The sequence below is a fragment of the Geodermatophilus amargosae genome (assembly GCF_041028265.1).
GTDB classification, from domain to species: domain Bacteria; phylum Actinomycetota; class Actinomycetes; order Mycobacteriales; family Geodermatophilaceae; genus Geodermatophilus; species Geodermatophilus amargosae_A.
The window spans coordinates 57,672-113,604 of record NZ_JABGCW010000009.1; the positions used below are offsets into that span (position 1 = coordinate 57,672).

The following is a 55,933-nucleotide window of genomic DNA, read 5'->3' on the forward strand; positions in this document are numbered from 1 at the left end:
TACCGGCAGGCCGGCCTCCTGGTAGGCCTGGACGACGCCGAGGTCGCCGTAGCCGGAGTCCGACCAGATGCCGTCCAGGTCGGGGTACTGGGTGACCAGGTTGGCCGCCACCTGCTTGGCCACGGTCGGCGACCACTCCGTGTACTGCTCGGTCACCACCTCGATGCCCGGGTAGCGGGCGAAGACCTCGAGCGCGGCCGCCTTCTGGAACTCGGCGGTCGGGACGCCGGCCAGGCCGCTGAGGACCGCGACCTGCCCCTCGCCGCCGAGCTCCTGCACCAGCCACTCGGCGTAGGCCGTCCCCAGGAGCTCGTACTGGCGGGTCACGGTGGAGACCGCGCCGCTGTCCCCGCCGAGCCGGCCGGCGCACAGCACCACCGGGATGCCCGCCGCCGCGGCGGCCTGGACCTGCCCGGTGATGCCGTCACCCATCGGGACGACGACCATCGCGTCGGGGTCCTGGGAGGTCAGCTGCTGGATGTTGTCCACCTGGGCGGTGGCGTCGCCGTTGGCCGAGGCGTACAGCACCTCCACGCCGAGCTCGTCGGCGTGGCTGCGGAACGCCTCCTCGTTGGTGAGGCCCCAGGAGTTCGTCGGCCCCTGGGCGGCGAAGGCGATGCGGTAGGTGTCGCCGCTCTTCGGCTCGGCGGCCCACTCGGAGGTGTCGACCTCGCAGACCTCCTCCTCGGTGGGCTCGAGCTCCTCCAGGCCCAGCTGCTCGGCGGTCTCGGTCCACGCCTGCTGGTAGGCGGCCTGCGCCTCCTCCGCGTTGGCGCAGTCCTCTCCGCCGCCGCCACCACCGGCGGCGGCGCCGCCCTCCTGCTCGGTCCCGCACGCCGCGAGGAGAGCAGCCGTGACACCGATCGCCAGCGGCAGGTGCAGACGCCGGGGCGAGGTGCGGAAGTGGGTCCTCATCGCACACCATCTCTCTGCTTGATCCGACGAGGGGACCGGACGGTCCACCCGCTGCTCTGGAGCCAGACGGCCAGCAGGATCACTGCGCCGCTCACCGCCAGCTGCGCGCCCGGGCCGGCACCGAGCTGGCGGAGCCAGGTCAGCAGCACGGCGAGCAGCGCGACGCCCGCGACGGTCTGGCCGATCCGGCCACGCCCGCCGGTCAGGGCGATGCCACCGATGACCGCGGCGGCGACGGAGTCGAGGTCGAGGCTGCGGGACAGCTGGGCGTCCACGTAGCCGATGTAGCCGGCGTTGATCAGGCCGGCGAGGACGGCGAGCAGGGCGGAGACGACGTAGCACCCGGCGACGACCCGGCCGGTGCGCACCCCCGACAGCGCCGTGGCGCGGGGGTTGGCCCCGGTCGCGTAGACGCGCCGGCCGAGTCCGGTCCCCCCGAGCACCACCGCGGCGACGAGCGCCACGGCGAGGAACACCCAGGTCGGCAGCGGGACGCCGAGGAACCGGCCGGTCCCCAGCGGCGACAGCGCGGCCGGGATGTTGCCCGAGGGCGCCCCGCGCGTCCACGCCGTGATGACGCCCTGGACCAGCACGAACGTGGCGAAGGTGGCGACGAACGGCGGCACCTGGCGGAGGACGACGAGCAGGGCGTTGAGCAGGCCCACCCCCGCGCCGGCCGCGAGCGCCAGCAGGACGGCCACGCCGAGGTCCTCGTCCGCGCCGAGCGTCCAGGACGCGACGATGACCGTGGTGAGGCCGACGACCGCACCGATCGAGAGGTCGATGCCGCCGACCAGGAGGACCAGCGTCTGCCCGACGGCCGTGACCCCGATGAGGCCGGCCTGGAACAGGACGAGCTGCAGGACGCCACCGCTGTAGAAGCCCGGCGTGGTGACCGCGGCGAGCAGCAGGACGAGGGCCAGGCCCCCGAGCGGCGCCACCAGGGTCAGCGCGCGCCGGAGCCCGCCCTGCCCCGGCGACGGGTCCGCCGCCGGCGCGGTCTGCGTCGTGGTCGCCGGCACGCCCCCGGTGCTCATGCCCGGCCGCCCTCGGCCGCGACGGCGTCCTCGGCCGCGCAGAAGACGCGGGCCAGCTCGGTGTACAGGTCCACCGCGCGCCGCACCGCGGGGATCGAGACCCACTCGTCCGCGCCGTGCGCCCGGCGCAGGAGGCCCGGGCCCAGCGCGGGGAGCGTCGGGAGCCCCTGGCCGGCGTCGAACCAGGTCGCGTCCGTGGTCCCGGGGAACACCGACAGCGGCGGGTCCTCGCCGAGGACCCGGCGGCAGGCCTCCTGCGCGGCGCGGGCCACCGGGTGGCCCGCCGGCACGGCGGCCGGGGGCAGCCAGTCGTTGGGGGCGGTGTCGTACTCGACGGCCAGCCGGGCACCGGTGTCGGCGGCGACCCGGCCGGCCAGGTCCTCGAACGCCGCGGTCACCGCCGCGCGCTGCATCCCCGGCAGCAGCCGCACCTCGGTGTCGACCGCCATGCGGCCGGGCAGGACGCCGTACCCCACCCCGCCGGAGAAGCGCATCCCGGTGTTCACCGTGGCCGCCCAGCCCTCCAGGCCGTCGTCGTTGGCGGGGACGGCCAGGACCAGGTCGTCGGCGACCGCCGTGACGGCGCGGGCGGCGTCCACCCCCGCGTTCCTCGTGCCGGGGGTGCCCGAGAGGCTGGAGTGGCCCTGCCTGCCCCGGGCCACCAGCCGCAGCCGGGCGATCCCCCGGCTCACCAGGTGCAGCCGGTCGAAGTCCGACTCGATGCCGCCGGGCTCGCCGATGACGACCGCGTCGGCGTCGAGATGCCGCGACGCGGCCACGTGGTGCGCGCCGAAGCGCGCGCCGTCCTCCTCGTCGGCGGTGAGGAGCAGGCTCAGGCGACCGCGGGGCAGCGGGTCCCTGGCCAGCCGCGCGGCGGCCACCAGCATGGCGGCCACGGCGCCCTTCATGTCCGCCGAGCCGAGGCCCAGGAGCCGGTCGCCGTCGACGTCGGCGGCCAGGGGGTCCCAGGTCCACTCCGCGTCGCCGACGGGCTTGGTGTCCAGGTGACCGGAGAGCACCAGGTGCCGGCCGCCGGGACCGAGGTCGACGGTGACCAGCAGGTTGGGCCGCGCCCCGTCGAGGGCGAGCACCTCGGGCCGGGGCAGCCCGAGGGTCGCCAGGGCCTCGGTGACGACGCCGGCGACCGCGCGCTCGTCCCCCGGCGGGTTGGGGCTCGGCGTCCGGACGAGGGTGCGCGCGAGCTCCACGACGTCCAGGACATCGTCGCCCGACCCCGTGGACGCGCCGGTCACTTGTACCGCCCGGCCCAGTCCTGCCCCTGCCACGTCTGCATCGAGACGGGGACGAGGCGGTAGAGCCAGCGCGGCTTGTCCAGCGTCGGCTCCAGGTACTTGGGCCCGTTCTCGCCGAGGTACCGGGTCGACATCCGCTCGGCGACCGGGACCCACCGCCCGCCCACGTTGGGGCGCTCGACCAGCTCGGCCCGGCACTGGGCCACGACCTTGCGCTGCGCACCCTCCTCGTCGACGGTGATGGCGCAGCGGGGGTCGGCCTCGAGGTAGCGGCCCCAGGCCGCCTTCTCGCGGGGCACGACCCAGAACGCCTCGCCGTCCCACTCCTGCCAGCACGGGACCACGTACGGCCAGCCCTGGTCGTCCAGGCAGGCCAGCCGCGCGATCCGCGGCTCGGCGAGGAAGGCGCCGACGGCGTCCTCGTCCAGCCGGCCGACCTTGCCGCGCCAGCTCTCGTCCTCGCTCATCGACTGCTCCTCTCGGTGGCGGTGGTGGGTTCCCCGGTCAGGGCCGGGGCGCCGAGCCGGCGGGACAGCTCGGTCGTCACGCGGACGACGTCCGGCGCGAGCCGGTGCACGTCCTCGGTGGAGAAGCGGTAGGCCGGCGCGGAGACCGACAGGCCGGCGACGACGACGCCGGTGTGGTCCCGGACCGGAGCGGCGACGCAGCGCACGCCCTCCTCGTTCTCGACCTCGTCGACGGCGTAGCCGCGACGGCGCACGAGCGCGACGTGGTCGACGAGGGTGCCCGGGTCGGTGAGGGTGTTCTCCGTGCGCCGCTCCAGCGGCCCGTCGAGGAGCCCGCGGACCTCCTCGTCGTCCAGCCCGGAGAGCAGCACCTTGCCGATGCCGGTGCAGTGCAGCGGGTTGCGGTAGCCGGGGCGCGCGGCGGGCCGGACCGGCTTGGGGCTGTTGACCGCGGCCACGTAGAGCACCTGCCGGCCGTCGAGGACCCCGAGGAAGCAGGTCTCCCCGCTGATCTCGACCAGTTCCTCCATGAGGTCGGCGGCCTGGGAACGGAGGTCGAGGCGGTCGAGGAAGGACTGCCCCCACGCCGCCACCCGGGGACCGAGCCCGTAGGCGCCACCGGCGTCGGTGCGGAGGACCTCGGCGCGGCAGAGGACGTCCAGCAGGCGCAGGACGGTGGGCCTGGGCAGCCCGCTGGCCTCGACGAGGTCCACGAGCCGCAGCGGCCGGTCGCTGTCGGCGACGTGCTCGACGAGTGCCAACCCCTTCACCAGGGCCTTGGCCGAGCCGGCGACAGAAGTGGACTCCGTGTCCAGATCTGGTTTGGACATGCCGTCCATCTTGGCGGTGCAGCAGGTACGCACAAGACCGGTGCTGTTGCTCTCCTGTCACGCACAGCGAGGACCGGCCGCCTCGGCGGCTGCGGTCCTCGCGGGGAGCCCGATCGCCCGGCGCGACACGGCGCGTCCGGGACGGGGAAGAAGGGGACCCCCCGCGCACCCGCCAGAGCCCGCTTATCCTTGCTGCCTTCCGGCCCTGGGGAGGTTCACGGGGTGACGCCACACGAGGGGTCTGCCCCCACTGTAGAGGACGCCGACCACTAGCCTCGACGCCCGTGACCTCCCGGCGCGCCCTGACGCTCCCCCCGCCCCGCTCCTGACCCGGAGCACCGCGGGCCGATCCCGCGGCCGGCACGCCGCCGGCCGCCGTTGCGCCGTGCTCCGGACTCCGTTCCCCGTCCGGAACCAGCGCCCAGGAGCGTCGTGTCCACCCCCTCCTCCCCCGCGTCGAGTCGCGGGTTCCTCGTCGTCGTCCTCGCCTCGCTGTGCTGGGGCACCGCCGGCCTGTCCGGCCGTGTCATCACCGACCGCAGCGACCTGTCCTCCCTCGACGTCGCCTGGTACCGCCTCGCCATCGGCGCGGCGGCCCTCGCGGTCGCCTGGGGGGTGACGGCCCGGAGGCGCGGCCCGGCGGTCCGCGTGACCCGCCCGGTCGCCGCGCGGCTCGCCCTCGTCGGGGCGGGACTGGCCGCCTACCAGCTCGCCTACTTCAGCGCCGTCGAGCGGGCGGGCGTCAGCATCGCCACGCTGGTCGCCCTCGGCCTGGCGCCGCTGCTCATCGCCGTCGGCGGCACCCTGCTCGGCCACGGCCGGCCGGACGGGGCGACCCTCGTCGCCCTCACCGTCGCGCTGGTGGGGCTCACCCTGCTCGTCGGCGTCTCCGCGGGCACCGGCACGGGCACGGCGGTGCTGCTCGGCGCGCTCGTCGCCAGCGGCTCGGCGCTGGGCTACGCCGTCGTCACCCTCGCCGGCGGGGGCGTGCCGGCGGGCGTCCCCGTCACCCTCGCCGGGTTCGCCGGCGGCGCCCTGCTGCTCACCCCCGCGGTCCTGGCCGGGGGACTCGCGTTCCCCGAGGACGGCGGCACGCTCGCCGTGCTGCTCTACCTGGGACTGGTGCCGAGCGCGCTGGCCTACGGCCTGTTCTTCACCGGCGTGCGGGTGCTGCCGGGGGCGGTCGCCTCGATCGTCACGCTGCTCGAGCCGCTCACCGCGACCGCGCTGGCCACCGTGTTCCTCGGCGAGCGGCTGGCACCGGCGGCCGTGGCCGGCGGCCTGCTGCTGCTCGCGGCCGTGGCCGGGCTGTACCTCCACCGGCTGCGGCGGTCCCCGGAGCCGGTGACCGGGGCCTGAACGGACGACGGGCTCCCGGCCGTCGGCCGGGAGCCCGTCGCGTTCCTGCGGAGGATGGGAGATTCGAACTCCCGAGGGGTTGCCCCCAACCCGCTTTCCAAGCGAGCGCCATAGGCCACTAGGCGAATCCTCCCGTGCCGACGATCCTACCGGGCACGGGGGCGCGGGTCAGCCGACGCCCCGGACGGGCCTGCCGCCCCGGGTGGTCGGCACGGCCGGTACGGGGCAGGCTGGGCCGGTGGGACACCGCACGGGGGCACTGCGCGGGGCCACTGAGGAGGTAGGCGGATGAGCGAACCGGGACAGGTCCGACCGGAGGTCGTGGACGCCATCGCGGCCGTCCTGCGCGGAGCCGACCCCGCGGGGCTGCCGCCGTCGGCGACGGCGGAGGAGAAGGCGGCGGCCAAGGACCGCTACCTGTCGGAGTTCGCCGCCGAGCGCGGCAAGCGCGACCGCCAGACGCGGGCCTGGGAGCTGCTGCTGACCCGCAGCTACGACGAGCCGCCGACCTGGTCCCGGTTGTTCGACGACCTCGAGCCCGACGCGGTCGAGCAGCTCGGCGAGCTCTACGACGTCCTGCCCGAGGGCGCGCAGGAGGAGTACGCGCGCCGCTACGGCGTCCCCAGCGCGGTCTGACCCTCCCCGTGCCGGGACGTCCCCGGTGGGGTAGGACACGCCGGTGACCTCGACCGTCCCGGGCCGCCTGGTGGCCGGCCGCTACCGCCTGCTCGAACGCATCGGCGGCGGCGGCATGGGCGCGGTGTGGCTCGGGCGCGACGAGCTCCTCGACCGGCGGGTGGCCGTCAAGCAGGTCCTCCTGGCCGCCGGCGCCGACCCGGAGGCGACCGACCAGCAACGCCTGCGGGCCCTCCGCGAGGGCCGGATCGCCGCGCGGCTGAGCCATCCGCACGCCATCTCGGTCTACGACGTCGCCCTCGAGCAGGGCGTGCCGTGGCTGGTGATGGAGCACCTGCCCTCCCGCAGCCTGGCCGCGGTGCTGGCCGAGGACGGGCCGCTGCGCACCGACCAGGCGGCACAGGTCGGCGCCCAGCTCGCCGACGCGCTGGCGGCGGTGCACGCGGCCGGCATCGTGCACCGGGACGTCAAGCCCGCCAACGTGCTCATCGGCCGCGGCGACCGCGTGGACGGCCTGGTCAAGATCACCGACTTCGGCATCTCGCACGCGAGCGGCGACGTCACGCTCACCCAGACCGGCCAGATCACCGGGACGCCGGCCTTCCTCGCCCCCGAGGTCGCGCAGGGCAGCGAGATGACCCCCGCCAGCGACGTCTTCTCCCTCGGCGCCACGCTCTACACCTGTGTGGAGGGCCAGCCCCCGTTCGGCCTGGACGACAACGCGCTGCGCCTGCTGCACCGGGTGGCCGGCGGGGAGATCCGGCCGCCCCGGCACGCGGGCTCGCTCGAGCGCCCGGTGCTGCGGATGCTGGCCCGCGACCCCGCCGACCGGCCGGGGATGCCCGAGGTCCGCGACGTCCTGGTCAAGCTCGCCGCCGGCCGCGACGGCGACCCGACGACGGTGCTCCTCGCCCGCACCGACCTGCAGACCCCGCGAGGCCGGGACCGGACCACCCGGTTCACCGCCGAGCCGGGCCGCACCGGGCCGCCGACCGCCGTCTCGCCGGTGGTCGCCCCGGCGGACGCTCCCCCGGACCCGCCGGCCCACCAGGACCCGCCGGCCCACCAGGACCCGCCGACCCTCTCGGGACCCCTCGCGCCCGCGCCGGGACCCGAGTCCGACGCCGCGCCCGGTGCCGGCCCGTCCTCCGGCCCCCCGTCCGTCCCGGGGACCGGGCGGCCCGGGCCGCTGGTCGGTCCCCGTGCTCGGCGCCGTGGTCCGCTGCTGGTGGCCGCCCTGGTGCTGCTCGTCACGCTGGCCGCGGTCGGCACCTGGCTGGCCCTGCGCGGCGGGGACGGCGGCAGTCCGTCGGCCGACCCGACGTCGCCGGGGTCGTCCGGCGCGACCACGGCGGAGGGCACGGCGGAGGGCACGGCGGAGAGCGCGGACCCTCCGACCGAGCCGGCCCCGGCGCCGGAGGACCCCGGCGGGGAGACGGCGGAGGAGCCCACCGGGGAGGCGCCTCCGAGCGAGGCCGGGGAGCCGTCGCCCGACCCCGCTGCCGAGCCGGCGACCGAGGTGCGCCAGACCCTCGAGGAGTACTACGAGTACCTGCCCGGCGACCCGGAGAGCGCCTACGCGATGACCGGGCCGAGCCTGCGGTCGCGGGCCAGCTTCGGCTACTACAGCGACTACTTCAGCCGCTGGGACGAGGTGTCGCTGATCGACGTGCAGGACGTCAGCGACCAGGGCGACACCATCACCGCGACCAGCCGGGTGGAGTTCGTGCGCCCCGGGGAGCGTCTGGTGGAGACCCACGCGGTGACCTTCGTCCGCGGCGACGACGGCGGGCTGCTGGTCGACCTCGACGTCCTGGCCTGACCCCCGGCCCCGACACGACGACGGCGGCGCCCCGGGTGGAGGCGCCGCCGTCGTGGACCGCTGGCGGTGGCGGTGGGATTTGAACCCACGGAGGCTCGCACCTCACACGCTTTCGAGGCGTGCTCCTTCGGCCGCTCGGACACGCCACCGCCGACGAGACTACAGGCCCCGCCTCCGGCGGAAGAACGCGCGTAGGAGTGTCGCGCTCTCCTCGGCGCGCAGCCCGCCGGTGACCTGCGGGCGGTGGTTGAGCCGGCGGTCGCGGACGACGTCCCACAGCGACCCCGCGGCCCCGGCCTTCGGGTCGTCGGCGCCGTAGACGACCCGCCCGACCCGGGCCAGCACGCTCGCGCCGGCGCACATCGTGCAGGGCTCGAGGGTGACGACGAGCGTCGCGCCGGTCAGCCGCCATCCGTCGCCGTGCGTCCCGGCGGCCGCGCGCAGGGCCAGCACCTCGGCGTGCGCGGTGGGGTCGCCCCGCTTCTCGCGCTCGTTGGCCGCCTCGGCGAGCACCGCGCCGTCGGGGCCCAGGACGACGGCGCCGATCGGGGTGTCGCCCCACTCCTGCGCCGCGGCGGCCAGCTCGAGCGCACGGACCATCGCCGCGTCGACGACGTCGTCCGCCAGGCTCACGCGCGGGCGCCGGCCAGGGGGAAGCCGACCAGCGCGGACAGCTCGGCCAGCGCGTCGGCGGGGTCGGTCACCTTGACGGTGTGCATGCCCAGCGCGCGGGCCGGCTTGAGGTTGATCCCCAGGTCGTCGAGGTAGGCGCAGTCGGCGAACGCGAGGTCGCGGCCGGTGGCCTCGTTGAGCCGCGCCAGCGCCCGCCGGTAGATCTCCGGCTCGGGCTTGCGCACCCCCTCCAGCGAGGACTCGACGACGGCGTCGAAGAGGTCGAGCAGCTCGGCCAGCCGTCCGGTGCGCTCCATGGGCGCGACGTTGTTCGACAGCATCCCCAGCGGCAGCCCGGCGGCGCGGAGGCTCCGCACCGCCTCGACCATCTCCGGGCGGAGCTCCCCCGACAGCGCGGCCAGCACCCGGCGGGCGTCGACCCGGTGCCCGGCGGCCAGCGCCTCGGCCTCGAAGGTGTCGACGAACCCCTCGACGTCGAGCTCGTTGCGCTCGTACCGCGCCCACGCGTTGGCGTCCGGGTTCGTGCTGTTGAGCCGCCGGATGAGCCCGTCGGGCAGCCCGGCCTCGGCCTCGTAGGCGGCGAAGGCGAGCATCGGGCTCTCGGTGATGACCCCGCCGAGGTCGAAGACGACGGCCGACACGGTGGCGCTCACGGACCCACCGCCGCGGCCAGCTCGTCGGCGAAGCCCAGGCGGGCGGCGATCCGCGCGACCATCTCGTCGGCCCACAGGTCGTCGGCGGTCACGATCGGCCGCAGGTCGTCCGCGGGCAGTCCGTCGTCGGAGAACACGTCCAGGTCCCCTCCCGGCCAGCCGGTCTCGTCGTCGTCGAAGGCGCCGTCCTCGTCGACGGCGATCCCGTACCGCTCGACCACCTCGGCGCCGAGCACCCACTCCTGCATGGTCGCGTCGGAGATCAGCGCCCGCACCATGCCACCGGGGCCGTGCCGCAGCACCACGAAGTACAACCGCGAGTCGACGACGACCACGAACGGCGGCGGCCACCCCTCCGCGCCCGGCTCGCCCAGCGCCCGCTCGAGGACCGGCAGCTCGTCGGAGGCGTCGGCGGCGAGCAGCCGCACCCGCCACCCGTCGCCGCGGCGGCTGACCCGCACCGCCCAGCTCGGCGGCCACGAGCCCGACGGCAGCGCCGGCTCCGGGGCGTTCACCGGACCCTCAGCACGGTCAGGCCGTCGGCCAGCGGCAGCAGCACCGTCTCGAACCGCGGGTCGGTGGCCAGCGCGGCGTTCAGCGCGACGAGCACGTGGTCCTCCTCCGAGGCCGGCGCCAGGACCCGGCCGCTGCGCAGCGTGTTGTCGAGCAGGACGACCCCGCCCCGCCGCATGCGCGGGTGGAGCTCCTCGACGTAGGCGGGGTACCCGGCCTTGTCGGCGTCGACGAAGGCCAGGTCGAACACCGGCTCGACCGGCACCGCGCGCAGCAGGTCCAGCGCCTCACCCAGGCGCAGCTCCACGCGGTCGGCGACGCCGGCCCGCTCCCAGTACCGGCGGGCGATCGCCGTCCACTCCTCGCTGCGGTCCAGGCAGAGCAGCCGGCCGCCGTCGGCCAGCCCGCGGGCGATGCACAGCGCCGAGAAGCCGGTGAACGTGCCGACCTCCACCGCCCGGCGGACGCCGAGCGCGCCGGTGAGCAGCTGCATGAGCACGCCCTGCTCGACCGCGATCTGGAACGTGGCCGGGGCCTCGCCCCGGGCGGCGAGCTCCGCGGTCTCGGCCACCAGCGCGGCGGCCACGTCGTCCAGCGGTTCGGAGCTGGCCCGCACGTAGTCGGAGACCTCCTGCGTCAGGAGGAACGACCGCGGCGTCACGGGCTGTCCAGCACGGGGGTCACGGCCGGCGGGGTCATAGCCTCTGATCATGGCCGATGCCGCACCCGACGACGGAGCCGAGGTCGTCCCCGCACTGTTCGACCTCCTGGCAGCCGACCCGCTCGCCGCGCTGCTGGGCATCGAGCTCGAGCAGGTGCGGCCCGGCTACGCCCGCGCGGGCATGACCGTGGGCCCCCGGCTGCTCAACGCCCTGGGCACCGCGCACGGCGGCGCGACGATGGCGCTGCTCGACGTCGTCCACGCGGCGGTGAGCAACAGCCACGGCACGGTGGCCGTGGCCCAGGACGTGCACACCGAGTTCCTCACTGCCGGCCGGCCCGGCGAGCGGCTGGTCGCCGAGGGCACCGAGCTGCACCGCGGCCGCCGCACCGCCGTCTACCGCATCGACGCCCGCGGCCACGACGGCCGGCTGGTGGCGACCGCGCTGGCCCGCGTCTTCCGCACCGACCAGCCGTGGGAGCCGCCGGCATGACCCTCCCCGTCCCTCCGCTGCCCGTCCCCACGATGCCGAGGCCGCCGGTCGGGGTGGTCGGCCTCGGCCAGCTCGGCGGGTCGCTGGCCGCCGCGCTCGTCGCCGCCGGCCGCGAGGTGTCCGGGTGGGACGTCGACCCCGCCGCGCGCGACGCGGCGGCGGCGCGGGGCGTGCACGTCACGCGGGAGCTCGGCGGCGTCGTCGTCCTCGCGGTGCCGCTGCCGGCGACGGCCGGCGCGCTCGACGGCCTCGAGGTCGACCCGGCCGCCACCGTCACCGACCTCGGCTCGGTGAAGGTGTCCGTGCTGGCGTCGGTGGGCGCGGCACTCGGCGACCGGTTCGTGGGCGGGCACCCGATGGCCGGGACGGAACGGTCCGGCCACGGCGCCACCGACCCGGACCTGTTCCGCGGGGCGCGGTGGGCGCTCTGTCTGGAGCCGGGCACCGACCTGCGGCGCTGGCTGCGGGCGGCGGAGGTGGCCCTCGACGCCGGCGCCGAGGTGGTGCCGCTGACCGCCGCCGAGCACGACGACGCCGTCGCCGCGGTCAGCCACGTGCCGCACCTGCTCGCCGCGGCGCTGGCCGCGGCGGCCGGCGAGGCGGGGCCGCTGGCGCTCGCGCTGGCGGCCGGCAGCTTCCGTGACGGCACGCGGGTGATCGGCAGCGACCCGGCGCTCGTCACCGCGATGGTCGAGGGCAACGCCGGCCCGACGGCGGCCGCGCTGGCCCGGGTGCGCGCCCAGTTGGACCGGCCGTGGCCCGACCTGGTCGCCGCGGGGCACGGGGTGCGCACCGCCGGCACCACCGCCGGCCGGCGCCCGGTCCGGGTGCCGCTGGACCGGGCGGCGCTGCTGGCGCTGGGCCGGGCCGGCGGCGCGGTCACCTCGCGGCTGGCGGCCTTCGTCGAGGGCTGGGTGCCCGAGGGCTGACCGTTTCGCCCCCGCTGCGACGGGCAGGGAGCGGTCATGGACGACAGCGAGATCCGCAGCCGCATCGACGCGCTGGTCGAGGAGGAGCACCGGCTCCGCGAGAGCGGGGAGCACACCGACGAGCAGCGCGCCCGGCTCCGGCAGGTCGAGGAGGAGCGGGACCAGCTCTGGGACCTGGTCCGCCAGCGGGACGCCAAGCGCCAGTACGACGAGGACCCCGACAGCGCCGAGGTGCGCCCGAAGTCCGAGGTCGAGGGCTACCTCCAGTAGCGGAACGCCCCCCTCGCCCCCCGCCGTCCGCACGCTCACGGCGGGCCCCGGCGAGGGGGCGGTCCCCGCGCGTCGCTAGGCGGAGTCGCGGACCGGCCGGCGCTGCCCGGCGTCGTGGTGGCCGGTGCCCAGCAGGGCGAGCTGCCACAGCAGCCGGGCCCGGGGGTCGGTGAGCTTGCGGCCGGTCACCGACTCGATCCGCCGCAGCCGGTGCATGACCGTGTTGCGGTGGCAGTACAGGAGGTCGGCGGCGCGGGTCGGTGAGGCGTCGGCGTCGAGGAACGCCGACAGCGTCTCCAGCAGCACCTCGCGCTCGTCCCCGGGCAGCTCCAGCAGCCGGCCCAGGGTCTGGCCCACCAGCCGGGACATGATCTCCGGCGAGTTGCTCAGCAGCGCCTCGGGCAGCCGGTCGTCGATGGTCACCACCCGCGCGACGCCCTCGGACAGGGTGCGCGCTGCGGTCTCGGCCAGCCGGTACGCGCCGGCCACGGCCGCGGCGCCCTCGACCACCGAGGACACCCCCACCGGGCCGGTGGCCACCGCGCCCAGCCAGGCCAGCAGCTCCGGCAGCCGGCGGGTGCCCAGCCCGACCACGCCCACCGCGGCCTGCGAGCGGGTGCCCCACGCGGAGCGGATGCCGCGCTTGAGCAGCGCGGCCGCGGGGTCGAGCTGCTCGTCGCCCTCGTCGCGCACCGGGGCGACGACGACCGCCAGCCGTCCGGCCAGCGGCACCGACAGCAGCTCGGCGGCGGTGCGGGCGAACGCCGGGTCGCCGCCCCGGCCGTCGAGGAGCCCGTCGAGCAGCCGCTGCCGCTCGACGGTGCCGAGGCCCGAGCGGCGCCGCTCCTCGGCCCGGTAGCCCTCCGCGGCGGCACTGCACCCGCGGTCGTTGGTGCGCCACAGGGAACCGGCCACCTCGAGCAGCAGCCCGTCGTCGTGCCGGTCGCCCTGGCGGGAGAGCGCGACCAGCGCCTCCCAGGTGATCTGACCGCCGAGCCGGTAGGCGCGCAGCACGGCCTCCAGCGGGATGCCCTGGGCGGCCCGCAGCCGGCCGACGGCGCGGGCGCCCTCGGCGTGGCTCTGGTGGTAGGCGGCGGGCACGTCGGGCCGCAGCCCGCGGACGCCGACCTCGAGGTTGCGCCGCAACGTCGCGCGCATCTGCGGGTCGCCGCCGGCCATGGCCTCGCGGTAGGCCGGCTCCGTCTCGACGAGGATCTCGACCAGTCGGTCGGTCATCTCGTCGAGCCGCTCCAGCAGCACGGGCACCAACTCAGCGAGGCGCTCCTCGACCCCCCAGGGGGCAGTCCGCACGCGATCACCTCCGGTCTCCATCGCACAGAGCACAACACGTGGCACCCATCACTGTGCGGTCAGCCCATTGTGACGGCCCTCACCGGCCCTCAGGCTCATACGGACGTAGCCGTGACCCAATCGACGCGCGAGTGCGCCCCGGCGGGACCGCGGCGACCTCCCCGACGCAGAGGAGACGTGGGCACCTTGGCGCAGCCGCCGGACACCACAGGCAGCAGCACCCCGCACGAGGACCGAACGCCCACCGCCCGGCTCGAGATGACCGGGATCAGTGTCGCCTTCGGCGGCATCAAGGCCCTGACCGACGTGTCGCTGACCGTCGAGCCGGGCCAGGTGCACGGCCTCATCGGTCCGAACGGGGCCGGCAAGACCACGATGTTCAACGTGGCCTGCGGGCTGGTCCGCAACACCGAGGGCCGGATCACCTGGCGCGGCCAGGAACTGCGCCGCCTGCGGCCGGCGCAGCTGGCTGGGCTCGGCATCGCCCGCACGCTGCAGGGGGTCGGGCTCTTCCCCGGCCTCACGGTGCTCGAGAACGTGATGGTCGGCGCGCACAAGCACGCCCGCGCGGGGTTCTTCTCCGCACTGTTCGCCATCCCGACCTCGGACAGGGACGACGCCCGGCTGCGCGAGCGGGCCATGGCGGCGCTGGCCGAGCTCGAGGCCGACGCGTACGCCGCCCGCTACCCCGGGAGCCTCCCCTACCCCGTGCAGAAGCGGGTGGCGCTGGCCCGCGCGCTGGTCGCCGAGCCGGAGCTGCTGCTGCTCGACGAGCCGGCCAGCGGTCTGAGCGAGGAGGAGATGCGCGAGCTGGGCGACCTCATCGGTCACCTCTCGGGCCGGATGAGCGTCCTGCTCGTCGAGCACCACATGGACCTGGTCATGCGAGTCTGCGACCAGATCACCGTGCTGGACTCCGGGAAGCAGATCGCGGCGGGCACGCCGCAGCAGGTCCAGAACGACCCGGCGGTCACCGAGGCCTACCTCGGCGACGCCGTCGACGACACGACCGACGTCAGCGAGCTGGCGGGCATCGACGGGGGGACCCAGCGTGGCTGAGGCGCACGGCAGCACCGCGGCAGGCAGCACCGCGGCGGGCGCTGCCGGCGCCGGACCGTCCAGGGGCGACACCGGCCGGGGTGCCACGACGGGGAGCAGCGTGATGGGCGGAGGGACCGCGACCGCTGACGCGGTCCTGTCCGTCGAGGGACTGTCCGCCTCCTACGGCCCGGTCAAGGCGCTCGACGACGTGACGCTGCGCGCCGAGCAGGGCCGGATCACCGCGGTGCTCGGCGCCAACGGCGCGGGCAAGACGACGCTGCTGCGCACCATCAGCGGCCTCGTGCGCCCGACCGCCGGCCGGGTGGTGCTCAACGGCGAGGACGTCACCCGGGCAGCGGTCGAGGCGATGGTCACCAAGGGCATGTCGCACGTGCCGGAGGGCCGCGGCGTGATCGCCGAGCTGACCGTCGACGAGAACCTGCGGGTCGGCTCGCTGTTCCGCGGCAAGGTCGGACAGGACGAGTTCGACCGGGTCTACGACCTCTTCCCGCGGATCAAGGAGCGCCGCGCCTCGACGGCGCACACGCTCTCGGGCGGCGAGCGCCAGATGCTGGTCATCGGCCGCGCGCTCCTGGCCCGGCCGAAGCTGCTGCTGCTCGACGAGCCCTCGCTGGGCCTGGCCCCGCGGATCGTGGCGCAGATCTTCGCCCTGCTGCGCAAGCTCGTCGACACCGAGGGCCTGTCGGTGCTGCTGGTGGAGCAGAACGCCCGCAGCGCGCTGTCCGTGGCCGACATCGGGGTGGTCCTGAACCTCGGCCGCGTCGTCGTCACCGACGACGCCGCCCGGCTCGCCGGCGACGAGGACCTCCGCCACGCCTACCTGGGCTTCTAGCCCCCTCCCCGCTCCTCCGCGACCCCAGGAAGGCAGCCCCCACGTGCAGCAGTTCGTCAACCTCACCCTCGGTGGGGTGATCACCGGCGCGGTCTACGCCGCCTTCGCCCTCGCCCTCGTGCTGATCTGGCGGTCCACCCGGATCGTCAACTTCGCGCAGGGCTCGATGGCCGCCCTCACGACCTTCATCGCCCTGTCCCTCATCGAGGGCGGCCAGTCCTACTGGGTCGGCCTGGTCGTCGCCCTGCTCGCCGGGCTGGTCATCGGCGCCGTCGTCGAGCGCGTGGTCATCCGGCCGGTCGAGGGCGGCCCGGAGCTCAACGCGGTCATCGTCACGCTCGGTCTGTTCATCGCCATCCAGGCGCTGATCTCGGTGCTCTTCGGGGTCAACCAGCGCGCGTTCGTCCCGCCCTTCTCCACGATCGGCTTCAAGGCCGGCGACTTCACCCTCGCGCTGAGCCCCAACACGCTGTTCACCCTCGGCGCGGTCCTGCTGGTGATGGTCGGGCTCACCGCCCTGTTCCGCTTCACCCGCGTCGGCCTGGCGATGCGCGCCTCGGCCTTCGGCCAGGAGGTCGCCCGGCTGCTGGGCGTCCGGGTCGGCCGGATGCTGACCCTGGGCTGGGCGCTGGCCGCCGTCGTCGGGTCGCTGGCCGGCATGCTCATCGCCGCCGAGGTGTCCTTCGTCGCGCCGACGTTCATGGACTCGCTGATCGTGTTCGGCTTCGTCGCCGCGGTCCTCGGCGGCCTGGACTCCCCGATCGGTGCCGTCGTCGGCGGCCTCCTGCTCGGGCTGGCGCTCAGCTACGTCCGCGGCTACCTCGACGAGACCCTCGTCGGCATGGCCGCCCTCGTCATCCTCGTCGTGGTCCTGCTCGTGCGGCCCGGCGGCCTCTTCTCGACCACCCAGACGCGGAGGGCGTGACCGCCGTGAGCGACCTGCAGACCCCCGCCTCCTCCCCGACCGCCGGCGCGGCCACCTCCGACGCGCCGACGACGGCGACCGCCGCCAGCAACGCGAGCTCCGCGCAGGCGACGGGCGGCCGCACGTTCCTCCCCCGGAACACGCTGCTGCGGCACCTGCTCGTGCTGCTGATCTGCGCCGTCGGCGCGGTGATCCTGCTCGAGGTGACCGACCTGGGCTTCAACGCGCAGATCGGCTACGTCGCCTTCTACGCGATCGCCGCCGGCGGCCTGACGCTGCTGACCGGCCTCAACGGGCAGATCTCGCTGGGCCACGGCGCCCTCATGGCGGTGGGCGCCTACACCACCGCGCTGCTGCTGGACGCCGACGAGCCGCTGCCGCTCATCGTCATCTTCCTGGCCGCCATCGCGCTGACCGCCGTCGTCGGTGCGATCGTCGGCGTGGCCGCGGCGCGGCTGCACGGGCCCTACCTGGCCGGTGCCACCCTCGCCCTCGCCGTCGGCCTGCCCGGGCTGACGCTTTTCTACAGCGACCTGCTCGGCGGCGAGCAGGGCCTGACGGTGTCCTCGCCGGACCGCCCGGACTGGTTCGTCGAGGGCATCCGCGCCCTGTCGGGGAACTCCGCGTCGGGCGTCAAGTGGATCGCCTACATCGCGGTCGCGTGCCTGCTGATCACCTACTTCCTGCTGGCCAACCTGATGCGCAGCCGGGTCGGGCGCACCTGGCGGGCGGTGCGCGACCAGGAGGTCGCCGCCGAGCTCGCCGGCATCAACCTCGGCACCTGGCGGGTGCTGGCCTTCCTGGTCAGCGCCGCCGCGGCGGGGCTCGCGGGAGCCGTCCTGGCGCTCGTCGTCCGCCTGACCGCGCCGACCGCCTTCACCATCGTCCTGTCCCTGTCCCTGTTGACCGCCATCGTCATCGGCGGTCTGGGCAGCCTCCTCGGGGCGCTCATCGGCTCGGCGCTGCTGGTCTTCCTGCCGCGCACGCTCCGGGACGCCGGTGAGTCGCTGAACATGGACGCCGCCCAGGCCGCCGAGATCTCCTACGTCGTCTACGGCGTGATCCTCGTGCTGGTCATGCTGTTCGCCCCGGCCGGGCTGGTCGGGTCGATCCGGCTGGCGTGGATGAAGCAGCGCGCCCGCCGTGCGGGCGCCTCCACCAGGGGGTGAGCAGCCGGGACCCCGACGGCTGTCCCCCGATCCGGCCCCGCGGCCGGCTCAGCTCCACCCGCCCCATCCAGACCCCCCGGGCACACGCGCCCGGGTCCCCTCCAGAGGAGAACCGTTGACAAGATCCTCACGACGCCTCGTCAGCTTCGTGGCCGCGGCGACCGTCGCCACCACCCTGGCCGCCTGTGGCGGCGGCGACTCCGGTGGGGGTGGCGGGGGCGGCGGTGGCGAGGAGAACGAGGCCTCCGACATCGGCATCACCGAGGACAGCATCAAGCTGGGCGCGCACTACCCGCTGACGGGTCCGGCCGCTCCCGGCTACAGCGAGATCCCGAGCGGCGTCCAGGCCTACTTCGACTTCGTCAACGCCAACGGCGGGGTCAACGGGCGCAACATCGAGTTCGTCTACCGCGACGACGCCTACAACCCGACGAACACCAGCCAGGTGGTCAACCAGCTCGTCCTCGAGGACGAGGTGTTCGCGCTCATGTCGGGCCTCGGCACGCCGACCCACAACGCGGTCACCGACTTCCTCAACAGCGAGGGCGTCCCCGACCTGTTCGTGTCGTCGGGCTCGCGACTCTGGGACGACCCGGAGGAGAAGCCCTACACCTTCGGCTGGCAGCCCGACTACGAGATCGAGGGCAAGATCATCGGCCAGTACGTGGCCGAGAACTTCCCCGACGCCAAGGTCGGCCTGTTCCTCCAGGGCGACGACTTCGGTGAGGACGGCGCGGCCGGTGCCCGCCAGTTCCTCGAGGACCAGATCGTCGCCGAGGAGACCTACGTCCCCGGCAGCACCGACGTCCGCCCGCAGATCTCCGCCCTGCAGGCCGCCGGCGCCGACCTCGTCCTCGGCTTCAACACGCCGACCTGGACGGCCCTGTCGCAGCTGACCTCGCTGCAGCTGGGCTACGCCCCGCAGTGGTTCTACTCGAACGTCGGCTCGGACCCGGCGCTGGTCGGCTCACTGCTGGCCCGCTTCTCCGAGGGCGCGGTCAGTGACGCCAGCCTGCTCGACGGCGCGCTGACCACCGAGTACATCCCCGGCCTCGACGCGCCCGACAACCCGTGGGTGCAGCTGTGGCAGCGGGTGTGGGAGGAGCAGGGCGAGGAGGGCGAGCTCACCAACTTCCGCATCTACGGCATGTCGCAGGCCTACACGATGGTGCAGGCGCTGCAGGCCGCCGGTCAGAACCCGACGCGTGACGACCTGGTCGCCGCCGTCGAGCAGGCCGGATCCGACTGGGTGGGCCCGGGCTTCACCCCGTTCCGCTACTCGGAGGACAAGCACGCCGGCTACAGCGGCATGCTCGTCAGCCGGATCGCGGGTGCGGGCTCGGAGGACCTGACGCCGGTGCTCGTCACCGACAACGGCGACGCCGACATCGAGGAGGCCGAGGGCGAGCCGGCCGACCCGCCGGAGAGCGGCATCCCGGACGAGGAGCCCATCAACTGAACGAGGACCCGGTCCCGGGTCCGCAGTGACGAACGGGCCGTCGGCTCCCCTCGGGGGCCGGCGGCCCGTTCGCCGTCCCGGGTGACCTCCCGCGGAGATGCTCAGCTCCCGAAGTGTCGGGAGTTGATCTCCGGGTAGGGCCGGACGGGGCCTGCGCACGGTGCGGGACGGCGAGACGACGGGAGCACGGCATGGTGCGGGCGGCACGGACGATCCGGCGGGCGGTGGTGACCGGCGGTGCCGGTTTCCTCGGCTCCCACCTGTGCGAGCGCCTGCTCGACCGCGGTGTCGAGGTGGTCTGCCTCGACAACTTCCTGACCGGTTCCCCGGAGAACGTCGTCCACCTCGTGGAGCACCCCGGCTTCCGCCTGGTGCGCTGCGACGTCACCGACTTCGTGCACGTGCCCGGCCCGGTGGACCTGGTGCTGCACTTCGCCTCGCCGGCCAGCCCGCTGGACTACCTGAAGATGCCGATCGAGACGCTCAAGGTCGGCAGCCTCGGCACGCTGCACACCCTCGGCCTGGCGCACGAGAAGGGCGCCCGCTACGTGCTGGCCTCCACCTCGGAGGTCTACGGCGACCCTCTGGTGCACCCGCAGCCCGAGGAGTACTGGGGCAACGTCAACCCGGTCGGCCCCCGCGGCGTCTACGACGAGGCCAAGCGCTTCAGCGAGGCGCTGACCACCGCCTACCGGACGTCCAAGGGCACCGACACCGGCATCGTGCGGATCTTCAACACCTATGGCCCCCGCATGCGTGCCGACGACGGCCGCGCGATCCCGGCGTTCGTCGGCCAGGCGCTGGCCGGGCGGCCGCTGACCGTCGCCGGAGACGGCTCCCAGACCCGCTCGATCTGCTACGTCGACGACACCGTCAGCGGCATCCTCGCCCTCGCGGACTCCGACCAGCGGGGGCCGGTGAACATCGGCAACCCCGACGAGCTGTCCATGCTGCGGCTGGCGCAGTGGATCGTCGAGCTGACCGGGTCGTCGTCGGAGATCTCCTACGTCGACCTGCCCGTCGACGACCCGAAGGTCCGCCGCCCCGACACCCGGCGGGCCGAGGAGCTGCTCGGCTGGCGGCCGACGGTCCCCTCCGAGGACGGCCTGCGCCGCACGGTGGCCTGGTTCGCCGAGCAGCGGGAGGCCGCCGCGCGGCGCGCCGGCTGACCTCCCGGGAGCACCGCAGCCGGTGAGTGTGCGGTCCCACTCCACCGTGTCGCGATTCACCTCTACATTGGTGCGCGGCGGTCCAGGGGCACGCCGAGAAGCCGGACTCTGACGGAGAGCGAGCGATGGGCCGCCACGCCGACACCACCACTGCGCGCCGCGTACAACGACCCGCGCCGATCGCGCTGATCGTCGCGCTCGTCGTCGTGGCCCTCGTGGCCGGCGGCGTCGTGTGGTGGCTCGCCGGCGCCGGCGGCAGTGACGACTGCGAGACCACCCGCACGATCCGGGTCACCGTGGCCCCCGAGCTCGGCGACGTCGCCCAGGAGCTCCTCGCCGAGCCGCAGGACCTCGGCGGCGGCGCCTGCGCGGCGGCCGAGGTCACCGCCCAGGAACCGCTGCAGACCGTCGGCGACCTCGGTGCGCTCGAGGGGTCCGCGCTGCCACAGGTGTGGGTGCCCGACAGCTCGCTGTGGACCGTCCGCGCCGGTGACGCCCCGCTCGACGCGTCGGGCTCCATGGCCACCTCGCCGGTCGTCCTCGGCACCAGCAGCGCGGCCGCCGACGACCTGGGGTGGAGCGCCGCGCCGCCGCAGTGGAGCCAGGCGCTGTCCGGCGCCCGCCCGATCGCCGTCCCGGACCTCGCCGCCAGCGCCGAGGGCGTCGCGGCGCTGGCCGCCGTCCGCTCGTCCCTCGGCGGCGGGGACGCCGCGGACAACGCCGTCGTGCAGGCCGTGCTCGCCGCCCGCCGCGGCCCGTCGGTCACCCCCGCCGAGGCGCTCGCCGCGGCGCAGGCCGGCGACGCCGGAGCGCCGCTGCTGCCGATGAGCGAGCAGGAGGTCGTCAGCGTCAACCGCGGCGCCGAGGACTCCGCGCTGGTCGCCGTCTACCCGGCCGAGGGCTCCCCCGCGCTGGACTACCCGGTGCTGCGGGTGGGCTCGCCCGGGGACGACGACCGCGCCGCCGTGGACGCCGTCGTCCGCCGGCTCACCTCGGGAGCCGCGCGCACCGCCGTCCTGGCCGCCGGCTTCCGCGACGCGGAGGGCACCGCCCCGACCGACCCGGGTCCCGGGGTGCGGGAGGAGGCGCCGGAGGAGCTGGCGGTCGACACCGAGCAGGCGACGGACCTGCTGGCCGAGCTCGCCCGGCTGGCCGCGCCGTCGCGGCTGCTGACGGTCATGGACGTGTCGCAGTCGATGCAGGCCCCCGCCGGGGACGGCACGCGCGCCACGCTGATGCGCGACGCCGCCCTGAGCGCCCTGGAGCTCCTGCCGGGCAACGCCTCCGGCGGCATCTGGGCCTTCGCCTACCAGCTGCAGGGCCAGCAGGACTGGATCGAGCTCGCCCCGATCCGCGAGATGGACGCCACGGTCGACGGCGGCACCCACCGCGAGTTCCTGGCCGAGCAGTTCGAGTCCCTCCCCGACCGACTCTCCCCCGGCGGCACGGGACTGTTCGACACGGCCCTCGCCGCGGTGCGTGCCGCGCAGGAGCAGTACGACCCGGAGGCCGTCAGCAGCGTCGTGCTCATCACCGACGGCACGAACGAGGACGCCACCGGCCTCCCGCTGGAGCAGCTGCTGCAGACGCTGCAGGACGAGGCCGACCCGCGGCGGCCGGTGAAGGTCTTCGGCGTCGCGCTCGGCCCCGACGCCGACATCGCGGCGCTCGAGGAGATCGCCGCGGCCACCGGTGGGGCCGCCTACTCCGCCGTCGACCCGACCGACCTGCAGGACGTCCTCTTCGACGCGCTGCGTCAGCGGTAGGCGCCGAGCCCGTCGAGGGCGGCGGTCACCTCGTCGACGCCGATCCGCGCCAGCGCCGGGTCCAGCTCGGTGCCCCACGGGTCGCCCGTGCCGTCCCCGTGCCAGAGCACGACGTGCAGCGGCCCCCGCTCGCCGGCCCGGAGCGGCGGGCCCCACAGCACCGGGGAGACCGGGCCGAAGAGCACCACCGAGGGGCGGCGGTAGGCCGTGGCCAGGTGCGCCACGCCGGTGTCGCCGCTGACCACGACCCGGGCGGCGGCCACCGTGGCGGCCAGCTCCAGGGTCGACGTCGTCCCGGCGAGCACCGCCTCCTCCCCCAGGCCCGCCCCGCGCGCGACGGCGCGGGCGAGGTCCCGCTCGGCCGGGCCGCCGGTGATCCGGACGTCGTGCCCGGCGTCGGTGAGGGAGCGCGCCACGACGGCGAACCGCTCGGCCGGCCAACGTCGACCGGGAAAGGCCGCACCCGGGTGCACCAGCGCCGCCCCGGTCACCGGCGGGGGCACGGGCGGGACGGCGAGGTCGAGCGCGTCGGGATCGGCCGCGACGCCGAGGCCCTCGGACACCAGCCGGCACCAGCGCCGGACCTCGTGCTCGTCGGCGTACCAGGTCGGACCGGGATAGCCGGGGCTGTCGAAGGTCAGCAGCCGCGCCGGGCGCAGGCCGGCGACGACGACGTGCGAGGCAGGCCCCCTGCCGTGCAGGTCGACCGCGAGCTCGGGCGGCGGCCCGGACCAGTCCAGCGGTTCGAGCTCGCGCGCGGGCAGCACCTCGTCGACGGCGTCGACCAGGCCGGCCAGCGGCGCGAGCGCGGTCGTGGTCGCGAGGACCAGCCGGTGGTCCGGGACGGCGGCGCGCACGGCCCGGATCGCCGGGACGCCGGTGAGCAGGTCCCCGAGCCCGAGCGGCCGGAGGACGACCGCCACCGGCCGCCCGTCCGGAGCGGCAGGAATGGCCACTTCTGCCGCTAGACGCGGGAGCGCTCGACCAGGGCGGTGGTCGAGTGGCCGTCGAGGTAGGGCAGCACGACGGCCTGCCCGCCCCACTGCCGCAGCACCGCGGCCTCGGGCAGGTCGGCGCCGGCGTAGTCACCGCCCTTGGCCCAGACGTCGGGCCGCAGCCGGTCGAGCACCTCGGCGGGGGTGTCCTCGTCGAACACCACGACGGCGTCGACGAACTCCAGCGCCTCGAGCACCCGCGCGCGGTCGGCGGCGGTCACCAGCGGCCGGGAGGGGCCCTTGAGCCGGCGCACCGAGTCGTCGGAGTTGATGCACACGACCAGGCAGTCGCCCAGTCCGCGGGCGGCGCGCAGCGTGGCCACGTGGCCGGCGTGCAGCAGGTCGAAGCAGCCACCCGTGGCCACCACGGTGCCGCCGGCGGTGCGGACGCGGTCCAGCAGCGCCGCGATCCCGTCCCCGGCGGCGACGTCCGGCTCGCGCACGGCCGGGGCGTCCCACGCCGAGGCGCCGCCGGCGGCCACGAAGCGCCCGGCGAAGGCGACCGCGGCGGCCACCGCCTCGCCGGTCACCGCGCCCTCGGCCAGCGCGAGCGCCGCGGCGGCGGCGAAGGAGTCACCGGCGCCGCACGGGTCGCCGCCGGTCACCGGGACGGCGGGCACCACCATCGGCGCGCCCTCGCCGTAGGACAGCAGCGCGCCGCGGGCGCCGAGGGTGACCGCGACCGCGCCCACGCCCCAGTGCCGGATCAGCGCCTCGGCCCGCGCGCCGACGGCGGCCAGGCCGTCGCCGTCGGCCGCCACGCCCACGGCGGAGGCCACCCGTGCGGCCTCCGCGCCGTTCGGCGTCACCAGCCGCACCGAGGGCACCGGGTCGGCGCCGCGCGGGTGCGGGTCCCAGACCACCGGGCCACCGGCCTCGGCCAGCGCGGCCCGGACGGCGGGGTCGGACGTCGTGCCGCGCCCGTAGTCGGCGACGAGCACGGCCGCGGCGTCGCGGACGGCCTCCCGCGCCTCGGCCGGGAGCGCGCCGAGGGTGACGGTGGCCGAGCCGCTGTCGAGGCGGACCACCGAGTGGTCGCCCACGCGCACCCGCTGCTTGACCGCGGTGCCGCCGGTGGCCGGGACGGCGACCAGCCGGACCCGCCCGTCCAGCAGCGCCCGCAGCCGCGCGGCACCCTCGTCGTCGGCGAGCGGGGCGACGAGCACGACCTCGCGGCCGGTGGCCTGGGCGGCGACGACGGCGGCCAGCGCCGCACCGCCGGGGCGCTCGCGGGTCTCCAGGTCCTCGACCACGGGCACCGGCGCGTCGGGGGTCAGCCGCGACGCGGTGCCGACCAGGTCGACGTCCAGCAGCGCGTCCCCGACGACGACGAGCGGCCCGGCGCTCACCGGGCGACCCCGAGGCGCGTCTGCGGCACCCGGGCCGGCTCGGCCAGCACCGCGGCGTCGAAGGCCGCGCACAGCAGGTGCAGCGCGACCAGGTGGCACTCCTGCACGGTCGCCGTCCACGGGGAGTCGATGCAGACCGCCTCGTCCGACGCCGCCGCCAGCGGGTTGGGCGCCGGGCCGGTGATCGACAGGACGGTGATGCCGCAGTCCCGGGCGCGGCGGGCAGCGGCGACGGCGTTGGGCGAGCGGCCCGACGTCGACAGCAGCACCAGGACGTCGCCGGCGCGGCCGTGCGCCTCGACCTGCCGGGCGAACAACTCGTCGGCCGGGTAGTCGTTGGCGATCGCGGTGAGCGAGGAGGTCTCGGCGGTCAGGCAGATCGCGGAGAACGGCGGCCGGTCGGCGCGGTAGCGCCCCACGAGCTCGGCGGTCAGGTGCTGCGCCTGCGCGGCGCTGCCCCCGTTGCCGGCCGCGAGCAGCCGCCCGCGGGACTCGCCGCACAGGACGTCGGCCAGCAGCCGGCCCCAGCGGTCGAGGGCGTCGACCGACTCGTCGAGGCTGCGCAGCGCCGACGTCAGCGAGGCCACGTGGTCGCGGCCGGTGAGGTGGGTGCAGGAGTCGGGCGAGACGACCTCGCCGGCGGAGTGGGGGGCGCTGCTCATCGGGTCGCCTCCGGGGGCGCTCATCGGACGGCCTCGACGGCACGCCGGGTGGACAGGACCTGCCGGTAGACGGCCTCGGTGTCGGCGGCCACGCGGGCCCACCGGTAGCGGGCGCGGGCCCGCCGCACCCCGGCCGCGCCGTAGGCGGCCCGGCGGGCGTCGTCGGCCAGCAGCGCGGCGAGCACCGCGCCGAGCCGGGCCGGGTCGCGGGGCCGCACGAGGTCGCCGGTGACGCCGTCGGCGACGGAGTCCTGCAGCCCGCCGACGGCGGTGGCCACCACCGGGCGGCCGCAGGCCATGGCCTCCAGGGGGGTGATGCCGAAGGGCTCGTACCAGGGCACGGCGAGGACGACGTCGGCCGAGCGGATCCACGCCGGGACGTCGGCCCGGCCGACCGAGCCGGTGAACACCAGCCGGTCGGCCACGCCGAGGGAGGCGGCGACGGCGCGCAGCCGCCGCACCTCCGGATCGCCGTCGAGGATGCCGACCGGCGGGCCGCCGACGACGACCAGCTCGGCGTCCGGGACGGCGGCCAGCGCGCGGACGGCGTCCTCCTGGCCCTTGCGCTCCACCAGCCGGCCGAGCACCAGCAGCCGCGGCCGGTCCGAGCGCGGCGCCGCCGGCCCGCGCGGGGTGAACACGGTGGTGTCCACGCCGCACGGGACGATCGAGACGCGGTCGCGGGACAACCCCAGCCGGCGCAGCTCGAACACCTCGTCGCTGCAGGTGGCCACCACGTGCCCGACCGCCCGGCACAGGCCCCGCTCCAGCTCCACGCGCTGCGCCGGGGAGGTGTCGGCGTCGCCCTGGTGGCGGCGCTTGACCGAGCCGAGCGCGTGGAAGGTCTGCAGCACCGGTACCGGCGTGAGCAGGCTCCCGGCGGCCTCGACGGCGGCCAGGCCGCTCATCCAGAAGTGCGCGTGGACGACGTCGGGCGGCGTCACCGCCCAGCGGGCGCGCAGCGCGGCGGCCATCGCCGGCATGTGCCCGAGCAGGTCGTCCTTGGGCAGCGCCCGGACCGGCCCCGCGGTCAGGTGGCTGACCACGTAGCCGTCGTCGGTGGGCACCTCGTCGGGCAGGCCGGGGTCGTCGCGGCGGGTGTGCACGGTGACCTCGTGGCCGCGCGCGGCCAGGCCCGCGGCCAGCGCGGCGACGTGCACGTTCTGGCCGCCGGCGTCGACGCCGCCGATCGCGGCCAGCGGCGAGGCGTGCTCGCTGACCAGGTCGATGCGCAGCGGTGCGCCGGCGGACCGGTGCGTCCTCATCGGGTGACCTCCTCGAGCAGGGTGTCCCAGTCGGAGAGGAACCGGGGAAGCCCGTACCGCTCCAGCGCGGCGGCGCGGGCCGCCTTGCCGGCCAGCCGGGCGGCGTCCTCGTCGTGCAGGTAGGTGGTGACCGCGTCCCACAGCACCTCGGGCCGGGTGGACAGCACGCCGGCGCCCGCGGGCACCGCCTCGACCGCCTCGGTGGCCGCCAGCGCGACCACCGGCATGCCCAGGTGCATCGCCTCGAGCAGGGAGAGCCCGAGCGAGGTCCAGCGGACCGGGTGCACGTAGACCCGGCGGCGGGCCAGCTCGGTGTGCATCGCGGCCTGCGGCGGGTCGTCGAACAGGGTGACCCGCCCGGGATCCAGGCCGTAGCGCTCGTGCAGGCCGGACAGGCCCATCCCGAACACGTCGACCGGTGCGGCCCGCGCGAGCCCGGGCAGCAGGTCGGCGCCCACCGTGCGGCCTCGGCGCACCGGCTCGTTGGTGACGACGGCGGCGCGGGCCAGCTCGCCGGTCCAGCGCTCGCCGGGGTCGACGATGCCGTGCTCGATCACCGTCGTCGGCGCGCGGCCGTTGTCGTAGAAGAGCCGGTTGAAGTGCGTGACGTGCGCGATCGGGACGTCGTCGCGGTCGGCCAGCGGGTGCTTCGTGTACGGGACCGGCGCGGCGCCGTCCTCCAGGCCGGGCGCGTTGTGCTCGAGGAAGACCGCGGGCAGGTCGCGCCCGGGCTCGCGGCCCAGCCACTCGCGCACCAGCTCGAGGTCGCGCACGCGCTGCAGCACGACGACGTCGACCTGCTCGTCGCGCAGCTGCTCCGGCGTCACCTCGCGGGCCGACGCTGGCCAGTCCCACGTGCGCGCGCGGCCGAGCCCGTCCGGGCTCCGTTCGCCCCCGGGGCCCTCGACCACGGGGACCAGGTACTCGTGCCGGCCCTCGACGAACGCCGTCGTCCAGGAACCGTGCACGTGCCAGACCAGGACCTTCATGCACTCACCTTCTCGACGGCGGCGACGACGTCGGCAGCGGTCACCGAGGTCAGGCACGGGTGCCCGGGGACGGGGCAGACGCGGGCCCGGGTGCCGCGGCAGGGCGCGTCCTGGTCGCCGAGCAGCACGGTCGGGACGCCGTGGGGCGCCCACCGCGCGGCCGGCACGACCGGGCTGAACAGGGAGACCACGGGGGTGCCCACGGCGGCGGCGAGGTGCGCCGGGCCGGTGTTGCCGACGACGACGGCCGCGGCACCGTCGAGCAGCGCGGCCATCCCCGGCAGGGTCGTGGTGCCGCCGAGGTCGACGCCGCGGGTCCCGGCGACGGCGGCGGTCAGGGCGCGCTCCCCCGGCCCGCCGGTGACCAGCACGCGGTGCCCGGCGTCGGCCAGGGCCTCGACGGCCTCCGCGCAGCGCTCCGCGGGCCAGGCGCGGGCCGGGACGGAGGCGCCGGGGTGCAGCACGACGTAGCCGGGCTCGTAGGGCGTCTCCGGCAGCGGACGGCGCACCGCGAGCCGGCCGTCGTCGCCGTCGGGGAGGTCGAAACCCGCCGCGCGGGCCAGCGAGAGGGCCCGCTCGGGCTCGGGCAGGTCGTCATCGACGCGGTGGCGGACGTCGAGCAGGGAGCCCGGGTAGTCGACGCTGACGGCGCTGATCCGGGGCACGCCGGCCGTACGCAGCAGGAGGGCCAGCGGCAGCGGCGACTGGTGGAACGACGTGCTGACGACCGCCTCGTCGGGGGCCAGCGCGCGCACCCGCTCGGTGAACCCGGCCAGGTCGGCGGGGTCGACCGGCGGCGGGTCGCCGAGGATCCAGGGGCAGGCCCAGGTCCAGACCTCGTCGACGCCGGGCAGCAGCGCGGCGGCCCCGGCACCGGCCGGGCCGGCGAGGAACACCACCCGCTCGGCACCCGCGGCGACCGCGCGCACCAGGGGCCCCTGCAGCAGCACGTCGCCGGCGTTGTCGAGCCGGGCGACCAGCACCGTGCCCCGGCGGGCGGTCACCACCGGCCCGCCAGGACGTCGCCGACCGCGTCGGTCAGCGTCTGCGCCCGGCGCGGTGCGGCGGCCACCTCCTGCTTCCGGGTCACCGGCGTCGGCACGATGATCCCGACGGCACCGGCGGCCGCGGCGGCCTCGACGTCGGCGCCGATGTCGCCGATCACCACGGTCCGCGCCGGGTCGACGTCGAGCTCGGCGCAGGCGGCCTTCACCATCCCGGGCGCGGGCTTGCGGCAGGTGCAGCCGTCCTCGGGCCCGTGCGCGCAGACCTGGACCGTCTCGAACGGGCCGAGCAGCTCGTCCAGCCGCGCCATGCAGGCGTCGACCTGCGCACGGGTGATGATCCCGCGGGCCACGCCGGACTGGTTGCTCACCACCCCGACCCGGACGCCCCGGCTCCGGAGGGCGTCGACCGCCTCCTGAGCACCCGGCACCGGCCGCACCAGGTCCGGGTCGCCGTTGTACGGGTAGTCGCGCACGAGGGTGCCGTCGCGGTCGAACAGGACCAGGTCGGGCAGGCCGCGCCACGGCGTCACCCGGCGGTGCCGCACCGCGCCGCGCAGGAAGTGCCAGGTGGCCAGTGGCGGGATGGCCGCGCTGGTGAGCGCCATGGTGGTCACCTCGGCGCGGTCGCGCGGGCCGGGTGCGATGCGGGCCCAGGCGAACTCGGCGGTGCCGGCGGCCCAGACCAGGGCGGCGGCCAGCGCGGCGCGGGGACGCCGGGCGGCGGCCAGCCCGACGGCGGCCGGCCCCGCCGCGGTGACGGCGAGGTGCCGCGGCCGGCGGCCGACCGCGGCGTCGGCGCGCTCGCGCCACGTGGGGCCGTGCAGCCGGCGCATGAGGACGTCGTCGGCGTTGCCGGCCTGCACGCGCACGCTCACCCACCGGTCGGCGGGCCGGACCGGGTGGGTGATCCAGCGCTCGCCGCGCACCAGCCGTCCGCCGGTGTCCATGACCCGCAGCGCCAGGTCGGAGTCCTCGCGGAAGGCCCGCGGGAAGCGCTCGTCGAACCCGCCGACGGCGGCCAGGGCGGCGCGGCGGTAGGCCAGGTCGGCGGTGATCCAGGAACTGGTGGCCAGGCCCGCGGTGCCCCGCTCCCAGTCGGTCGGACGGCGATCCACGGGCAGCGGCACCCGCACCCGGCCCTGGCTGCCGGCGACGTCGGCGGGCAGCCCGGTCAGGTCCTGCGCCAGCCGCTCGTACCAGTCGGCGTCGGGGACGACGTCGTCGTCGAGGAAGGCGATCCACGGGGTGCGCGCCACGCGCCAGCCGAGGTTGCGCGCGCGGGCGGGCCCGCCGCCCCCGGTGCGGACCACGCGGACCGGCGGCAGGCCGGGCCGGTCGACGTCCAGCGGAGGCCCGTCGGGCCGGTCGTCGACGACGACCAGCCCGGCCGGGCGCGGCCCCGGCGCGGCGGCCAGGGCGTCCAGGAGCACGCCGAGCGACGGCCGGCCGATGGTCGGCACGACGACGGTGCACTCCGCGAGCATGATCGCGACCTGCCCGGACGCGCTCCCCCGCAAACACTACGGGCTTGAAGTTCCTCCGGACGACGCATCGGCCTGAGGGCCGATGTCGCTACGAAGGCCGTCCTCAGGGGCCTCTGGCGCGCTGAAGGCCGCTCCCGGGGGGGGGGGGCCTTTGTCGCGCTGATGGCTCCTCCCTGAGGCCTTCGTCGCGCTGATGGCGGCTCAGCGGCGGACGCGGGTGGCCGCGGACACCCGCGCGAGCGCGTCGGTGACCGCGGCGGCGTCGTCACCCAGCAGGGCGAGCAGGCGCGCCACGAGCTCGTCGTGGGTGACGGCGGCGGCCCGGGCGCGCTCGCGGCCGGCCTCGGTCAGCCGCGCGTGCAGCAGCCGCCGGTCCCCCGGCCGCCGCTCGCGCACGACCAGGCCCTGCTCGACCAGCCGGCCCACGGTGCTGGTGACCCCGGCCCGGGACAGGCCGAGCGCCTCGGCGACCTCGCCCATCGTGGCCCGCTCCCCTGGCGCCTCGGCGATCCGCCGCAGTGCCTCGAAGCCGGTGAGGGACAGGTCGTGCTCGCGGTGCAGCGCGGAGTCGACGCGGTGGGTGATGCGGTCGTGCACCTGGACGATCCGCAACCAGGTCTCGGCGGGCCGCGGAGCAGCTCCCGCCAGCGCCGCCGGGTCGGCCGGGATCCCGGTCGTCAGCACGTCGTCGGGGCGCATCGCACCATCGTCGCCCAGGTCGGACTCAGGCGCTCCCGGTCGGGTCGGCCGATGGAGCACGCCGGCCGCCGACCAGGACCAGCCCGGTGGCGGCGGCCACCAGCGCGAGGCCGGCCGCGACCATCGGCAGCGGCAGCACGTCGGGGTCGACCGCGCTCGAGGCCGCGGCGACGCGCAGCTGCACCGCGGCGGTGAGCGCGCTGTCGGCGCCGACCAGCTCGATCGTCGTCGGCCCCGGGGCGTCGCCGTCGGGCACGTGCACGACGACCTCGACCGTGCCGTCCCCGGCCGCCGTCGCGGAGCCGAGGACGGTGCCGTCGGCGTCGGTGACGGTGACCTGCTCGCCGGCGCCGAAGCCGGCCGCGGTGACCACGACGTGACCGCCGGCGGCCACCCGGTCGACCGAGGCCGACGCCACCACGGACCCGGCCGGCGGGCCGTCGGCCGGGGCGCCGGGCGCGGTCTCCGGCGCGGGCCGGCCGGGCACCGGGACCGGCACGACCTCGGGAGCCACGCCGCCTCCCGGCGGGGCGTCCGACGGCGAGGTCTCCGGCGCGGCCGGGACCTCGACGATCCCCGGCACCCCGGCGGTCGGTGGCGTGGCGGTCGGCGGCGCGGCGATGGCGGCGCAGTCCTCCTCGGCCGGGCGGGTGAAGACGAAGCCGTCGAGCTCGTCGACGTAGGCGGTGCCGGAGCCGTCGAGCGCGGCGTACTCCAGCCGGCTGTCGATCGTCTCGCCCCAGGCGACGTCCCCGGTCCGCAGCACGACGGTCTGGCCCGGCTCGAGCTCGGCGGCGTCCTCCCCCTCGGGGGAGCGCGTGGTGGCCAGCGTGACGGCGTAGGCGACCGTCCCCGCCGTCACCTCGACGGTGACGCCTCCGGGGCGGCAGCTCGGCCCGTGCGTGACCCGGGCGTCGGGGCGGGCGGGGTCGTCGACGGCGAACGCGGGCGCGGCGAGGAACACCCCGCCGCCGAGCAGGCCGGTGACGGTGAACAGCAGAGCGAGCCCTGTCGACAGGACAGGGCGGGGGGTGCCACGTGGCACCGACCCGACCGGCACGTTTCCCCCTCGAGCGGTCGTACACGCCGCGGCACCGGTGGTTCCGGCGACGGCGCGCACCCATGATGCGGTGCGGATCCACCCGATGACGACGGGTCGACGGCGCGTCGGCGAACGGCTGCGGCGTGTCGGTCGCCGGGCGTGTCGCAGGGGCCGGGCAGGCGTGGTGAGGCGGGTCACTACGGTGGCCCGGTGGACTCAGCCGCCGGGACCGGCCGTCGCCGTCAGAACGAGGTCTACCGCGCCGGTGTGTACGGGCGCAGGCCGCTCGTGCCCACCACCGCCGAGCCGCTGCAGCGCCGGGCCCGCGCGCGGCTGACCGCCCGCGCCTACGCCTACGTGGCCGGGGGCGCCGGGGAGGAGGCCACGCAGCGTGCCAACCGCACCGCGTTCGACCATTGGGCCGTCGTCCCGCGGGTGCTGCGCGACGTGAGCGCCCGCGACACGTCCGTGGAGCTGTTCGGCCGCCGCATCCCCGCGCCGCTGCTGCTCGGCCCGGTCGGCGCGCTGGAGCTGGTGCACCGCGAGGCCGACCTCGCCGTCGCCCGCGCCGCGGCGTCGCTGGGCGTGCCGTTCGTCTTCTCCAACCAGGCGTCGGTGCCGATGGAGACCTGCGCGCAGGCCATGGGTGACGCGCCGCGCTGGTTCCAGCTGTACTGGTCCACCTCCGACGAGCTGGTGGAGAGCCTGGTCGGCCGGGCCGAGGCGGCCGGGGCCGAGGCGCTGGTGGTCACGCTCGACACCACGATGCTCGGCTGGCGCCCGCGCGACCTCGACCTCGGCCACCTGCCGTTCGCGCTGGGCAAGGGCATCGCGCAGTACACCTCCGACCCGGTGTTCCGCCGGCTGGTCGAGGAGAGGGTGGCCGCCGCCGGCGACGCCGCGCCCACCCAGGCCGCCGACGCCGCCGGCCGCGACCGCCAGCCCCGGCCGACGCTGGCCGCCGTCGTGGCGATGGTCGGCATGGCCCGCGCCTGGCCCGGCCCGCTGCGGGAGAACCTGCGCTCGCCGCTGCCGCGCGCCGCCGTCGAGACGTTCCAGGCCATCTACTCGCGGCCCTCGATCACCTGGGCCGACCTGGCCTGGCTGCGGTCCCGCACGCGGCTGCCGATCCTGCTCAAGGGCGTGCTGCACCCCGACGACGCCCGGCGCGCGCTGGACGAGGGTGTCGACGGCGTCGTCGTGAGCACGCACGGCGGCCGGCAGGTGGACCGCTCCATCTCCGCGCTGGACGCGCTGCCCGAGGTGGCCGCGGCGGTCGGCGACCGCGCGCCGGTGCTGCTCGACAGCGGCATCCGCAGCGGCGCGGACGTGCTGGTCGCCGTCGCCCTGGGTGCGCGGGCGGTGCTGCTCGGCCGGCCCTACGCGTGGGGGCTGGGCCTGGGCGGGGAGGCCGGCGTGCGCCAGGTCGTCTCCGACGTGCTGGGCGAGTTCGACCTCACCCTGGGCCTCACCGGCCACACCTCGGTCGCCGAGCTGACCCCGGAGGTCCTCCGCCGCGTGGGGTGAGGCCCCCGGGCCGGGCGGTAGGAATGGCCATTCCTGCCGCCCGACGAGAAGGTGGGCGGCACCGTCCGCCGTCGACGACGCCGGCTCCCCGCCGAGGAGGTCCGCGTGAGTGCTCCGTCCGTGCGCTCCCAGCTGTTCCGGCGCAAGCCGGTGTCGGCCATGGTCGAGGAGACCGGCGCCGGTGACGCCGACGGCGGGGTGCTCGCCCGCCGCATCGGGGTCGGCCAGCTCATGGCGCTGGGCATCGGCGCCACGATCGGCACCGGGATCTTCTTCGTGATGAGCTCGGCGGTGCCCGAGGCAGGGCCCGCCGTCGTCCTCTCGTTCGTGCTGGCCGCCATCACCGCCGGGTTCACCGCGCTCTGCTACGCCGAGCTCGCCTCGACCATCCCGGTCGCGGGGTCGTCGTACTCCTACGCGTACGCCACGCTCGGCGAGGTCGTGGCCTACGTCGTGGGCTGGTGCCTGGTGCTGGAGTACGCGGTCAGCTCGGCGGCGGTGTCGGTGGGGTGGAGCGAGTACCTCAACGAACTGCTCGACGACGTCATCGGCGTGCGCATCCCCGACGCGCTGTCGTTCGCACCCGGCGCCGGCGGGGTCGTGAACCTCCCCGCCATCGTGCTGGTGACGCTGTGCGCGCTGCTGCTCGTGCGCGGGGCCAGCGAGTCGGCGCGGGCGAACGCGGTCATGGTCGTGCTCAAGGTCTGCGTCCTGCTGTTCTTCGTGGTCATCGCCTTCACCGCGTTCGACGCCGGCAACCTGACGCCCTTCGCGCCGCTCGGGGTGGCCGGGGTCAGCGCGGCCGCGTCGTCCATCTTCTTCAGCTTCATCGGCCTGGACGCCGTCTCGACCGCCGGCGAGGAGGTCCGCGACCCGCGCCGGACCCTGCCGCGGGCGATCATCGGGGCGCTGGTCGTGGTCACCGTGGTGTACCTGCTGGTGGCGCTCGCCGCGGTGGGCGCCCAGGCGGCCGGCGCCTTCGAGGGCCAGGAGGCGGGGCTCGCGGTGATCCTGGAGAACGTGGCGGGGTCTCGGTGGCCGGCCGTCGTGCTGGCCGCCGGGGCGGTCATCTCGATCTTCTCGGTGACGCTGGTGACCATGTACGGCCAGACGCGGATCCTGTTCGCGATGAGCCGGGACGGCATGATCCCGTCGCTGTTCAGCCGCGTCGACCGGCGCACGCTCACCCCGGTGCGCGGCACGGTCGCCGTCGCGCTGTTCGTCGGCGTGCTGGCCGGCTTCGTCCCGCTGGACTTCCTCATCGACCTGACCAGCATGGGCACGCTGGTCGCCTTCTCCGTGGTGTCGATCGGGGTGATCGTGCTGCGCCGCACCCAGCCGGACCTGCCGCGCGGCTTCCGGGTGCCCGGCTACCCCGTGGTGCCGGTGCTGTCGGTGGCCTTCTGCATCTACCTCATCTACGGGCTGCCCGGGGTCACCTGGGCGCTGTTCGCCGGCTGGCTGGCCATCGCCGCCGTCGTCTACGTCACCTACGCGCGCACCCACTCGGCCCTGCGGGCGCCGCGGTGACCCTCGTCGTCGGTCACGCCGCCGACCTCGAGGAGCGCGGCGGCGCCCACCTGCGCCTGGCCGCGACGCTGGCCCGCACCAGCGGGGACGACGTCGTCGTGGCCACGGTGACCGCGCGCGGCTTCCCCGACCCGCGGGTGGACCAGGAGTACCGGCGCTGGGTCGACGACGTGGTGCGGTCCCGCCAGGGCCGGGCGGCGCACGACCTGCGCGAGGCGGGGGTGGCCGAGGTGCGCACGGTCGCCGTCGAGGCAACCTCGGTGCCCGCAGGGCTGGTGGGCGTGGTGGAGCGGGTCGGCGGCACGCTGCTGGTGCTCGGCCGGGAGGGCGCGGTGCCCGAGCACCTGCTGCGCTCCTCGCCCGTGCCGCTCGCCCTGGCGGCGCGGGCCGGTTCACCGGGACAGCGGGTGACCCGGCTGACCTGCACGTGGGCCGGGACCGACCGCTCCCGCGCCGCGCTGGCCTGGGCCCGCCGCATCTCCGCGGCCTGGGACGTGCCGCTGCGGCTGGTCACCTTCGCGCCCGAGCGTGACCCGATGCTGCCCTCGGAGACCGGCCTGCACGTCGAGCGGGAGGTGAGCACGGCGTGGGCCCGGCAGGCGCAGACGGAACTGGAGCAGGTGGCCGCCGACCTGCCCGGCCCGCCGGACACGGTGGTCGCCCGGGGCTCGGGGTGGCCGGGGGCGGTGTCGGCCGCGGGGTGGGCCGACGGCGACCTGCTGGTCGTCGGGTCCTCGCGCCTGGGCCCGCTGGCGCGGGTCTTCCTCGGGTCGACGGCGACCCGCATCGTGCGCGCCGCGCCGGTCCCGGTGGTCGTCGTCCCCCGGGGCACGGAGAGCTGAGGACACGCCCGGGGAGGGGGTCGCTTGACTCTTCCTGTGACGCGGCTCACAGTTGATGTGGGCGGGGGTAGCCGGGAAACGAGTGGCCACCGACAGCTCGGTGGACCGACCAACGCGGCCAGACCGCCAGGACCGGCCCCCCGCCCCTCTCCGCTCCCACCCCGGATCAGCCCGCGAGCAGTGCGGCGAGCGCGGCCGTCCCCTCGAGGAGGGCCCGGGAGCGGGCGTCCACGTCCGCGTCCCGGGCGGCCAGGGCGGCCAGGACGTCGTCGCGCCGGCCCGCCCGGCGGAACTGCGGCACGAGCTCCCGCAGCGGGCCGATGCGGTACCCGGCGCGGCGGAGCTGGACGACGATCCGCGCGTCGCGCACGTCCGCCGGGGTGTACCGCCGCGCCTCGCCGGCTCCCCGCCGCGGGACGACGAGCCCCTCGGCGTCCCAGTGCCGCAGCGCCGACGGGCGCATGCCGAGGGCCGCCGCGAGTTCCGAGACGCCCATCGCGTCCGACGGCCGCACGTCCGCGATCGGCTCCGCGGCGATGAGCCGGGCGGCCTCCCGGGCGAGGGCCAGCTCCCGCCGCTCGGCGTCGAGCCGGGCGTGTGCGGCGTCCAGGAGCCGGAGCAGCCCGGACGCCGGGTCGCGGTGCGCGGCCCGCACGAGCTCCTTGGCGTGCACCGGGCCGACGGCGGCCGCCAGCCACCGATGGGCCAGCGCGGCGCGGACGTGCGCCTCGGTGAAGACGCGGTACCCCGACGCCGTCCGCTCCGCCGGGGGCAGCACGCCGTCGGCCTCGAGGTCGCGGACCTGCTGCACCGAGCACCCGGCCCGCCAGGCGACGTCGACCGTGCGCAGACCCGGGTGGAGACTCCGCATCCCGACCTCCGCGTGGTGTCCGGCCGAACCCTCCACGAGCACCTGAGTGCCACGCTCGAAGGCGTGGGCATCGACGAGATCATCGAGCACGTCACCTCGCTGGGCGGCGTCCTGGTCCTGCGGCCGGGACCGGGCGACGGGTCGCCGGAGGCCGCCTGGGGCGACGTCTTCCTCTACCACGCACCCGACGGCGTCGTCCCGCGGGCGCAGCCCTTCGCGACCATCGTGACGAAGGACCAGCCGGGCGACCGGTCGTCGCGGCTCGACCGCCCCGGGACCTTCCGCGTCAACGTGGGCGTCGGGCGGGAGGAGTTCACCGCCCTCGTGGGCCGCGCCCCCCGCGAGCCGGCCGGCCCGCGGGAGCCCGGACCGGACGTCCCCGACACCGTGCTGGCCCACCCCGTCTACGGCGGGCTGGGGTGGGTCTGCGTGGTCGATCCCGGCCCCCGCACGGACGGCACGGTCCGGGACCTGCTGCGCACGGCGCACGGGCTGGCCCGCGCCCGCCGCGACCGCCGCGCCGGGGCCTGAGACACACGACGGCCCCGCTCCTGGGCAGGAGCGGGGCCGCGGTGCTGTCTCAACCAGACGTGCACCCGAAGGGATTCGAACCCCTAACCTTCTGATCCGTAGTCAGATGCTCTATCCGTTGAGCTACGGGTGCGGACTGTGCAGTTGTCGTGCGCGGAGGCTCCGGGATTTGAACCCGGGATGGGGATGAACCCAAACCGCATTAGCAGTGCGGCGCCATAGACCGGACTAGGCGAAGCCTCCCGGGGTCCGAGTCCCCTCGGAACCACCGCGGTAGAGACTACCAGCGGCCTCCGCCGCCCTCCCAGCCCGGGGGTCCGGGCCGGGAGGGCGGGGTCAGACGGCGATCCGCTCCCGGGGGAGGGACGACGGGCGACGGCCGGGCACCAGCGTCACGAGCACCGCCACGGCGGCGCCGGCCACCGCGAGGACGAGGCTGCCGGTCACACCCGACGGTCCGTCGACGAGCGCACCGCCCAGCGCCGCGCCGACCGCCGAGGCGCCGGTGGCCATCGTGGACAGCCAGGTGAAGGCCTCCGTGGTGGCGTGCGCCGGGGCGAGGGCGCCGACCAGCGAGTTCTGCACGGTCAGCGTGGGCGCGATCGCCGTGCCGCCCAGGAAGAGCAGGACACCGAGCACCCACGGGCTCGACGCCGCGGTCAGCGGCGCCAGGCCGATCGTGACGCCGAGCAGCAGCCACCGGTACTGCCGCGGCAGGGAGGCACTGACCACCCGGGCGCCGAACCACAGTCCGCCGGCGACCGAGCCCAGCGACCACAGCGCCAGCAGCAGACCCGACATCCCGGGCGATCCGGCGTCGTCGGCGAAGGCCGGGATGGCGACCTCGAGCGCCCCGAAGCCGAGCATCAGTGCCGAGCCGCTGAGCAGCACGCGCGGCATGCCGGCAGCGAGCACGGTGGCGAACGGGCTCCTGCGCTCGGCCGACGGCACGGACACCCACCCGCGCATCGCCGCCGAGGCCGCGAGCCCCAGCGCGCCGGCGACCGCGAGCACCCCGGCGACGCCGAGCGCCCACGCCGGGCCGGCGACCACGGCGAGCGTGGCCACCAGCGTCGGGCCGGCCACGAAGACCAGTTCGGTGGCGGTGGCGTCGAGGGCGAACGCGGTGCCCCGCACGCCCGGGTCGACCCGCGACCACAGCGCGCGGACCGTGCCGGAGACCAGCGGGGTGGCGGCGCCGGCCAGGGCCGACGCGGCGACGACGACCGCCGTCGGTGCGCCCCCGAGGACGACGGCGACCAGCAGGGCCAGCAGCAGCGGGTAGACGGCGGCCTGGACCAGCAGCACCGGGCGCGGGGTGCGCCGGTCGGCGAGCCGGCCGAGCACCGGGGCCATGGCGGCCATCGCCAGGCCGTAGGTCGCCGCGGCGAGGCCGGCGACGGCGTAGGAACCGGTCTGCTGCTGCACCATGAGCAGCAGCGCCAGCGGGACCATCGCCGAGGGCAGCCGGCCGGCGAACCCGGCGAGCAGCAGCACGGGGGCGGACGGCAGGCGCCAGACGGACAGGTACGTACGCACGACAGGGCCCACTTCGGTACTTGCAGGGGAACAGTAGGGGGTCAAACTCCGTTGACCCCCTACGACAGTAGCAGGGCGGTAGGGAGTCACATGGATTACGACACCTACGGGTCGAATGCCGTCGAGCTGGCCATCCACCTGGCCAACGCCGACCGCGCGAGCGACCCGGACTGGGCCGCGGCCTTCCTGCGCGCGCACGACGAGTGGTTCACACCCGAGACGGCGCTGGACCTCTCCCCCGCCGAGACCCGCCGCGCCGCCGCCACCGCCGACCTCGTCCGCGCGGTCGCCGTCGCCGACTCGCAGGACGACGTCATCGCCCGGCTCAACGAGCTGCTCGCCCTGGCCCGGCCGCACCCCTACGCCACCGACCACGACGGCGAGCTGCACCTGCACTACGCCCGTCCCGACGCCCCCGTTCTCGACCAGCTGACGACGACGGTGGCGATGGGGCTCTCGCAGGTGGTGGCCCAGCACGGGTGGCAGCGGCTGGGCGTGTGCTCGGCCGAGACCTGCGACGACGTCTACGTGGACACCTCGCGCAACGCCAGCCGCCGGTACTGCTCGAACACCTGCGCCAGCCGCTCGACGGTCGCCGCGTACCGGGCCCGCCGCAAGGCCTAGCGCGGGCGCTAGCGTCCGGCGGGTGACCCCGCTGCGGCTGCGCCATTGGGACGCGCGGCTGCACGCCGCCGTCGGCGCCCTGCCCGCGAGCCCGGCCGACCGGTGGCTGCGGTGGCTGTCCCGGGCCGCCGACCACGGCAAGCTGTGGTTCGCGATCGCGCTGGTCCTGGGGCTGCGGCGCGGGTCGCTGCGGCGGGGCTCGGTGCGCGGCGTCGGCTCGCTGGCCGTGGCCAGTTCGGTCGTCAACGCCGTCCTGAAGCGGGTGTTCGGCCGGGTGCGGCCGGACCTGGCCAACCTGACCACCGAGCGGCAGTTGCGCCGGGCACCGCACACCCTCTCCTTCCCGAGCGGCCACTCGTCGTCGGCGGCCGCCTTCGCCACCGGCGTGGCGATGGAGAGCCCGCTGGCCGGCGCCGCGCTCGGACCCCTGGCGCTTGCGGTCGGCTACTCGCGGGTGCACGTGGGTGTGCACTACCCGGGCGACGTCGTGTCGGGGCTGGCCATCGGGGCCGGGGTGGCCCTGGCCGGGCGCCGGTGGTGGCCGGTGCGGCCGACCGAGCCCGCGCGGGTGCGCCCCGCGCGGACGGCCCCGGCACTGCCCGACGGCGAGGGCCTGGTGGTGGCGGTGAACCCGCGGTCGGGGCCGGAGGACTACGACCCCGCGGAGGAGATCCGGCGGCTGCTGCCGGCTGCCGACGTGCTCAGCACGTCCACCGGGCGGACCATCACCGACCTGCTCGAGGAGGCGGTGCGCTCGGGACGGGCGACGGCGCTCGGGGTGGCCGGCGGCGACGGCAGCGTGGCCGCGGCGGCCGCGGTGGCGCTGGAGGCGGGGCTGCCGCTGGCCGTCGTCCCGGCGGGGACGCTCAACCACTTCGCGCGCGACCTCGGCGTGGAGACCGTCGAGGAGGCCGCCGGGGCGGTGAGGGCCGGGCAGGCGGTGTGCGTGGACGTCGCCGACGTCAACGGCGTCCCCTTCCTCAACACCGCGAGCATCGGCGTCTACCCGGAACTCGTGCGGCGACGGGACGCGCTCGAGGGCCGGCTCGGCCGGTGGACGGCGACGGCCGTCGCGGCGGCGCAGGTGCTGCGCGGCGGGACGCCGGCGTCCATGGTGCTCGACGGGCGGCCGGCCCAGGTGTGGATCCTGTTCGTCGGCAACTGCCAGTACACGCCGCGCGGGCTGGCGCAGGCATGGCGGCCGCGGCTGGAGGACGGGCTGCTCGACGTCCAGTACCTGCGCGCCGACGTCCCGTTCAGCCGCACCCGCGCGGTGCTCGGCGCGTTGCTCGGGGTGAGTGACCGCAGCTCGGGTTACGCGTCGTTCCAGACGTCGCAACTGCGGGTGCAGCTGTGGTCGGGGGCGCAGCGGATCGCCTACGACGGCGAGACGGGCGAGTCGTCGTCGACGTTCGTGTTCGGCAAGCGCTCACCGCTGACGGTGTACTGCAGCCGCACGTCCTGAGCCCGCTCCGCTCAGGGATGCTCCTCGCGCTCCCGGGGTCCTGCAGGACCGGCACGGCGCGAGGAACACCCGCACTGGGGCGCTTCTGCGGTGTCCGCCCCGCTCCCGCGGTGCTGCACGACCGCAGGAGCGGGGAGGACACCGCAGGAGTGGTCCCTCCACAGGGGCACTGCGCGGAGGGCCGGTGTGTGGCTAGGGTCCCGGATCCGTGATCGCCGACGGGGGTGGACGACGCATGGGCAGGGCTGCGCGGACGGCGGCGGCACTCATGGTGGCCGCGGCGGCGCTCGCCGGGTGCTCGGAGGCCGAGCCGGCCAGCGAGACCCTGCCGACGACGAGCGCTCCGGCCGCACCCACGAGCGAGGCGCTGCCGCCGCTCGGACCGGCCGACTTCCCCATGCCCCCCGAGGCCCGCGAGAAGACCCCCGAGGGTGCGACCGAGTTCGCCCGCTACTACGTACAGCTCATTGAGTACGTCAGCGACGGAGATTTAGATCCGCAACCCCTGATCGACCTCAGTCACAACTGCGAGCTTTGCGTGATGATCTCCGACTCTTTCGCCGAGGATCGCGCAGACGGTTACTCGTACAGCGACGTCTCCATCGATTTCCGGGAGTACGGCGTTGGCCTGATCGAAGGGGAAAGCGCGGAAGTCGGGTTTCAGTACGCCCAGAGCACTATTGCGGTTTACGACTCCGCAGGGACTGAGGTGACGGAACGCTCCGCTGAAGAGACTGGCGTCCTCCAGTCAGGAGTGCTTCTGAGTTGGGACGAAAGACGGGCAAGCTGGCTGGTGACCAGCTTGACGATCGGATGAGCCACCTCCGTCTTGGACTAGTCACTGCACTGATGCTGACCTTCGTGATCCTCACGACGCCAGCAATGGCTAACTGCACTGCTGGACGGTGCCAAACCCCGGAGGTCTCATCTGGGGACGGTGCACTCACGGCGTCCTATCTCGCGATGACGCCAGGCGGTGGCTACCTCGCCTCGAATGGCGCGCCGGCTCCTCAAGCCTTCACCTGGCGCTTGACCAGTCCCTGCTCGTCTGCGGTCGGCGGCGAGTGCGAACGGGCACCAGACCTGGTCTGCCCCGCACCGCCCGACCGTGTCGTCCGCCTGCTCGACATCGACCAACGCCGCCTGGTCCAGGTCGACCCCGTTACGGGCGCACTCTTCACGGACGGTGGCCTGACCGTCCCCGCCGGCACGGCACCCGGGACGCCCCTAGGCGCCTGGATCCCCTTCAGCACCTCCTGCGTGGACATCACGGAGCTCAACCCGCCGCCGTCGCCGGACGAGGTGTTCCGCTACTTCCAGACCCTCCCCCTGCCGGCACTGACCACCCGCCAGCAGCCGCCCGGCAACGCGCTCGTCGGACTGCCGGTCGTCTTCTACGCCGACGGCCCGACCAGCCAGGACTTCGTCCTCGACATCCGCGGGTTCACCGTCGAGATCACCGCGACCGCGGACTCCTTCACCTGGCACACCGGCGACGGCACCGACCTCACCACCACCGATCCCGGCGCCCCGTACCCCGACCACACGGTCACCCACGACTACGCGCCCGGCACCTACACGGCCTCGCTCACGACCACGTGGAGCGGCACCTTCCAGGTCGACGGCAGCGCCGACGTCCCGGTGCCCGGCACGACGACGACCGAGGGCACGCCGGTCACCTTCGCCGTCGTCGAGGCCCGCGCCGTCCTCACCGACCCGTACGACTGACCTCCGTCGCCGCCCGGACCACCGCCAGGGCCACCACCGCCGCCAGCGCCTCCCCCAGCTCCTCCACGAACGCGGCCGAGGACCTCGACACCGTCCCGGCGTCGTCCTGCAGCGCCGCGACCAGCGCGGTGACCGCGTCGAGGCCCACCGCGGCCAGCGCGTAGGCGGCGAACGCGGACACCACCCGGATCGCCTCGGCGACACCCCACGCCCGCCCCGCTCCCGTGAGCAGCGCGAGCGCCGGGACCGCGATGGCCACGCCGAGGACCAGCGTCGTGACCGGGGAGGTCCCGGACTCCACCGCCGAGTGCGCGCTCTCCAGTTTCAGGACCGCCAGCACCAGCGCCGTCCCGGCGACCCCCGCCCACCAGTGCCGCAGGCGGCCCCGGGCGCACCAGCCGCGGACCCCGGCCAGGACGCCGGCCGCGGCGAGGACCCCGGTGGTGAACAGCCGCGGCAGCCCGCCGACCGCGTCGAGGGAGAGGAGCCGCCGCACGGCCGGCGCGGCGCAGTCGCCCAGCCCGCAGCTCAGCCGCACGGCGAAGGCGACCCCAAACAGGACGACCGCCACGACTGCGAGCAGGACCACCCACCAGGCCACCCGCCAGGGCGCCCACCACGCGGGGCGGGGGGTCGGGTGCACCCGGTGATCGTCTCCCGCCGCGGACCCCCACGGCATCGACCGGGCGGGGCATTGACCGAGCAGAGTGACGTGTCGATCACTAGGTTCCGGTGAGGGTGTCCCGCGCCGCGGCGCGGTCGGGGGACACGCAGAAGGTCCCATCGACGGAAGAGGTCACCCATGTTGGTCCGCCGGATCGCCCGGCCCCTGCTCGCGTCGTCGTTCGTCTACGGCGGCATCGACACCCTGCGCAACCCGCAGACCCGCGTGCCGGGGGCCAGGCCGGTGGTCGAGCAGATCACGAAGACGGCGGACGAGCAGCTGCCCGTGCAGGTGCCGCGCGACGTCGAGCAGTGGGTGCGGATCGACGCCGGCATCAAGGTCGGCGCCGGCTCGCTGCTCGCCCTCGGCAAGCTCCCCCGACTGAGCGCCCTCGCGCTGGCCGGCAGCATCGTCCCGACGACGCTGGCCGGGCACCGCTTCTGGGAGCACGAGGACCCCGAGGAGCGCTTCGGGCAGCTGTCGAACCTCCTCAAGAACGCTGGCCTCCTCGGCGGCCTGCTCATCGCCGCCGTCGACACCGAGGGCCGCCCGTCGGTGGGCTACCGGGCCCGCCGCGCCGCCAAGCGGGCCGCGGACTCGACGGAGAAGAGCTACGACAAGGCCGCCCGGCGCGCCGCCAAGGCGCAGCGGAAGGCCGCCAAGAAGGCGAAGGCCAGCTGAGCACGCCCCTCGGACCCGCGGCCGCGCTCCGGAGGATCGCCTTCCTCCTGGAGCGCGCCCGCGAGCCCACGCACCGGGTGGCCGCGTTCCGCACCGCGGCCGCCGTCGTCGACGCGCTCCCCGACGGCGAGCTCGACCGGCGGATCCGCACGAAGACGCTGACCGACCTGCGCGGCATCGGCCCCAAGACGGGTGCCGTGATCGTGCAGGCGCACGCCGGCGACGTCCCCGAGTACCTCGCCCGGCTCGAGGAGACCCACGCCGAGCTCGTGCCGCTCGCCGACGACGTCGCCGAGTTCCGCAGCGCCCTGCGCGGCGACCTGCACACGCACTCGGACTGGTCCGACGGCGGCAGCCCGATCCGCGAGATGGCCGAGGCGGCGATCGGGCTGGGCCACGAGTACGTGGCGCTCACCGACCACTCGCCGCGGCTGACCGTGGCCAACGGGCTGACCGCGCAGCGGCTGGAGCGCCAGCTCGACGTCGTCGCCGCGCTCAACGAGGAGCTCGCGCCGTTCCGGATCCTCACCGGCATCGAGTGCGACATCCACGTCGACGGCAGCCTCGACCAGACCGACGAGCTGCTCGGCCGGCTCGACGTCGTGGTGGCCAGCGTCCACTCCGACCTGCGCGCGGAGTCCGCCGCGATGACCGAGCGGATGCTCGCCGCCGTCGCGAACCCGCACACCGACGTCCTCGGCCACTGCACCGGGAGGCTGCTCATCCCCCGCGAGCAGCGGGAGGGGCGGCGCCAGCGGCCGCGGCCGGAGAGCGCCTTCGACGCCGAGGCCGTGTTCGGCGCCTGCGTCGAGCACGGCACCGCCGTCGAGATCAACTCACGCCCGGAGCGGCTGGACCCGCCGCTGCGGCTGCTCTCCCTCGCCGTCGAGCTGGGCTGCTCGTTCGCCATCGACACCGACGCGCACGCGCCCGGTCAGCTCGACTGGCAGGGCAACGGCTGCGAGCGCGCGGTCGAGACCGGCGTGGACGTCGACCGCGTGGTCAACACCTGGACCGCCGACGAGCTGCTCGACTGGACGGCGGGCTGAGCCACGGCCGCGGGCCCTCCGGGTACCGGCGTCGGCGGCGAGCCTGCTCCTCCGCCCCTCGTCCCGGGACCCTCCGGGCCGATGCCGGAGACTGGGGTCATGGCGAACCGCTGGCGCGACCGCGCGCTCCTCGCACTCGTGGCTGCTCTCCTCGTCGCCGGCTGCTCCTCCGCCACGCCGGGCGACCCGGCCCCGGGCGACGCGACACCGGCCGAGCCCACGGCGCTGCAGGTGACGAGCACCACGGCCACGTTCGAGGACGAGTCGAGGCCGACCGTCGACAGCGAGAACGACCAGCTGCAGTCGAGCCGGACGCTGGAGACCACGATCTGGTACCCCGCCGACGGGGACGGCCCCTATCCGCTGGTGCTGTTCAGCCACGGCTACCTGGCCTCGCCGGAGGCCTACGAGGAGCTCCTGAGCCGGTGGGCGTCGGCCGGCATGGTCGTCGCGGCGCCGCGGTTCCCCCTGAGCGCGGAAGGGACCGAGGAGATCCGCGCCGACGTGGTGCAGCAGCCCGAGGACGTGTCCTTCGTCCTCGACGGGGTCCTCGAGCTCGGCCGGACGCAGGGCAGCGACATCGAGGGGCTCGTCGACGAGGAGCGGCTCGCCGCGGCCGGGCACTCCCTGGGCGCCCTGACGACGGCCCTGCTGCGCAGCGAGGCCTACTACGACGACCGCTTCGACGCCGCCCTCGTCCTCGCGGGCGGGGAGCTGACCTACCTCGTGCCGGAGCTCGGGGAGCAGCCGACCGGACCGTTCGTCGAGTCCGGCACGCCCGTCCTCTTCGTCCACGGCGGCAACGACGACGCCATCCCGCTGGAGCAGGGCGAGCAGCTCTACGGGCGCGCGCCGGAGCCCAAGGCCTTCGTCGAGGTCCCCGACGCCGACCACAGCCGCGCCTACGACGACGACAGCTCCCCGACCTGGCCCGTCATCGCCGAGGCCACCACCGACTACCTGGAGTGGGCGCTCGACATCGACCCGGAGGGGCTGGAGCGACTTCGGTCGACCGTCGAGGACTCCGGGACCGCCGAGCTCGTCGACGAGCGGCTCGGCTGAGCGGACCGGAACTCCCCAGGTCACCGGTACGGGTGGCCCTCCCCCGACATCCGGCTACGCTCGGTGATCAACCGGCTGCGCTGTTCACCCGATGACGTGACATGCCCTGCACTCGGTGGACAGGGCGACGACCCTCAGTCAGCATGGGTGAGCGATGCTGGCCAGTGCACGGGGGCCCTGCACACTGACGTGCCGTAACGCGTACCGGCTCCCCTGCGCTCTGACCGGCCAGCGAGGACACCCACTCAGCAGCAGCATCACGGGTAGCGATGACCCGTCGGGCGATCTGGTCGCCACACACCCGACGGCGAGCAGAGGCGAAACCGGACCCGACTCCGCAACGAGAGGACCGGCATGCGCCCATACGAGGGCACCGCTCTGCACGACCGCCGCACCGCCCCCACGCCCCGGGTCAGCGTGGTCATCCCCACGTACAACGAGGCCAAGAACCTCCCACACGTCTTCGCGCTGCTCCCGGACGACCTGCACGAGGTCATCGTGGTCGACGGGCGGAGCGTCGACGACACCGTCGACGTGGCCCGCCGGCTCCGTCCCGACGTCGTCGTGGTGCGCCAGAACCGGCGCGGGAAGGGCAACGCCCTGGCGTGCGGCTTCCGGGCGGTGACCGGCGACATCGTGGTCATGCTCGACGCCGACGGCTCGGCCGACCCGCGGGAGATCCCGTCCTACGTCGCGGCCCTCACGGCCGGCGCCGACTTCGCCAAGGGCACCCGCTTCGCCCCGGGCGGGGGCAGCGCCGACATCACGCGGGTGCGGGCCTGGGGCAACCGGTGGCTCAACCGGATCGTCAACGTCCTCTACGGCACGTCCTACAGCGACCTCTGCTACGGCTACAACGCCTTCTGGACGCACTGCCTGCCGGTGCTCGCGCTCGACGCCTCCGAGGGCGAGCGGGACCACAAGGCCTGGGGAGACGGGTTCGAGATCGAGACGATCATCAACACCCGCGTGGCGAAGGCGCGGCTGAGCATCGTCGAGGTCCCCAGCTTCGAGTTCGCGCGTCTGCACGGGCAGAGCAACCTCAACACCTGGCGGGACGGCCTGCGGGTCCTGCGCGCCCTGCTCGTCGAGCGGGTCAACGGCACGCGCGGAGCGGTCACGCCGTCGGCGCCGGCCACGTCCCCGCTCGGCACCGTCGCCCAGCCGTCGGCCGAGGACTGGGCGTCGCGGCGGCCGCGCGCCGGAGTGGTGGACGTCGAGGACGTGGCGTGAGCACCGTCGCCGTGGTGATCCCCTGCTTCAGCGAGGCCCGCTGGGCCGACATCCTGCGGGCGGTGGACTCCGCGGCGCGGCAGACGGTCCCGGTCGAGCTCATCGTGGTCGTCGACCACAACGACACCCTGCTGCACCGTCTGCGCCGCGAGCTCGGGGACCGCGCACGCGTCGTGGCCAACCAGTACTCCCGGGGCGCGTCCGGCGGCCGCAACACCGGCGCGTTGGTCAGCGAGGCTGAGCTCGTCGCCTTCCTCGACGACGACGAGGTGGCCGAGCCGACCTGGATCGAGGAGCTGCTGCGGGCCCACCACGCGGCCCCCTTCGCGACCGGGGTCGGGGGTGCCATCGAGGCCCGCTGGCCGGACGGCGCACCCCGGTGGTTCCCGCCGGAGTTCTCCTGGGTCGTGGGCGGCTCGATCCCCCGCCGCGGGGGCACCGACGTGCGCAACGTGTGGGGCGCCAACATGCTGGTCCGCCGGGCCGCACTGCTGGCGGTCGGGGGTTTCAGCAACAGCTTCGGCAAGGTGGGCGACGCCTCCCAGCCCGAGGACACCGAGCTGTGCCTCCGCCTCAGCGCCCACGCCGGCCCCGGCTCCCGGTGGCGCTTCACGCCCGCCGCGGTCGTCTGGCACGAGGTCCCGCCGGAGCGCCGGACCTTCCGCTTCTTCCTGCGCCGCAGCCACCTGGAGGGCGCCGGCAAGCGGCACATGGCGGCGCTCCCGACCGCCGGCGAGCACGTCCTGGCCGAGGAGGCCGCCTACGTGCGCTCGCTGCTGCTCCGCGGCGTGGGCCGGAACCTGGTCGCGGTGCTGCGGGGAGACGTCACCGGTGGGCTCACCCGGGCTGCCGCCATCATCGCCGGGGTCGCGGCAGCGGGGCTCGGCTACCTGACCGCGCGGCCGAGCACCCGACGGCCCGCTGCCCTGGTGGCCGTCCCCGACACCCCGGACCGCGAGTCCCCGAGCGAGGGCGGGGCCGTGCCGGCCCGTCGTCCCCGGGCCGGCGGTGCGCTGTGAGCGCACTCGCCACGGCCGGCAGCCTCCTGCGCCCCTCGGTGCGGTGGCGGATGCCCGTGCTGATGTACCACTCGACGCCGGCGACGGCTCCGGCCACACCGAACGAGCACGCCGTCCCCGTGGGTGAGCTCGCCGAGCAGCTGGGCGCGCTCGCCGCGGACGGCTGGCGGCTCCTCGGCCTGACCGAGGCGCTCGCGGCCCGCGCGGCCGACCCCGACGCCCGGGTCGTGGGCGTGACCTTCGACGACGGGCTGCTCGACTTCACCCACGCGGTGGAGGTGCTGGTCTCGCTGGGCGCCCGCGCCACGATGTACGTCCCCACCGGCGACGTCGGACTCCGCCTGCCGCCCGACGACCCCCACGGGTCCCGGCTCAGCTGGTCGGAGCTGGCCGACGCCGCCGCTGCCGGGGTCGAGATCGGCAGCCACTCGGTCAACCACCGCACGCTCGACACGCTCTCCCCCCGCGACCTGCGCACGGAGGTGGTCGACAGCCGTCGGGCGCTCGAGGACGCACTCGGCCGGCCGGTGGTCTCCTTCTGCTATCCCCACGGGTACTCGAGCCGCCGCGTCGAGCGCGCCGTCGCCCAGGCCGGCTACTCGAACGGGTGCATCGTCGGGCGGAGGATCGCCACGTCCGCGGACGATCCGTACCGTCTTCCCCGCCTGCACGTGCGTCCGGGGGACACCGGCGACGCCTTCCGGGCCCTCGTGGAGAGGGGCGAGCCCGGCTTCGCGCCGCACGTCAAACGTGCCGCCGCGCCGGCGTGGCGGACCGCCCGTCGCGCCGCCAAGCACGTGCTGGGCCGCGAGCTGACATGAGCTCCACTGGGGGAACGGACGGTCGTAGCTGAGATGGCACTGGTCGAGGACACCGCTGCGGCGGTCGACACCATCGCGGCACACGTCGTGGACGTCGAGCTCTCGGACGCGGTCGGTCCGCTGCAGCGCACGACTCCGGACGGCTCCACCGCGGACGAGGCGTGGCTGCTGCTCCGCCTCGACGGTGAGCCCGTGGGATGGGAGGTCGTGCCGCTCCCCGAACAGGGGATCCCGGCCGACGAGCTCCAGCGACTGCTGGACCGCCGGTGGGGCGACGTCGTGCGCCGCCGTCGCGCCGGGGCTCCCGGCTTCGCCGAGGTGCACGCCCGCCACCTGGCCGTCGCTCCGCGCGCCAGCGTCGTCCTGTGCACGAGGGAGCGCCCGGAGGCGCTGGCCGTCTGCCTGGAGAGCCTGACCGCGCAGGACCATCCCGACTTCGCCGTCTGGGTGGTCGACAACGCGCCGGTCACCACCGCCACCGCGGACGTCGTCGCGGGTTTCGCCGGCCGGCTGGACGTCCGGTACGTCGTCGAGCCGCGGCCCGGCCTGTCCCGGGCCCGCAACCGGGCACTGCAGGAGCCGCTGGAGGGCGAGGTCGTCGCCTGGATCGACGACGACGAGGTCGCCGACCCGATGTGGCTGTCGGAGCTGACCCGGGCCCTGACCGAGCGGCCACAGGCCGCCGCCGTGTCCGGACTGGTCGTCCCGGCCGAGCTGGCGACCCGTGCACAGGTCTGGTTCGAGCAGTTCGGCGGGCACAGCAAGGGGCGCGGTTTCACGGCGGCCGACTTCGGGCCCGGCAGCGGGGACCGCCAGAGCCCCCTCTACCCCCTCCCCCCGTTCGGGGTCGGCGCGAACATGGCGTTCCGCACCTCGGCCCTGCGGGCCGTCGGCGGCTTCGACGCGGCACTCGGCGCCGGCACCCTGACCCACGGCGCCGAGGACACGCGGGTGTTCACCGACCTGCTGCGCTCGGGTCGGCCCACCCTCTACCGCCCCAGCGCGGTCACCCGGCACTTCCACCGCCGCGACGTGGCCGGGCTCCGCCGGCAGATGGAGGGGTACGGCACCGGGCTCACCGCCTTCTACACCTCGCTGATCGTCGACTCGCCGCTCGTCCTCCTCCGGCTGGCGGCCCTGGCCGGCCGGGCGGTGCGGGACATGACCAGCTCCGACAGCCTGCGCGTCTCCGGTCTCGCGGCGGACTTCCCCGCCGAGCTGCTGTCGGCGAACCGGGCCGGCATGCTGCGCGGACCCGGTGCCTACCTCCGGCAGCGCCGGCTGGACCGGCGGGACGCGGGCCTCCCGACGGCAGGGCCCGGCACCGGTGACGGCGGATGGCGGCCGACCAAGGTCGTGCACTGGGACCTCGACGGAGCTGACGGTCCCGTCCTGGACGACGAGGACGTCGCCCGTTACGGGGCCGTGCAGTTCGTCGCGCGGCGGGGAGCCCGACCGGTGGCCCTGTTCACCCTCCCCCTGCCCGAGGCGCTCGACCGCGCCACCCGGGACGCCGCCCTGGAGCGGCCGGCGGAGCCCTCGCCCGGGGTTCCCCCGGCCGCCGAGGGTCCGCTGCCGAGCGTCTCCGTGGTGGTCCCCACCATGCTCGAGCGGCCCGCGGGACTCTCCCGCTGCCTGCGGGCACTGCTGGACCAGGAGCTCGCGCCGGTCGAGGTGCTGGTCGTCGACAACCGCCCCGGCACACCTGACGGGGACGCCGCCGCGGCCGTGCCGGAGCTCGGCGACCCGCGGGTGCGCCTGCTCCGCCAGCCCGTCCCCGGGATCTCGGCGGCACGCAACCGCGGCGTCGCCGAGGCCGCGGGCGCGGTCGTCGCCTTCACCGACGACGACGTCGAGGCCGACCGTCACTGGATCCGGGCGCTGGCCGAGCGGTTCGCGACGGAGCCGACGCTCGACGGACTCGGGGGCCTGGTGGTCCCCAGCGAGCTCGAGACCCCGGCGCAGGAGCTGTTCGAGCGGCACAGCGGCGGGTCGGCCAAGGTGCTGACCCCCGAGACCTTCCGCCTCGAGCGCCCCCGCGCCTGGTCCTGGCACCCGGCGCGCTACCGGGTCCTGGTCCAGCGACGCGTGGACGGCGTCCTCCGGACCGTCCGCACGCACTCGCTCTACCAGCTGGGCACCTTCATGGGCGCCAACATGGCCTTCCGGGCCACGGCCCTGCGCGCCCAGGGTCCGTTCGACCAGGCACTCGGCACCGGGACGCCCAGTCGCGGCGGCGAGGACGTCGACATGGTCGTCCGCATGCTGGCGTCCGGCCGCGTGCTCGGCTACGAGCCCTCGGCGATCACCGGCCACGCCCACCGCCGCAGTGACGCGGAGCTCGCCCGCCAGATGGCCGGCTACGGAACGGGGTTCACCGCGCTGCTGACGGCCGTCGTCACGCGCGACCCCCGCCACCTGGTGGGGCTCGCGCACGCGGCGCTCACGGTGGCACGTGGCCGCCTCCGCCCCCGCGACCCGGGGGTCACCACCCTGCTCGAGGGTCTCCCGCCGGAGCTCCGCCGGCTGCGCCTCCGGGGCATGGTGTCCGGGCCCCGCGCCTACCTCACCGCTCGTTCGAAGGAGACCTCGTGACCGCCACCGCGGCCCCGCGCAAGCGCCGGGCCATGGAGCTCAACGCCGTGGCGCTCATGGCCTCCACGATCCTCACCGGTGTCCTGGGCATCCTGTTCTGGATCGTGGCCGCCCGCGTGCTCCCGGCCTCGGCGGTCGGCCAGGCGTCGTCGGCCCTGTCCGCCATCACCTTCCTGGCGGGGCTGGCCCAGCTCAACATCGTCAGCGTGCTGCTCCGCTTCGTCCCGGGAGCCGGCCGCGCGACCGGGGGCTTCATCGCCCGCGCCTACGGCCTCGCGCTGGGCATGGGCCTGGTGGTCACGCTCGGCTTCGTCGCGCTGGGCTTCGGCAGCGCCATCCTGGGCGACGAGTGGTTCGTCCCGCTGGTCTTCGTGGGCGCGACGCTGTGCTACGCCGTGTTCCTGGTCCAGGACGGCGCGCTCACCGCCCTCGGCGGAGCCGTGTGGGTGCCCCTGGAGAACCTGATGGCCGGGCTGCTCCGCGTGGCCCTCCTGTTCCCCCTGGTGCTCCTGTCCAGCCGCTGGGGTGCGCTCGCCGCGCTGGTCGTGCCCACCCTGGTGACCGTCCTGGTGGTCAACACCTTCGTGTTCCGCCGGCTGGTCCCCCGGCACGTGACGACCTCCACCGGGTCGGTCGACGTCCGCTGGAGCTCCATCAAGGGGTTCGTGGCCGGGGACTACGCGGCCAGCGCGCTGGCCAGCTGCGTCGCGCTGCTCCCACCCGTGCTCGTCTCCGCCGAGCTCGGCAGCGAGGCAGCCGCCTACTTCTACGTCCCGTGGTACATCAGCGTCGCCTTCGGCACGCTGGTGTGGAGCATCGCCATGGCCTTCGTCGTCGAGTACGCCAGCGACGCGGGCGCCTTCCGCCGGCTGATCAAGCGGTCGATGCGCCTCACCGCACTGGTCAGCGTCGCGGCGACGGTGGTCTCCCTGGCCGCCGCTCCCCTGCTGCTCGCGCTGCTCGGCTCCGAGTACGCGGACCAGGGGACGACGCTGCTGCGCATCATCGCCCTGTCCTTCCCCTTCAGCGCCGGGTTCGTGATCTTCACCGCCCTGAGCGTGGCGCGCAAGCGGCTGCGGCCGCTGGTGACGGCCCTCGGGATCAAGGCGGTGGTGTTCCTCGCGGTCACCGCCGTGGGCCTCCCCAGCTTCGGGGTCGAGGGACTCGCGCTGGTGTACCTCGCCGCCGAGATCCTCACGGCGCTCGCCGTCCTGCCCTTCGGGCGGCGGCTGTACCGGGAGCTCGTCGCCGGCGCGGGTCAGCCGCAGCAGGTGCAGACCGAGGTGCCCGCCCGGCCCGAGGGGGCAGCGTGACCACGACGCAGCCCGTCGACCGGGAGACGCCGCGCCCTTCCGACCTCCGACTGCTGGTGGAGTCGCTGCGCCTCGACGCGCGCATCTTCCGGCGCAACGTCTGGTTCAACCGGGTGGCGGCGTCCTTCGCCGTCCCCAAGGTCCTGCGCCGCACGCTCTACCGGCTGGGCGGGATGACGGTCGACTCCTTCGCGGTGAGCCCCGCCTGCCGCATCGAGGGGGACCCCCGCAACATCCGGATCGGGGCGCGCAGCTACCTGAACCTGCAGTGCTACATCGAGGCCGTCGCGCCGGTCGAGATCGGCGTCGACTGCGCCGTCGGGATGCAGACGATGATCCTCACCTCGGACCACCGGGGTCCGGGTGGGACGTGGCGACCGGAGGCGAGTGGGCTGCCCGTCGTGATCGGGGACAGGGTGTGGCTGGGCGCCCGCGTCACCGTCCTGCCCGGTGTGACGATCGGGAACGACGTGATCGTGGCGGCGGGAGCGGTCGTGGCCTCCGACTGCCTGCCCGACGGCGTCTACGCCGGTGTCCCCGCCCGGCGTGTCCGCGAGGCGAACCGGGGCGAGATCCCCGCAGGAGAGGCGACCGCATGAGCTCCGCCAGTGCCCCCTCGGCCGTGCCGGACGTGCCGTTCCGCATCCAGGACCGCACCGGCCCCCTCACCCGGGCCCTCGTCGCCTGGGTGGGCGTCGCCACGTCGGTGACCTCCGCGCTCGCGGTCGCCGTGGACGCCCCGCAGGCGGTGCGCCTCGTGACCGTGCTCGCCTTCGTCTGCACGGGTCCCGGTGCGGCCGTCATGGCGCACGTGCCGACCCCCCGGCAGTCGACGTCGTGGGCGCTGACCAACGTGCTCTCGCTGGCGGTGTGGGGCATCGGCTCCGCGGTGCTGGGCTGGATCGACGTGTGGTCACCGACCACGCTCCTGCTCGTCCTCGCGGCCGGCACCCTCGCGTCCTGTGCCGTCGCGCTGCTCCGGACGCGGAGGGCCGCACGATGACCCGCGCCTTCACCGACGCCGGGACGCCCGGCGCCCTGCCCGGCTCCGCCAGGGCGAGCAGCGCCCGCCGGGACCGGCCGTCGCGCGCCCGCAGGACACTGGCACCCCTGGTCGTCCTCGCCGGCCTCGTGTCGTGGGCGGTGAGCCTCACGCAGGTCGACACCGCGACGCGGTCGGACTACGGCCTCCTGGCCCTGGTGGGTCCGCTGTTCTACGTCGGCCTGGCGCTGGTGTGCACCGGGTTCGTCGTCGAGCTCTTCGACCAGCGGCGCACCTGGGTCCTGATCGCCGGGGTGGTCGGTCTCGTGGCGATCATCGACGCGACCGTGCCCGTCCTCTACGCCAACCCCGAGTACGCCTGGACGTACAAGCACCTCGGCGTCGTCGAGTGGTTCCGCGAGGGCAACGGCGTCACGGACCCCCGCGACATCTACCAGCAGTGGCCGGCCCTGTTCACGGCGGTGGCCGCCCTCGGCGACCTGACGGGCACCAGCACGCTGGCGCTGGCGGCCTGGGCCCCGTTCGCGGCCAGCCTGCTGGTGTGCCTGCCCGTCTTCGCCATCGCCCGGACGCTGTCCGACGACCGCCGGGTCGCCTTCCTGACGGTCTTCCTCTTCCACGCGGGGCTGTGGGTGGGCACCGCCTACCTGTCGCCGCAGGCGTACGCCTTCCACCTGAGCCTGGGCTGCGTCCTCGTCGTGCTCGCCTGGTTGCGCCGGACGCCGACGGAGTGGCGCCGCGGGCCGTCGTGGCTCCGGCGGCTCAAGGCGTGGTCGGTGCGCGGGTCGGAGCCGGTGCCGCCGGTGTCGCAGCGGAGCCGCTGGGGAGCCCTGGCCCTCCTGTACGTGGTCTTCGCCACGGTCACCATCGCCCACCAGCTGTCGCCGTACATGCTGATCGCGGCCTTCGTGCTCCTCACGGTGCTGGGGACGGTCCGGCCCCGCTGGACGGTGCTGGGCTGTCTGCTCGTCGCCGCGGCCTACCTGCTCCCGCGGCTGGACTTCATCAACAGCGCCTACGGCCTGCTCGACAGCCTGCGCTTCTGGGAGAACGCCGAGGGCGTCGTGTCCACGACGACCGGGACCGCCGGCCAGGTGTTCACGAGCACCGTCGCCTCGGCGCTCGCACTCGGGATCTGGCTCTCGGGCGCCCTGGCCGTGCTGGCGTCCTGGCGCACGCCCGGGCGGGTGCTCGTGCCCGCCGCGCTGGCGTTCGCGCCGTTCCTCATCCTGCTCGGGCAGAGCTACGGGGGTGAGGCCATCTACCGCGTCTACCTCTTCTCCCTGCCCTTCACCGCCTTCCTGATCGCCCAGGCGGTGCTGCGCATCCGATGGCAGCGCGTGCTCGCGCCGGCGCTGGCCGTCGTCCTGGTCGCCGTCTCGCTGGCCGCCATCCAGGGGCTGCACGGCACCCTGGCCTGGTCGACCTTCTCGGAGGACGAGGTGGAGGCCATGCAGTGGCTCTACGCGAACGGCGAGCAGGGCCGCACCCTCGTCGTCGGGGCCCAGAACGCACCCGGGCGCCTCACGGCCGACTACAACGCCTTCGGTGTGCCGTCCTCCGGCGGCGACCCGGACCTCATCACGTTCGCCGGCCTGGGCGGGGACCAGCTCGACGACGGCGGGCTGCCCGCGGTCGAGGAGTTCATGGCGACCCAGGGCGAGCGGCCGTACCTGGTCGTCACCCGCAGCATGATCGAGTACTCCGAGTACTACGGCCTGCTGTCCGACGGCTCCCTCCAGCGGCTCCAGGAGGCCGTCACGGGGGCGCCGGGGTGGTCCACCGTCTACGAGAACGACGACGCGTTGATCGCCCGCTTCGACGGCGGCCGGCCGTGAGCGGGACCGTCCCCGACAGGGGGTTCCGCCGCTGGGCCACCCAGGACTGGGCGGTCAACGCCGGGTACCTCGACTCGCGACTGCTGCTCGTGGCGTTCCGCACCGCGCAGTGGGCGGTGCGGCGCTGGGGTCTCCCCGGCAGGGCCCTCGCCTTCGGCTACTCGCTGTTCACCTCGCTGTTCGTCGGCGTCGAGCTCCCGCCCGGCCTCGAGGTGGGACCCCGGCTGCGCGTCTACCACCCGCACGGCATCGTGCTGAACCCCGGCGTGCGCCTGGGCGCCGACTGCGTGCTCCGGCAGCACGTCACGATCGGCAACGTGGTCAGGAGGGACGGCTCGGAGA

General features: G+C 75.5%; 55 protein-coding genes, 4 tRNA genes and 1 other RNA gene (2 of these 60 only partly in view). 33 read left to right on the forward strand and 27 right to left on the reverse strand.

Annotation, left to right across the window (positions count from 1 at the left end; all coding sequences use genetic code 11):
- The 6 genes from HLV61_RS11670 to ffs all read right to left on the reverse strand — a co-directional run.
- Window positions 1-915, reverse strand: partial view of a substrate-binding domain-containing protein gene (locus HLV61_RS11670; RefSeq protein ID WP_369255514.1) — the 5' portion only. Its footprint begins 282 nt before the window's first position; only the first 915 of its 1,197 coding nucleotides appear in the window; its start codon is at window positions 913-915; its stop codon lies beyond the left edge, outside the window.
- Complete coding sequence (locus tag HLV61_RS11675) at window positions 912-1,952, reverse strand: ABC transporter permease (RefSeq protein ID WP_369255516.1); 1,041 nt, start codon at window positions 1,950-1,952, stop codon at window positions 912-914. The genes HLV61_RS11670 and HLV61_RS11675 overlap by 4 nt, the downstream gene beginning before the upstream one ends.
- A complete protein-coding gene (locus HLV61_RS11680) occupies window positions 1,949-3,160 on the reverse strand; it encodes a M20 family metallopeptidase (protein WP_369255518.1) in 1,212 nt (403 codons plus the stop codon). The genes HLV61_RS11675 and HLV61_RS11680 overlap by 4 nt, the downstream gene beginning before the upstream one ends.
- A 41-nt stretch (window positions 3,161-3,201) precedes the next feature.
- Window positions 3,202-3,672, reverse strand: a complete 471-nt coding sequence (locus HLV61_RS11685) for a pyridoxamine 5'-phosphate oxidase family protein (RefSeq protein ID WP_369255520.1) — start codon at window positions 3,670-3,672, stop codon at window positions 3,202-3,204.
- Window positions 3,669-4,502: an IclR family transcriptional regulator gene (locus tag HLV61_RS11690; protein WP_369255522.1), complete on the reverse strand. Its 834-nt coding sequence runs from the start codon at window positions 4,500-4,502 to the stop codon at window positions 3,669-3,671. The genes HLV61_RS11685 and HLV61_RS11690 overlap by 4 nt, the downstream gene beginning before the upstream one ends.
- Before the next feature lie 149 nt (window positions 4,503-4,651).
- An RNA gene (gene ffs / locus HLV61_RS11695) (signal recognition particle sRNA small type) lies at window positions 4,652-4,747 on the reverse strand.
- Between the two features lie 187 nt (window positions 4,748-4,934).
- Here ffs and HLV61_RS11700 point away from each other — a divergent pair.
- On the forward strand, window positions 4,935-5,861 hold the full coding sequence (locus HLV61_RS11700; protein WP_369255524.1) for a DMT family transporter: 927 nt from the start codon (window positions 4,935-4,937) through the stop codon (window positions 5,859-5,861).
- Window positions 5,862-5,909: 48 nt separating this feature from the next.
- On the opposite strand, the gene HLV61_RS11705 is transcribed toward HLV61_RS11700, so the two are convergent.
- A tRNA-Ser gene (locus HLV61_RS11705) sits at window positions 5,910-5,994 on the reverse strand.
- A gap of 155 nt (window positions 5,995-6,149) precedes the next feature.
- Between HLV61_RS11705 and HLV61_RS11710 the strand changes: the two genes are divergently transcribed.
- Window positions 6,150-6,497, forward strand: a complete 348-nt coding sequence (locus tag HLV61_RS11710) for a hypothetical protein (RefSeq protein WP_369255526.1) — start codon at window positions 6,150-6,152, stop codon at window positions 6,495-6,497.
- 43 nt (window positions 6,498-6,540) lie between these two features.
- The gene (locus HLV61_RS11715) at window positions 6,541-8,319 is read left to right on the forward strand and encodes a serine/threonine-protein kinase (RefSeq protein ID WP_369255528.1); all 1,779 of its coding nucleotides are present in this window, start codon (window positions 6,541-6,543) and stop codon (window positions 8,317-8,319) included.
- Window positions 8,320-8,380: 61 nt separating this feature from the next.
- Here the strand turns inward: HLV61_RS11715 and HLV61_RS11720 are convergent.
- The 5 genes from HLV61_RS11720 to HLV61_RS11740 form a co-directional block, all read right to left on the reverse strand.
- Window positions 8,381-8,468, reverse strand: a tRNA-Ser gene (locus HLV61_RS11720).
- Between the two features lie 10 nt (window positions 8,469-8,478).
- Complete coding sequence (tadA, locus tag HLV61_RS11725; protein ID WP_440284622.1) at window positions 8,479-8,952, reverse strand: tRNA adenosine(34) deaminase TadA; 474 nt, start codon at window positions 8,950-8,952, stop codon at window positions 8,479-8,481.
- Window positions 8,949-9,605 (reverse strand): HAD-IA family hydrolase, encoded by a 657-nt coding sequence (locus tag HLV61_RS11730; RefSeq protein ID WP_369255530.1) that lies wholly within the window; start codon window positions 9,603-9,605, stop codon window positions 8,949-8,951. Before HLV61_RS11730 ends, tadA begins: the two co-directional genes overlap by 4 nt.
- Window positions 9,602-10,120: a tRNA adenosine deaminase-associated protein gene (locus HLV61_RS11735; RefSeq protein ID WP_369255532.1), complete on the reverse strand. Its 519-nt coding sequence runs from the start codon at window positions 10,118-10,120 to the stop codon at window positions 9,602-9,604. Before HLV61_RS11735 ends, HLV61_RS11730 begins: the two co-directional genes overlap by 4 nt.
- Window positions 10,117-10,779, reverse strand: coding sequence for an O-methyltransferase (locus tag HLV61_RS11740; RefSeq protein WP_369255534.1), 663 nt, complete (start codon window positions 10,777-10,779; stop codon window positions 10,117-10,119). Before HLV61_RS11740 ends, HLV61_RS11735 begins: the two co-directional genes overlap by 4 nt.
- Before the next feature lie 49 nt (window positions 10,780-10,828).
- Between HLV61_RS11740 and HLV61_RS11745 the strand changes: the two genes are divergently transcribed.
- Genes HLV61_RS11745 through HLV61_RS11755 form a run of 3 tightly spaced genes read left to right on the forward strand, consistent with a single transcriptional unit; the run spans window position 10,829 to window position 12,471 of the window.
- Window positions 10,829-11,272: a PaaI family thioesterase gene (locus HLV61_RS11745; RefSeq protein ID WP_369255536.1), complete on the forward strand. Its 444-nt coding sequence runs from the start codon at window positions 10,829-10,831 to the stop codon at window positions 11,270-11,272.
- A complete protein-coding gene (locus HLV61_RS11750) occupies window positions 11,269-12,201 on the forward strand; it encodes a prephenate dehydrogenase/arogenate dehydrogenase family protein (protein WP_369255538.1) in 933 nt (310 codons plus the stop codon). Before HLV61_RS11745 ends, HLV61_RS11750 begins: the two co-directional genes overlap by 4 nt.
- A gap of 36 nt (window positions 12,202-12,237) precedes the next feature.
- Entirely contained in the window at window positions 12,238-12,471 is a 234-nt protein-coding gene (locus HLV61_RS11755; RefSeq protein WP_369255540.1) for a DUF2630 family protein, read from the forward strand.
- 75 nt (window positions 12,472-12,546) lie between these two features.
- Here HLV61_RS11755 and HLV61_RS11760 read toward each other — a convergent pair whose 3' ends face one another.
- Complete coding sequence (locus HLV61_RS11760; RefSeq protein WP_369255542.1) at window positions 12,547-13,782, reverse strand: PucR family transcriptional regulator; 1,236 nt, start codon at window positions 13,780-13,782, stop codon at window positions 12,547-12,549.
- A gap of 177 nt (window positions 13,783-13,959) precedes the next feature.
- Here HLV61_RS11760 and HLV61_RS11765 point away from each other — a divergent pair, with 177 nt between their 5' ends.
- The 7 genes from HLV61_RS11765 (at window position 13,960) to HLV61_RS11795 (ending at window position 22,164) form a co-directional block, all read left to right on the forward strand.
- Window positions 13,960-14,841, forward strand: a complete 882-nt coding sequence (locus HLV61_RS11765) for an ABC transporter ATP-binding protein (protein ID WP_369255545.1) — start codon at window positions 13,960-13,962, stop codon at window positions 14,839-14,841.
- A gap of 103 nt (window positions 14,842-14,944) precedes the next feature.
- Entirely contained in the window at window positions 14,945-15,676 is a 732-nt protein-coding gene (locus tag HLV61_RS11770; RefSeq protein ID WP_369255547.1) for an ABC transporter ATP-binding protein, read from the forward strand.
- 43 nt (window positions 15,677-15,719) lie between these two features.
- On the forward strand, window positions 15,720-16,601 hold the full coding sequence (locus HLV61_RS11775) for a branched-chain amino acid ABC transporter permease (RefSeq protein ID WP_369255549.1): 882 nt from the start codon (window positions 15,720-15,722) through the stop codon (window positions 16,599-16,601).
- Window positions 16,598-17,770: a branched-chain amino acid ABC transporter permease gene (locus HLV61_RS11780; RefSeq protein WP_369255551.1), complete on the forward strand. Its 1,173-nt coding sequence runs from the start codon at window positions 16,598-16,600 to the stop codon at window positions 17,768-17,770. Before HLV61_RS11775 ends, HLV61_RS11780 begins: the two co-directional genes overlap by 4 nt.
- 115 nt (window positions 17,771-17,885) lie before the next feature.
- Window positions 17,886-19,229, forward strand: a complete 1,344-nt coding sequence (locus HLV61_RS11785) for an ABC transporter substrate-binding protein (protein ID WP_369255553.1) — start codon at window positions 17,886-17,888, stop codon at window positions 19,227-19,229.
- A 191-nt stretch (window positions 19,230-19,420) separates the two neighbouring features.
- On the forward strand, window positions 19,421-20,398 hold the full coding sequence (locus HLV61_RS11790) for a UDP-glucuronic acid decarboxylase family protein (protein WP_369255555.1): 978 nt from the start codon (window positions 19,421-19,423) through the stop codon (window positions 20,396-20,398).
- A 125-nt stretch (window positions 20,399-20,523) separates the two neighbouring features.
- The gene (locus HLV61_RS11795) at window positions 20,524-22,164 is read left to right on the forward strand and encodes a VWA domain-containing protein (protein WP_369255557.1); all 1,641 of its coding nucleotides are present in this window, start codon (window positions 20,524-20,526) and stop codon (window positions 22,162-22,164) included.
- Here the strand turns inward: HLV61_RS11795 and HLV61_RS11800 are convergent.
- From HLV61_RS11800 to HLV61_RS11840, 9 genes are all read right to left on the reverse strand, one after another.
- Window positions 22,155-23,087, reverse strand: coding sequence for a glycosyltransferase family 9 protein (locus tag HLV61_RS11800; RefSeq protein WP_369255559.1), 933 nt, complete (start codon window positions 23,085-23,087; stop codon window positions 22,155-22,157). The genes HLV61_RS11795 and HLV61_RS11800 overlap by 10 nt on opposite strands.
- Before the next feature lie 41 nt (window positions 23,088-23,128).
- Window positions 23,129-24,508, reverse strand: a complete 1,380-nt coding sequence (rfaE2, locus tag HLV61_RS11805) for a D-glycero-beta-D-manno-heptose 1-phosphate adenylyltransferase (RefSeq protein WP_369255561.1) — start codon at window positions 24,506-24,508, stop codon at window positions 23,129-23,131.
- Window positions 24,505-25,170, reverse strand: coding sequence for a D-sedoheptulose-7-phosphate isomerase (locus HLV61_RS11810; protein WP_369255563.1), 666 nt, complete (start codon window positions 25,168-25,170; stop codon window positions 24,505-24,507). Before HLV61_RS11810 ends, rfaE2 begins: the two co-directional genes overlap by 4 nt.
- A 20-nt stretch (window positions 25,171-25,190) precedes the next feature.
- Entirely contained in the window at window positions 25,191-26,435 is a 1,245-nt protein-coding gene (locus HLV61_RS11815) for a glycosyltransferase (RefSeq protein ID WP_369255565.1), read from the reverse strand.
- The gene (locus HLV61_RS11820; RefSeq protein ID WP_369255567.1) at window positions 26,432-27,424 is read right to left on the reverse strand and encodes a glycosyltransferase; all 993 of its coding nucleotides are present in this window, start codon (window positions 27,422-27,424) and stop codon (window positions 26,432-26,434) included. Before HLV61_RS11820 ends, HLV61_RS11815 begins: the two co-directional genes overlap by 4 nt.
- On the reverse strand, window positions 27,421-28,428 hold the full coding sequence (locus HLV61_RS11825) for a glycosyltransferase family 9 protein (protein ID WP_369255569.1): 1,008 nt from the start codon (window positions 28,426-28,428) through the stop codon (window positions 27,421-27,423). The genes HLV61_RS11820 and HLV61_RS11825 overlap by 4 nt, the downstream gene beginning before the upstream one ends.
- Entirely contained in the window at window positions 28,425-29,915 is a 1,491-nt protein-coding gene (locus tag HLV61_RS11830) for an HAD-IIIA family hydrolase (RefSeq protein ID WP_369255571.1), read from the reverse strand. Before HLV61_RS11830 ends, HLV61_RS11825 begins: the two co-directional genes overlap by 4 nt.
- Window positions 29,916-30,116: 201 nt before the next feature.
- Complete coding sequence (locus HLV61_RS11835; protein ID WP_369255573.1) at window positions 30,117-30,614, reverse strand: MarR family winged helix-turn-helix transcriptional regulator; 498 nt, start codon at window positions 30,612-30,614, stop codon at window positions 30,117-30,119.
- 25 nt (window positions 30,615-30,639) lie between these two features.
- Entirely contained in the window at window positions 30,640-31,659 is a 1,020-nt protein-coding gene (locus HLV61_RS11840) for a hypothetical protein (protein WP_369255575.1), read from the reverse strand.
- A gap of 207 nt (window positions 31,660-31,866) precedes the next feature.
- On the opposite strand from HLV61_RS11840, the gene HLV61_RS11845 reads away from it, so the two are divergent.
- From HLV61_RS11845 to HLV61_RS11855, 3 genes are all read left to right on the forward strand, one after another.
- Window positions 31,867-33,183: an alpha-hydroxy-acid oxidizing protein gene (locus HLV61_RS11845; RefSeq protein ID WP_369255577.1), complete on the forward strand. Its 1,317-nt coding sequence runs from the start codon at window positions 31,867-31,869 to the stop codon at window positions 33,181-33,183.
- Window positions 33,184-33,288: 105 nt separating this feature from the next.
- Entirely contained in the window at window positions 33,289-34,713 is a 1,425-nt protein-coding gene (locus tag HLV61_RS11850; RefSeq protein ID WP_369255579.1) for an amino acid permease, read from the forward strand.
- The gene (locus tag HLV61_RS11855; RefSeq protein ID WP_369255581.1) at window positions 34,710-35,555 is read left to right on the forward strand and encodes a universal stress protein; all 846 of its coding nucleotides are present in this window, start codon (window positions 34,710-34,712) and stop codon (window positions 35,553-35,555) included. The genes HLV61_RS11850 and HLV61_RS11855 overlap by 4 nt, the downstream gene beginning before the upstream one ends.
- Window positions 35,556-35,721: 166 nt before the next feature.
- Here HLV61_RS11855 and HLV61_RS11860 read toward each other — a convergent pair whose 3' ends face one another.
- Window positions 35,722-36,426 carry a MerR family transcriptional regulator gene (locus HLV61_RS11860; RefSeq protein ID WP_369255583.1) on the reverse strand — a complete coding sequence of 235 codons (705 nt, stop codon included), beginning with the start codon at window positions 36,424-36,426 and terminating at the stop codon, window positions 35,722-35,724.
- Between the two features lie 63 nt (window positions 36,427-36,489).
- Here HLV61_RS11860 and HLV61_RS11865 point away from each other — a divergent pair, with 63 nt between their 5' ends.
- Entirely contained in the window at window positions 36,490-36,957 is a 468-nt protein-coding gene (locus HLV61_RS11865; protein WP_369255585.1) for a DUF6194 family protein, read from the forward strand.
- A 60-nt stretch (window positions 36,958-37,017) separates the two neighbouring features.
- Here HLV61_RS11865 and HLV61_RS11870 read toward each other — a convergent pair.
- From HLV61_RS11870 to HLV61_RS11880, 3 genes are all read right to left on the reverse strand, one after another.
- Window positions 37,018-37,090 (reverse strand) — tRNA-Arg (locus HLV61_RS11870).
- A 21-nt stretch (window positions 37,091-37,111) separates the two neighbouring features.
- Window positions 37,112-37,200 (reverse strand) — tRNA-Ser (locus HLV61_RS11875).
- Between the two features lie 93 nt (window positions 37,201-37,293).
- Window positions 37,294-38,496 (reverse strand): MFS transporter, encoded by a 1,203-nt coding sequence (locus HLV61_RS11880; protein ID WP_369255587.1) that lies wholly within the window; start codon window positions 38,494-38,496, stop codon window positions 37,294-37,296.
- Between the two features lie 90 nt (window positions 38,497-38,586).
- On the opposite strand from HLV61_RS11880, the gene HLV61_RS11885 reads away from it, so the two are divergent.
- The 4 genes from HLV61_RS11885 to HLV61_RS11900 all read left to right on the forward strand — a co-directional run bounded on the left by HLV61_RS11885 (window position 38,587) and on the right by HLV61_RS11900 (window position 42,313).
- A complete protein-coding gene (locus HLV61_RS11885; RefSeq protein WP_369255589.1) occupies window positions 38,587-39,120 on the forward strand; it encodes a CGNR zinc finger domain-containing protein in 534 nt (177 codons plus the stop codon).
- Window positions 39,121-39,142: 22 nt separating this feature from the next.
- Entirely contained in the window at window positions 39,143-40,585 is a 1,443-nt protein-coding gene (locus HLV61_RS11890) for a bifunctional phosphatase PAP2/diacylglycerol kinase family protein (protein WP_369255591.1), read from the forward strand.
- A 208-nt stretch (window positions 40,586-40,793) separates the two neighbouring features.
- The gene (locus tag HLV61_RS11895; protein WP_369255593.1) at window positions 40,794-41,402 is read left to right on the forward strand and encodes a DUF6318 family protein; all 609 of its coding nucleotides are present in this window, start codon (window positions 40,794-40,796) and stop codon (window positions 41,400-41,402) included.
- Window positions 41,403-41,845: 443 nt separating this feature from the next.
- The gene (locus HLV61_RS11900; RefSeq protein WP_369255595.1) at window positions 41,846-42,313 is read left to right on the forward strand and encodes a hypothetical protein; all 468 of its coding nucleotides are present in this window, start codon (window positions 41,846-41,848) and stop codon (window positions 42,311-42,313) included.
- Here the strand turns inward: HLV61_RS11900 and HLV61_RS11905 are convergent.
- Window positions 42,294-42,956: a hypothetical protein gene (locus tag HLV61_RS11905; RefSeq protein ID WP_369255597.1), complete on the reverse strand. Its 663-nt coding sequence runs from the start codon at window positions 42,954-42,956 to the stop codon at window positions 42,294-42,296. The two genes, HLV61_RS11900 and HLV61_RS11905, sit on opposite strands and share 20 nt — an antisense overlap.
- A 159-nt stretch (window positions 42,957-43,115) precedes the next feature.
- Between HLV61_RS11905 and HLV61_RS11910 the strand changes: the two genes are divergently transcribed.
- The 12 genes from HLV61_RS11910 to HLV61_RS11965 all read left to right on the forward strand — a co-directional run.
- A complete protein-coding gene (locus HLV61_RS11910) occupies window positions 43,116-43,658 on the forward strand; it encodes a DoxX family protein (protein WP_369255599.1) in 543 nt (180 codons plus the stop codon).
- Window positions 43,655-44,707 (forward strand): PHP domain-containing protein, encoded by a 1,053-nt coding sequence (locus tag HLV61_RS11915; RefSeq protein WP_369256027.1) that lies wholly within the window; start codon window positions 43,655-43,657, stop codon window positions 44,705-44,707. Before HLV61_RS11910 ends, HLV61_RS11915 begins: the two co-directional genes overlap by 4 nt.
- A gap of 81 nt (window positions 44,708-44,788) precedes the next feature.
- Complete coding sequence (locus HLV61_RS11920; protein WP_369255601.1) at window positions 44,789-45,769, forward strand: alpha/beta hydrolase family protein; 981 nt, start codon at window positions 44,789-44,791, stop codon at window positions 45,767-45,769.
- Between the two features lie 354 nt (window positions 45,770-46,123).
- Complete coding sequence (locus HLV61_RS11925; RefSeq protein WP_369255603.1) at window positions 46,124-47,002, forward strand: glycosyltransferase family 2 protein; 879 nt, start codon at window positions 46,124-46,126, stop codon at window positions 47,000-47,002.
- The gene (locus tag HLV61_RS11930; protein WP_369255605.1) at window positions 46,999-48,021 is read left to right on the forward strand and encodes a glycosyltransferase family 2 protein; all 1,023 of its coding nucleotides are present in this window, start codon (window positions 46,999-47,001) and stop codon (window positions 48,019-48,021) included. Before HLV61_RS11925 ends, HLV61_RS11930 begins: the two co-directional genes overlap by 4 nt.
- Entirely contained in the window at window positions 48,018-48,842 is an 825-nt protein-coding gene (locus HLV61_RS11935) for a polysaccharide deacetylase family protein (RefSeq protein WP_369255607.1), read from the forward strand. Before HLV61_RS11930 ends, HLV61_RS11935 begins: the two co-directional genes overlap by 4 nt.
- Window positions 48,843-48,875: 33 nt before the next feature.
- Window positions 48,876-51,437 carry a glycosyltransferase family 2 protein gene (locus tag HLV61_RS11940; RefSeq protein ID WP_369255609.1) on the forward strand — a complete coding sequence of 854 codons (2,562 nt, stop codon included), beginning with the start codon at window positions 48,876-48,878 and terminating at the stop codon, window positions 51,435-51,437.
- Window positions 51,434-52,750, forward strand: coding sequence for a lipopolysaccharide biosynthesis protein (locus tag HLV61_RS11945; protein ID WP_369255611.1), 1,317 nt, complete (start codon window positions 51,434-51,436; stop codon window positions 52,748-52,750). Before HLV61_RS11940 ends, HLV61_RS11945 begins: the two co-directional genes overlap by 4 nt.
- A complete protein-coding gene (locus HLV61_RS11950) occupies window positions 52,747-53,349 on the forward strand; it encodes an acyltransferase (protein ID WP_369255613.1) in 603 nt (200 codons plus the stop codon). Before HLV61_RS11945 ends, HLV61_RS11950 begins: the two co-directional genes overlap by 4 nt.
- Window positions 53,346-53,753 (forward strand): hypothetical protein, encoded by a 408-nt coding sequence (locus HLV61_RS11955; RefSeq protein WP_369255615.1) that lies wholly within the window; start codon window positions 53,346-53,348, stop codon window positions 53,751-53,753. The genes HLV61_RS11950 and HLV61_RS11955 overlap by 4 nt, the downstream gene beginning before the upstream one ends.
- The gene (locus tag HLV61_RS11960; protein ID WP_369255617.1) at window positions 53,750-55,591 is read left to right on the forward strand and encodes a hypothetical protein; all 1,842 of its coding nucleotides are present in this window, start codon (window positions 53,750-53,752) and stop codon (window positions 55,589-55,591) included. The genes HLV61_RS11955 and HLV61_RS11960 overlap by 4 nt, the downstream gene beginning before the upstream one ends.
- A protein-coding gene (locus HLV61_RS11965) for a serine acetyltransferase (RefSeq protein ID WP_369255619.1) crosses the window boundary here: on the forward strand, window positions 55,588-55,933 show its 5' portion. Its footprint extends 212 nt past the window's final position; the window shows 346 of its 558 coding nt (coding positions 1-346); it begins with the start codon at window positions 55,588-55,590; its stop codon lies beyond the right edge, outside the window. Before HLV61_RS11960 ends, HLV61_RS11965 begins: the two co-directional genes overlap by 4 nt.

Excerpts from the sequence above, each read along its gene's own strand:
- HLV61_RS11940 (WP_369255609.1), top strand. The coding sequence starts at position 48,876 with ATGGCACTGGTCGAGGACACCGCTGCGGCGGTCGACACCATCGCGGCA.
- HLV61_RS11815 (WP_369255565.1), bottom strand. The coding sequence starts at position 26,435 with ATGAGGACGCACCGGTCCGCCGGCGCACCGCTGCGCATCGACCTGGTC.
- HLV61_RS11955 (WP_369255615.1), top strand. The coding sequence starts at position 53,346 with ATGAGCTCCGCCAGTGCCCCCTCGGCCGTGCCGGACGTGCCGTTCCGC.
- HLV61_RS11710 (WP_369255526.1), top strand. The coding sequence starts at position 6,150 with ATGAGCGAACCGGGACAGGTCCGACCGGAGGTCGTGGACGCCATCGCG.
- HLV61_RS11745 (WP_369255536.1), top strand. The coding sequence starts at position 10,829 with ATGGCCGATGCCGCACCCGACGACGGAGCCGAGGTCGTCCCCGCACTG.
- HLV61_RS11675 (WP_369255516.1), bottom strand. The coding sequence starts at position 1,952 with ATGAGCACCGGGGGCGTGCCGGCGACCACGACGCAGACCGCGCCGGCG.
- HLV61_RS11820 (WP_369255567.1), bottom strand. The coding sequence starts at position 27,424 with ATGAAGGTCCTGGTCTGGCACGTGCACGGTTCCTGGACGACGGCGTTC.
- HLV61_RS11790 (WP_369255555.1), top strand. The coding sequence starts at position 19,421 with ATGGTGCGGGCGGCACGGACGATCCGGCGGGCGGTGGTGACCGGCGGT.
- HLV61_RS11755 (WP_369255540.1), top strand. The coding sequence starts at position 12,238 with ATGGACGACAGCGAGATCCGCAGCCGCATCGACGCGCTGGTCGAGGAG.
- HLV61_RS11920 (WP_369255601.1), top strand. The coding sequence starts at position 44,789 with ATGCCGGAGACTGGGGTCATGGCGAACCGCTGGCGCGACCGCGCGCTC.
- HLV61_RS11910 (WP_369255599.1), top strand. The coding sequence starts at position 43,116 with ATGTTGGTCCGCCGGATCGCCCGGCCCCTGCTCGCGTCGTCGTTCGTC.
- HLV61_RS11860 (WP_369255583.1), bottom strand. The coding sequence starts at position 36,426 with ATGCGGAGTCTCCACCCGGGTCTGCGCACGGTCGACGTCGCCTGGCGG.
- HLV61_RS11835 (WP_369255573.1), bottom strand. The coding sequence starts at position 30,614 with ATGCGCCCCGACGACGTGCTGACGACCGGGATCCCGGCCGACCCGGCG.
- HLV61_RS11925 (WP_369255603.1), top strand. The coding sequence starts at position 46,124 with ATGCGCCCATACGAGGGCACCGCTCTGCACGACCGCCGCACCGCCCCC.
- HLV61_RS11750 (WP_369255538.1), top strand. The coding sequence starts at position 11,269 with ATGACCCTCCCCGTCCCTCCGCTGCCCGTCCCCACGATGCCGAGGCCG.
- HLV61_RS11960 (WP_369255617.1), top strand. The coding sequence starts at position 53,750 with ATGACCCGCGCCTTCACCGACGCCGGGACGCCCGGCGCCCTGCCCGGC.
- HLV61_RS11685 (WP_369255520.1), bottom strand. The coding sequence starts at position 3,672 with ATGAGCGAGGACGAGAGCTGGCGCGGCAAGGTCGGCCGGCTGGACGAG.
- HLV61_RS11795 (WP_369255557.1), top strand. The coding sequence starts at position 20,524 with ATGGGCCGCCACGCCGACACCACCACTGCGCGCCGCGTACAACGACCC.
- HLV61_RS11885 (WP_369255589.1), top strand. The coding sequence starts at position 38,587 with ATGGATTACGACACCTACGGGTCGAATGCCGTCGAGCTGGCCATCCAC.
- HLV61_RS11690 (WP_369255522.1), bottom strand. The coding sequence starts at position 4,502 with ATGTCCAAACCAGATCTGGACACGGAGTCCACTTCTGTCGCCGGCTCG.
- HLV61_RS11810 (WP_369255563.1), bottom strand. The coding sequence starts at position 25,170 with ATGAGCAGCGCCCCCCACTCCGCCGGCGAGGTCGTCTCGCCCGACTCC.
- HLV61_RS11770 (WP_369255547.1), top strand. The coding sequence starts at position 14,945 with ATGGGCGGAGGGACCGCGACCGCTGACGCGGTCCTGTCCGTCGAGGGA.
- HLV61_RS11830 (WP_369255571.1), bottom strand. The coding sequence starts at position 29,915 with ATGCTCGCGGAGTGCACCGTCGTCGTGCCGACCATCGGCCGGCCGTCG.